This window comes from Streptacidiphilus sp. EB129 (assembly GCF_041262645.1).
Lineage (GTDB): Bacteria > Actinomycetota > Actinomycetes > Streptomycetales > Streptomycetaceae > Streptacidiphilus.
Genome location: NZ_JBGCCS010000039.1, coordinates 1 through 57,671 on the forward strand (window position 1 = coordinate 1; position 57,671 = coordinate 57,671).

The 57,671-nt window shown below is 69.3% G+C and carries 45 protein-coding genes and 5 pseudogenes (1 of these 50 running past the window's edge); 24 read left to right on the forward strand and 26 right to left on the reverse strand.

Annotation, left to right across the window (positions count from 1 at the left end):
* The 4 genes and pseudogenes from ABH925_RS31815 to ABH925_RS31830 all read left to right on the forward strand — a co-directional run.
* Window positions 1–278 (forward strand): annotated as a pseudogene (locus ABH925_RS31815) (hypothetical protein); the annotation flags it as partial.
* 586 nt (window positions 279–864) lie between these two features.
* The gene (locus ABH925_RS31820) at window positions 865–1,458 is read left to right on the forward strand and encodes a hypothetical protein (protein WP_370153642.1); all 594 of its coding nucleotides are present in this window, start codon (window positions 865–867) and stop codon (window positions 1,456–1,458) included.
* Window positions 1,459–1,853: 395 nt separating this feature from the next.
* Window positions 1,854–2,360, forward strand: coding sequence for a hypothetical protein (locus tag ABH925_RS31825; protein ID WP_370153644.1), 507 nt, complete (start codon window positions 1,854–1,856; stop codon window positions 2,358–2,360).
* A 227-nt stretch (window positions 2,361–2,587) separates the two neighbouring features.
* Window positions 2,588–3,544: an IS5 family transposase gene (locus ABH925_RS31830; protein WP_370153645.1), complete on the forward strand. Its 957-nt coding sequence runs from the start codon at window positions 2,588–2,590 to the stop codon at window positions 3,542–3,544.
* A 219-nt stretch (window positions 3,545–3,763) separates the two neighbouring features.
* Here ABH925_RS31830 and ABH925_RS31835 read toward each other — a convergent pair whose 3' ends face one another.
* Complete coding sequence (locus tag ABH925_RS31835) at window positions 3,764–6,136, reverse strand: tetratricopeptide repeat protein (RefSeq protein WP_370153647.1); 2,373 nt, start codon at window positions 6,134–6,136, stop codon at window positions 3,764–3,766.
* A 177-nt stretch (window positions 6,137–6,313) separates the two neighbouring features.
* Here ABH925_RS31835 and ABH925_RS31840 point away from each other — a divergent pair, with 177 nt between their 5' ends.
* From ABH925_RS31840 to ABH925_RS31850, 3 genes are all read left to right on the forward strand, one after another.
* Window positions 6,314–7,375: a hypothetical protein gene (locus ABH925_RS31840; RefSeq protein WP_370153649.1), complete on the forward strand. Its 1,062-nt coding sequence runs from the start codon at window positions 6,314–6,316 to the stop codon at window positions 7,373–7,375.
* A gap of 526 nt (window positions 7,376–7,901) precedes the next feature.
* Window positions 7,902–8,501 carry a hypothetical protein gene (locus ABH925_RS31845; RefSeq protein WP_370153650.1) on the forward strand — a complete coding sequence of 200 codons (600 nt, stop codon included), beginning with the start codon at window positions 7,902–7,904 and terminating at the stop codon, window positions 8,499–8,501.
* On the forward strand, window positions 8,498–9,037 hold the full coding sequence (locus ABH925_RS31850) for a hypothetical protein (protein WP_370153652.1): 540 nt from the start codon (window positions 8,498–8,500) through the stop codon (window positions 9,035–9,037). The genes ABH925_RS31845 and ABH925_RS31850 overlap by 4 nt, the downstream gene beginning before the upstream one ends.
* A gap of 854 nt (window positions 9,038–9,891) precedes the next feature.
* Here ABH925_RS31850 and ABH925_RS31855 read toward each other — a convergent pair.
* Window positions 9,892–11,256 (reverse strand): glutamate decarboxylase, encoded by a 1,365-nt coding sequence (locus tag ABH925_RS31855; protein WP_370153654.1) that lies wholly within the window; start codon window positions 11,254–11,256, stop codon window positions 9,892–9,894.
* A 222-nt stretch (window positions 11,257–11,478) separates the two neighbouring features.
* Between ABH925_RS31855 and ABH925_RS31860 the strand changes: the two genes are divergently transcribed.
* Window positions 11,479–12,297, forward strand: a complete 819-nt coding sequence (locus ABH925_RS31860; protein WP_370153656.1) for a hypothetical protein — start codon at window positions 11,479–11,481, stop codon at window positions 12,295–12,297.
* Window positions 12,298–13,179: 882 nt separating this feature from the next.
* Here ABH925_RS31860 and ABH925_RS31865 read toward each other — a convergent pair.
* Together ABH925_RS31865 and ABH925_RS31870 are read right to left on the reverse strand one after the other, a co-directional pair.
* Window positions 13,180–13,773, reverse strand: a pseudogene (locus ABH925_RS31865) (hypothetical protein); the annotation flags it as partial.
* 264 nt (window positions 13,774–14,037) lie between these two features.
* Window positions 14,038–14,916, reverse strand: coding sequence for a helix-turn-helix transcriptional regulator (locus tag ABH925_RS31870; protein WP_370153658.1), 879 nt, complete (start codon window positions 14,914–14,916; stop codon window positions 14,038–14,040).
* 105 nt (window positions 14,917–15,021) lie between these two features.
* Here ABH925_RS31870 and ABH925_RS31875 point away from each other — a divergent pair, with 105 nt between their 5' ends.
* The gene (locus ABH925_RS31875) at window positions 15,022–15,720 is read left to right on the forward strand and encodes an SDR family NAD(P)-dependent oxidoreductase (protein ID WP_365732038.1); all 699 of its coding nucleotides are present in this window, start codon (window positions 15,022–15,024) and stop codon (window positions 15,718–15,720) included.
* A 567-nt stretch (window positions 15,721–16,287) separates the two neighbouring features.
* Here ABH925_RS31875 and ABH925_RS31880 read toward each other — a convergent pair.
* The gene (locus ABH925_RS31880; protein ID WP_370153723.1) at window positions 16,288–16,833 is read right to left on the reverse strand and encodes a substrate-binding domain-containing protein; all 546 of its coding nucleotides are present in this window, start codon (window positions 16,831–16,833) and stop codon (window positions 16,288–16,290) included.
* Window positions 16,834–17,158: 325 nt separating this feature from the next.
* On the opposite strand from ABH925_RS31880, the gene ABH925_RS31885 reads away from it, so the two are divergent.
* Window positions 17,159–18,142: an LD-carboxypeptidase gene (locus ABH925_RS31885; RefSeq protein ID WP_370153661.1), complete on the forward strand. Its 984-nt coding sequence runs from the start codon at window positions 17,159–17,161 to the stop codon at window positions 18,140–18,142.
* Between the two features lie 4 nt (window positions 18,143–18,146).
* Window positions 18,147–18,686, forward strand: a pseudogene (locus ABH925_RS31890) (IS3 family transposase); the annotation flags it as partial.
* A 207-nt stretch (window positions 18,687–18,893) separates the two neighbouring features.
* Here the strand turns inward: ABH925_RS31890 and ABH925_RS31895 are convergent.
* Window positions 18,894–21,269 (reverse strand): beta-galactosidase, encoded by a 2,376-nt coding sequence (locus tag ABH925_RS31895; protein WP_370153663.1) that lies wholly within the window; start codon window positions 21,267–21,269, stop codon window positions 18,894–18,896.
* A 497-nt stretch (window positions 21,270–21,766) separates the two neighbouring features.
* Here ABH925_RS31895 and ABH925_RS31900 point away from each other — a divergent pair.
* A pseudogene (locus ABH925_RS31900) lies at window positions 21,767–22,144 on the forward strand (VOC family protein); the annotation flags it as partial.
* Between the two features lie 373 nt (window positions 22,145–22,517).
* Here the strand turns inward: ABH925_RS31900 and ABH925_RS31905 are convergent.
* The 3 genes from ABH925_RS31905 to ABH925_RS31915 form a co-directional block, all read right to left on the reverse strand.
* Window positions 22,518–22,706, reverse strand: coding sequence for a hypothetical protein (locus ABH925_RS31905; RefSeq protein ID WP_370153665.1), 189 nt, complete (start codon window positions 22,704–22,706; stop codon window positions 22,518–22,520).
* A gap of 1,174 nt (window positions 22,707–23,880) precedes the next feature.
* Window positions 23,881–24,120 carry a hypothetical protein gene (locus ABH925_RS31910; protein WP_370153667.1) on the reverse strand — a complete coding sequence of 80 codons (240 nt, stop codon included), beginning with the start codon at window positions 24,118–24,120 and terminating at the stop codon, window positions 23,881–23,883.
* A gap of 59 nt (window positions 24,121–24,179) precedes the next feature.
* Entirely contained in the window at window positions 24,180–24,407 is a 228-nt protein-coding gene (locus ABH925_RS31915) for a hypothetical protein (protein WP_370153669.1), read from the reverse strand.
* A gap of 244 nt (window positions 24,408–24,651) precedes the next feature.
* Between ABH925_RS31915 and ABH925_RS31920 the strand changes: the two genes are divergently transcribed.
* Complete coding sequence (locus ABH925_RS31920; protein ID WP_370153671.1) at window positions 24,652–24,780, forward strand: hypothetical protein; 129 nt, start codon at window positions 24,652–24,654, stop codon at window positions 24,778–24,780.
* Between the two features lie 641 nt (window positions 24,781–25,421).
* On the opposite strand, the gene ABH925_RS31925 is transcribed toward ABH925_RS31920, so the two are convergent.
* From ABH925_RS31925 to ABH925_RS31940, 4 genes are all read right to left on the reverse strand, one after another.
* Window positions 25,422–26,729, reverse strand: coding sequence for a Gfo/Idh/MocA family protein (locus tag ABH925_RS31925; protein WP_370153673.1), 1,308 nt, complete (start codon window positions 26,727–26,729; stop codon window positions 25,422–25,424).
* A 38-nt stretch (window positions 26,730–26,767) separates the two neighbouring features.
* Window positions 26,768–27,577 (reverse strand): carbohydrate ABC transporter permease, encoded by an 810-nt coding sequence (locus tag ABH925_RS31930; RefSeq protein ID WP_370153725.1) that lies wholly within the window; start codon window positions 27,575–27,577, stop codon window positions 26,768–26,770.
* Between the two features lie 149 nt (window positions 27,578–27,726).
* Entirely contained in the window at window positions 27,727–28,650 is a 924-nt protein-coding gene (locus ABH925_RS31935) for a carbohydrate ABC transporter permease (protein WP_370153675.1), read from the reverse strand.
* A gap of 79 nt (window positions 28,651–28,729) precedes the next feature.
* Window positions 28,730–30,028, reverse strand: a complete 1,299-nt coding sequence (locus ABH925_RS31940; RefSeq protein ID WP_370153677.1) for an ABC transporter substrate-binding protein — start codon at window positions 30,026–30,028, stop codon at window positions 28,730–28,732.
* 252 nt (window positions 30,029–30,280) lie between these two features.
* On the opposite strand from ABH925_RS31940, the gene ABH925_RS31945 reads away from it, so the two are divergent.
* The gene (locus ABH925_RS31945; protein ID WP_370153679.1) at window positions 30,281–31,522 is read left to right on the forward strand and encodes an ROK family transcriptional regulator; all 1,242 of its coding nucleotides are present in this window, start codon (window positions 30,281–30,283) and stop codon (window positions 31,520–31,522) included.
* Between the two features lie 354 nt (window positions 31,523–31,876).
* Window positions 31,877–32,659: an alpha/beta fold hydrolase gene (locus ABH925_RS31950; RefSeq protein ID WP_370153726.1), complete on the forward strand. Its 783-nt coding sequence runs from the start codon at window positions 31,877–31,879 to the stop codon at window positions 32,657–32,659.
* 706 nt (window positions 32,660–33,365) lie between these two features.
* On the opposite strand, the gene ABH925_RS31955 is transcribed toward ABH925_RS31950, so the two are convergent.
* Window positions 33,366–33,827 (reverse strand): LysM peptidoglycan-binding domain-containing protein, encoded by a 462-nt coding sequence (locus tag ABH925_RS31955; RefSeq protein ID WP_370153681.1) that lies wholly within the window; start codon window positions 33,825–33,827, stop codon window positions 33,366–33,368.
* Between the two features lie 799 nt (window positions 33,828–34,626).
* On the opposite strand from ABH925_RS31955, the gene ABH925_RS31960 reads away from it, so the two are divergent.
* Window positions 34,627–35,022 carry a DUF202 domain-containing protein gene (locus tag ABH925_RS31960; protein WP_370153683.1) on the forward strand — a complete coding sequence of 132 codons (396 nt, stop codon included), beginning with the start codon at window positions 34,627–34,629 and terminating at the stop codon, window positions 35,020–35,022.
* Between the two features lie 304 nt (window positions 35,023–35,326).
* On the opposite strand, the gene ABH925_RS31965 is transcribed toward ABH925_RS31960, so the two are convergent.
* Window positions 35,327–36,625: a cation:proton antiporter gene (locus ABH925_RS31965; RefSeq protein WP_370153686.1), complete on the reverse strand. Its 1,299-nt coding sequence runs from the start codon at window positions 36,623–36,625 to the stop codon at window positions 35,327–35,329.
* A gap of 265 nt (window positions 36,626–36,890) precedes the next feature.
* Here ABH925_RS31965 and ABH925_RS31970 point away from each other — a divergent pair, with 265 nt between their 5' ends.
* A complete protein-coding gene (locus ABH925_RS31970; protein WP_370153688.1) occupies window positions 36,891–38,114 on the forward strand; it encodes a DUF2254 family protein in 1,224 nt (407 codons plus the stop codon).
* Window positions 38,115–38,341: 227 nt separating this feature from the next.
* Window positions 38,342–39,973: a sulfatase-like hydrolase/transferase gene (locus ABH925_RS31975; RefSeq protein WP_370153690.1), complete on the forward strand. Its 1,632-nt coding sequence runs from the start codon at window positions 38,342–38,344 to the stop codon at window positions 39,971–39,973.
* Window positions 39,974–40,450: 477 nt separating this feature from the next.
* Here the strand turns inward: ABH925_RS31975 and ABH925_RS31980 are convergent, their stop codons facing one another.
* On the reverse strand, window positions 40,451–40,900 hold the full coding sequence (locus tag ABH925_RS31980; protein ID WP_370153692.1) for a pyridoxamine 5'-phosphate oxidase family protein: 450 nt from the start codon (window positions 40,898–40,900) through the stop codon (window positions 40,451–40,453).
* 299 nt (window positions 40,901–41,199) lie between these two features.
* Here ABH925_RS31980 and ABH925_RS31985 point away from each other — a divergent pair, with 299 nt between their 5' ends.
* Window positions 41,200–41,766, forward strand: coding sequence for a hypothetical protein (locus ABH925_RS31985; RefSeq protein ID WP_370153727.1), 567 nt, complete (start codon window positions 41,200–41,202; stop codon window positions 41,764–41,766).
* Window positions 41,767–41,941: 175 nt separating this feature from the next.
* Here ABH925_RS31985 and ABH925_RS31990 read toward each other — a convergent pair.
* A pseudogene (locus ABH925_RS31990) lies at window positions 41,942–42,151 on the reverse strand (penicillin-binding transpeptidase domain-containing protein); the annotation flags it as partial.
* A 162-nt stretch (window positions 42,152–42,313) separates the two neighbouring features.
* On the opposite strand from ABH925_RS31990, the gene ABH925_RS31995 reads away from it, so the two are divergent.
* Both ABH925_RS31995 and ABH925_RS32000 read left to right on the forward strand, forming a co-directional pair.
* The gene (locus ABH925_RS31995) at window positions 42,314–42,889 is read left to right on the forward strand and encodes a hypothetical protein (RefSeq protein ID WP_370153694.1); all 576 of its coding nucleotides are present in this window, start codon (window positions 42,314–42,316) and stop codon (window positions 42,887–42,889) included.
* A gap of 208 nt (window positions 42,890–43,097) precedes the next feature.
* The gene (locus ABH925_RS32000) at window positions 43,098–43,616 is read left to right on the forward strand and encodes a hypothetical protein (RefSeq protein ID WP_370153696.1); all 519 of its coding nucleotides are present in this window, start codon (window positions 43,098–43,100) and stop codon (window positions 43,614–43,616) included.
* Window positions 43,617–43,826: 210 nt separating this feature from the next.
* Here ABH925_RS32000 and ABH925_RS32005 read toward each other — a convergent pair whose 3' ends face one another.
* A complete protein-coding gene (locus ABH925_RS32005) occupies window positions 43,827–44,024 on the reverse strand; it encodes a helix-turn-helix domain-containing protein (protein ID WP_370153698.1) in 198 nt (65 codons plus the stop codon).
* 157 nt (window positions 44,025–44,181) lie between these two features.
* Here ABH925_RS32005 and ABH925_RS32010 point away from each other — a divergent pair, with 157 nt between their 5' ends.
* Window positions 44,182–44,403, forward strand: a complete 222-nt coding sequence (locus ABH925_RS32010; RefSeq protein WP_370153701.1) for an e9imm peptide — start codon at window positions 44,182–44,184, stop codon at window positions 44,401–44,403.
* 42 nt (window positions 44,404–44,445) lie between these two features.
* Here ABH925_RS32010 and ABH925_RS32015 read toward each other — a convergent pair whose 3' ends face one another.
* From ABH925_RS32015 to ABH925_RS32040, 6 genes are all read right to left on the reverse strand, one after another.
* On the reverse strand, window positions 44,446–45,285 hold the full coding sequence (locus ABH925_RS32015; RefSeq protein WP_370153703.1) for a tyrosine-type recombinase/integrase: 840 nt from the start codon (window positions 45,283–45,285) through the stop codon (window positions 44,446–44,448).
* 44 nt (window positions 45,286–45,329) lie between these two features.
* Window positions 45,330–45,707 carry a hypothetical protein gene (locus tag ABH925_RS32020; RefSeq protein ID WP_370153705.1) on the reverse strand — a complete coding sequence of 126 codons (378 nt, stop codon included), beginning with the start codon at window positions 45,705–45,707 and terminating at the stop codon, window positions 45,330–45,332.
* Window positions 45,704–48,181 carry a tyrosine-type recombinase/integrase gene (locus ABH925_RS32025; protein ID WP_370153707.1) on the reverse strand — a complete coding sequence of 826 codons (2,478 nt, stop codon included), beginning with the start codon at window positions 48,179–48,181 and terminating at the stop codon, window positions 45,704–45,706. The genes ABH925_RS32020 and ABH925_RS32025 overlap by 4 nt, the downstream gene beginning before the upstream one ends.
* Window positions 48,178–49,410: a tyrosine-type recombinase/integrase gene (locus ABH925_RS32030; RefSeq protein ID WP_370153709.1), complete on the reverse strand. Its 1,233-nt coding sequence runs from the start codon at window positions 49,408–49,410 to the stop codon at window positions 48,178–48,180. The genes ABH925_RS32025 and ABH925_RS32030 overlap by 4 nt, the downstream gene beginning before the upstream one ends.
* A 65-nt stretch (window positions 49,411–49,475) precedes the next feature.
* A complete protein-coding gene (locus ABH925_RS32035) occupies window positions 49,476–51,116 on the reverse strand; it encodes a hypothetical protein (protein ID WP_370153711.1) in 1,641 nt (546 codons plus the stop codon).
* Window positions 51,113–52,408 (reverse strand): tyrosine-type recombinase/integrase, encoded by a 1,296-nt coding sequence (locus ABH925_RS32040; protein WP_370153713.1) that lies wholly within the window; start codon window positions 52,406–52,408, stop codon window positions 51,113–51,115. Before ABH925_RS32040 ends, ABH925_RS32035 begins: the two co-directional genes overlap by 4 nt.
* 268 nt (window positions 52,409–52,676) lie before the next feature.
* On the opposite strand from ABH925_RS32040, the gene ABH925_RS32045 reads away from it, so the two are divergent.
* Window positions 52,677–53,504, forward strand: a complete 828-nt coding sequence (locus tag ABH925_RS32045) for a hypothetical protein (RefSeq protein WP_370153715.1) — start codon at window positions 52,677–52,679, stop codon at window positions 53,502–53,504.
* Complete coding sequence (locus ABH925_RS32050) at window positions 53,501–54,991, forward strand: hypothetical protein (protein ID WP_370153717.1); 1,491 nt, start codon at window positions 53,501–53,503, stop codon at window positions 54,989–54,991. Before ABH925_RS32045 ends, ABH925_RS32050 begins: the two co-directional genes overlap by 4 nt.
* A gap of 554 nt (window positions 54,992–55,545) precedes the next feature.
* On the opposite strand, the gene ABH925_RS32055 is transcribed toward ABH925_RS32050, so the two are convergent.
* On the reverse strand, window positions 55,546–56,817 hold the full coding sequence (locus ABH925_RS32055) for an IS256 family transposase (protein WP_370153719.1): 1,272 nt from the start codon (window positions 56,815–56,817) through the stop codon (window positions 55,546–55,548).
* Window positions 56,818–56,884: 67 nt separating this feature from the next.
* Window positions 56,885–57,671, reverse strand: partial view of a penicillin-binding transpeptidase domain-containing protein gene (locus ABH925_RS32060; protein ID WP_370153721.1) — the 3' portion only. It continues 521 nt past the right edge of the window; only the last 787 of its 1,308 coding nucleotides appear in the window; its start codon lies beyond the right edge, outside the window; its stop codon occupies window positions 56,885–56,887.

Consider the following 57,671-nt stretch of genomic DNA (forward strand, 5'->3'; position numbering starts at 1 on the left):
CCTTCGTCAAGGTCACCGCGCCACCGGGGGCCACCGTTGTCCCCGGGCCGGACTGCAACACCGTCAGCAGCACCGTCGAATACTGCTCGGCAGGCCTGAGCACGATCCTGGCCTACCCGGGCGACAGCTTCGCGATCCCGGTGACCTTCCGTGTGACGACGATGGTGCGGCACGCGCGCGGCCTGGTGCAGCTGGTGTGGGGCGAGCCGGTGCCGAGCACGACGATTCCCTGGGATCCCAACCCGAGGAACAACACCGCCCCGCTGATCCTGAATTGACGGACAGCCGTCCCGGCTGATTGATCCCGGTTCAGAGCCCGGCCCAGGCCAGGGCGGTGAGCATCCGGCCACCGCCCTGGCCTGGGCCGTCCCCGGGGGTGATTGGGCCATGACCAGGTCCAGGTTCAGGCGGCGTCGCCCGGCCTTGAACGCGTCCGCGACCGTGGATGCTGACACGGCGCTCGGCGGCCGCATCAGCGGACCGACCCGTTTGGCCAGCAGCCGATAGGACGGCATCCCCACCCAGACACGCAACTCACCCAGCAGACCTATGAACTCCGCCAGATCCTCCACTCTGCCCGGATCCGGCATCAAACCGTGCTGCTCACCCATAATGCCCCCATTTCGTCGTGCCCCTGACAATCCGAGTCCATGAGGCGGGTGTACGGATACGTACGGGAAACGGGACTCCACCCAGCCACCCCGGGCAGCCTGGTTGTGCTGCTTCGCGCACAGCCGGCCCGAGCAGCGAAGTGTCAGGAGACATCAACTGCGGCCTGGGACGAGCGCGCCGACCCTCCGCACCCTCCGATCGCGTTTGCGGGGCGCGACGCAATGTAATCACGGCATAGATCGAGGAGAACTGATGAGCAATCACCTCAAGCCCGCAATGGCTATCGCGGCGCTGGCCCTGGGCGTCAGCCTGGTCGGCACCACCACGGCCTCCGCTGCGGACAAGCCGATGACTACGGCGACGGCGGCGACCTCCGCCGCCCGAACTGCCGTCGCCGCCCCGGCGACCAGCTCCGTATGGGTGCACTTCCTGCCGACCTACGAGTCGGACCACCTGACCATCAATGCTGGTGACGACGTCGGGACCGTGTGCTGGGTGGCCTCTGAGGGGACCATCTGGGATCTGGTAGTCGACAGGACCCTCAACAACACGGGCTACACCCTGGAGAGTTACCTGTCCCGCGGGGCAAACGAGTGGTGTGGCAGCGCTGGCAGCGCTAGCGGCGTCTCGTCGCAAACCTGGATCCACCTGCACCCCCAGGCCAACTGGGAGCACCAGGTCCTGAACCCCGGCGACAGCATCGGATCCGTATGTAGCCTCCCCGCCGTGTACGACCCCAGCGACGGCTCCCACTGGACGTGGGATCTGGTCGTCGACCACACCAACGGGCTGGCCGGCTTCACTTGGGACCAGGCGGTATTCGGAGACACCCCGCTACCGTGCTGACACGCTCCTTGAACGGCGGCCGGCAGAGTGTGATCCGGCAGCTGGAACGGTTGCGGTGGAGTTCGTCTTCGCTGGGGGCTGCCTGCGAATCGCCAACGGATTCGACGAGAACCGCATCGAGATCGGCGTGGCCCGGGGGGATTACATTCGGCACCAGTTGGGCTGCTGAGAGCCAATCTTCCGGGGAGTTGGCCCGGCCGGCGTGGGGACACCTAGGTGAGTCGCTCGAAGTAGTTGGTCGAGGGCCGCTGCGGCAAGTTCGAGGGGGGTTCTGCCCCTGACCTTGGGCCTCGGTGTGTTGGCCCAGCCCTTGAATGGAGCTCCGATGTACAGCGGGTGGCGATAAGACGCTGCCGCTGAGGCTACACAATTGGAGGAAGACGTTGATTTCCGTCATGAAGCGCACGCTTGTCGCATTCGCCCTTCTGGCCGGCCTGATCGCGGTTGGTTCCGGCACCGCGCAGGCGTCCGGTCCGATCACCATCAGCTCGACCCGGATCTACACAGGCCACGGCGTGGGCAACCGCGTCGGCACCCTCCTTCAGACGTACGATCCGGGAACGCGTACCGCGCAGGCATCGTGGTGGCCCACCGGCTGGGATTCCGGGACCGGGCCGCTCGAGAAGCCGACAATTTGGCTGGAAAACGGCCCCAATACGCATACCCTGATTTCGGCAACCGACAACGGCTATATTGACGCATTTTCCACGCTGCCGTATTCCATCGACCTACTCCAGTACCCCAAGACAATCGACGCCGCGATACACATCAAGTACCAGTACGATTACATTGACGTATGGGGAGAAACGAAGTTCCAGGTCTGTGACCTGTGGATCGCAGGCGCTGCCCACGACTACTCGACGGGTGCCAATAACGGCGGTCGGACGAGCGTGACCTGTTAGCCTCGATCGTGCCTGACGGTCCGTCGGTTTCTCCGGCGGGCCGTTTTGGCCTCGCGAGTCGGTGGCGGCAGGGCTGATTCAGTGCGTGGTGGTGAACCGGGCGGTGTTCGGTGGGCGCGGTGGGGGTGACGGCTCGAACGTGAGTCCTGCCCGTCGGGTGCGCATAAGCGAACGGGCCTCTCGGCAGAGATGAGGTTGTCGACCAACTCTCCGCCACAGGAGGCCCGTTGCTGGACCAGTTCACCATCACCGAGGCCTGCGGTGCCACTTCGGCCACCCTGGCGTGTGACTGCTACGTCCACCAGTTCGGGGCGGTCCCGGCGGGGCGGCGTGCGCCGTGCTACCCGTCCGACATGACGGACGCGGAGTGGGCCCAGGTCAGGGCGTCGATGCCGGTGCCGGCCTGGCTGGAGGGCCGGGGCGGGCGTCCGGAGTCCCATTGCCACCGGGAGATGGTCGACGCGGTGCGCTACACCGTCGACAACGGGGGCAAGTGGCGTGCCCTGCCTGTCGACTATCCGTACTGGCGGGCGGTGTACGACTTCTTCCGCCGCTGGTCGCGCCACGGCTATGTGCGCGAGCTCTACCAGCGACTACGTCGCCTGCAGCGCAGGCGGCAGGGACGGGCGGCCGAGCCGAGCGCCGGCATTGTGGACGCGCAGTCGGTGGACGGCTCGGAGACCTGCCCCGCTGCCACGCGCGGGGTGGACGGCGACAAGCTGCGCGACGGCCGCAAGCGCCACATCCTGACCGACACCGGTGGCCTGCTACTGGAAGTGGTCGTCACGGCGGCCAACGTGCACGACTCCAAGGCCGCACCCGAGCTGATCGAGGCGTTCATGGCCGAGCCCGGACGCCTGCTCAAGCTCGTATGGGCTGACACCGCCTACCAGGGCCCGGCCCTCGCGCAGGCATTCGCCCGACACGGGGTGCAGGTCGAGGTCGTCAAGCGCCCCGACGGAAGTACGGGGTTCGTGGCGGTGGCCAGGCGCTGGGTAGTGGAACGAACCCTTGGGTGGCTCTCCCGCGCGCGACGCCTGAACCGCGACCACGAGCGCCGGCCCGACCACCACGCGCAGATGGTGTGGTGGGCCGCCCTGGTCACGCTGCCGCGGAAGCTGGCGAAGGAGCGTCTGCACTGGCCGGAGTTCCGGCCCGAGCGCCTGGACCCGCGGCCGGGCTGATCAGGCCCCGCTCACGAAGGAGCCAGCCGCGCGCCTCCAGCGCATAGGCACGGTGGCGCACCTTCTCCACCTCGTTCAACCGCGCCGCGTCCCGCCCCAGCGCCCGGGTCAGCTCCTGCACCGTGACCGGCCCCGGCGCGACCAGCGCAACGGCACGGAGAAGCGCAGCCGCGAGCTGCCGCGCCCGTCCAGGCTGTCAGGGCTTCGTGGTTGTGTCACTCACGCTCGTGCAGTTCCATCGATGGCGGCTGATTCGACATAACGCAGCGGCGAGGCCTCGAGCCTTCGCTGTTGATGCTGCGCCTGCGCGCCGGCGGCGCGGTTGAGGATGGCGTCGCCCTGTGCTGCGCTGTGGCGTGCTTCGGCGATGTGTCCTTGGCCGTACAGGGCCCGGGCTGCGCCGTGCAGGGATTCGGCGTGGCGGAAGGTGTCTCCCAGCTCGTGGAACATTGTCGCCGCTTCGGCGAATTGGGCTTCCGCGTCGAGGTAGTCCTCGAGCACGAGGTAGGTGAAGCCCAGGTTGCGGACCAGGGTCGCGACCATCTGGCTGCTGTTGCCGGACCGGGCATAGGAGAGCGATTCTTGCAGGTCCTTCAACGCCTCCGCCGGACGGTGGAGCTGATGATGGGTTATCGCTCGACTGTTCAGGACCTTCGCCGCGGCGTCCTGGTCCCCGGACAGGCGGGCGATGGACAGGGCCTCTGCCATCATGGCGAACGCTACGTCGTGTCGACCCGCTGTGGAAGCACAGGCCGCGAAGCGAACAAGCACGGCCAGTTGCCCGTCGTTGTCTCCGAGTCTGCGATACGTGTCAAGGGCTGCGACGAGGTGCGCCTCAGAGGATTCGAATCGGCCCATCTCTTCCAAGGCGGTGGCGATTCTGAGGTGCAGCCACGCGGTCGCGGACTCGTCCTGCGCGTGCGAGACATTCTTCAGTACGGCCTCGCCGACAGTTGTCACATCGTGCCAGCGGTACTCGATGCTGAGGTACCAGTCGATCGCCGCGTAGAGACGGGTGCACAGCAGCGCATCGCCTTGGTCGTTGGCCAGGTTGATCGCGGCGAGGAGGTTCGCCGCCTCCTGCCCGGCCCACGCCATGGCTTCCGCCTCGCTGCTGAAGCGTATGGCAGGGCGGGCGGTCCACTCGGAAGGCGGCGCCAAGGGATGCAATTCCGGCCTGACTATGCGTCGTGCTGCGTCGCCGACGACGGCATACCACCTCAGTAGCCTGATCACAGCCGCCTCCCGTGCAGTGGCCGGCTCTTCCTCCAGTAGTACCTCCCCGGCGAAGACCCGCAGCAGGTCGTGCATCTCGTAGCGGCCGGACTCCTTCGGCTGGAGCAGGTGCTCGTCGGCCAATAGCTCCAGCATCATGTGTGCTTGGACGGTGTCGAGCCCGGCCAGCGCCGCGGTCGGCCCTACGGTGACGTCACGGCCCGGATGGGCGGCCAGGAGCCGGAACACGCGCTTGGCCGGGCCGGGGAGCCCGTCATAGGACAGGCGAAACACCGGCCACGGCGACCGATTCCCCTCCCGCAGGCCGACGGCCGGATCCGTCCGCAGCTGCCGCGCCAGATCGGCCAGCCTCCACGCCGGACGCGACCTCAGACGCGCGGCGACGATCGCCACGGCCAGCGGCAGCCCGCCGCATTCCGTCACGATGTCGGCTGCTGCCCGCGGTTCGGCCCGCACCCGTTCTGCTCCCAGGATCCTGACCAGCAGCTTGGTGCTCTCCTCGGCGGTGAACGTGTCCAGGACCAGCAGCCAGGCGCCGTCCAGGCCTGCCAGGCGACGGCGGCTGGTGACCAGCACCAGGCTGTTCCCGCCGGCCGGTATGAGGTCGCGTACCTGTCGTTCGTCCGCGGCGTTGTCCAGCAGGAGCAGCGCCCGGCGGTCGTGCATCTGGTCCCGGAACATCGCAGCGCGCTGGTCGAAGTCGGTGGGGATCTGCTGGGACGGGGTCCCGAGCTGACGCAGAAAGGCTTCCAGGACGTCGGCCGGGTCGGCCGCAGGGCGCTCGGCGTCGAAGCCGCGCAGGTTCACATACAGCTGGAGGTCGGCGTAGTGGCCTTCGGCGACCAGACGGTGAGCGGCATGCACGGCCAGCTGGGTCTTGCCCACCCCGGCCATGCCCTCGATCGCCGAGATCACTACCGCGCTGCGACCCTGACCGTCGGCGGGTGCCACCGCCAGGCTGAGCACGTCGCCAAGTTCCCGCTCTCGACCCGTGAAGGTGGCCAGCTCCGCAGGCAGCTGCCGCAGCACCCCCGAAGCGCCCCCGGTCTTGGCCTCGACATGGACCCGCACACACGCCTGTCGCCAAAAATCCACCGTCGGCTCGTCCACCCCGAGCGCCCGGACGATCGCCACCACGAGATCCAGGTCCAGGCGGCGCCGTCCGGCCTTGAAGGCGTCCACGACCGTGGCCGTCGGCACGACGCGTGCCGGCCGGATCAGTGGCCCGACCCGTTTGGCCAAGGAACGGTAGGACGGTGCGCTCGCCCACTCGCGCAGCTCACTGAGTAAGCCGATGAACTCGGCCAGATCGCGAGCTCTGCCCGGATCGGGCATGCCACCTGGCAGGTTGTCCACGGTTCCTCCCGCTTCGCGATGCCGTGCTCCTGACAGCTCGAAGTCTATGAGTGGGGTGTGTGGGCTTGTATGGGGAACGGGACTCCGGCCGGCCTATCGCGGCAGCCTGGTCGTGCCGCAGCGCGCAAGGCTGGCCCAAGCGGCAAGACAGCAGCACGTACACCACAGGGAGCAATTTTGAAATTCAACGTGTTCGGGCGGCATTTCACCGTCACCGCAGGTGCTGCGATGACGGCAGGCCTCGCCGTCCTCGGTGTCCTGGCCGCGCCGGCATCCGCGTTGGCGCCCGCCGCCTCGCCCGCCACGGCATCGGAGCAGCTTCTCGGTTCGTCCAACGCCGTCAAGGTCGTCGGGGTGAAGGCCGCCGCACAAGGGTTGCGCCTGGTGTTCGAGCACCGCAACCAGGACGGATCGGTCACCTCACGCTGGACCGCCAACAACGGCACCGGGTTCACCTACGCCGGGACACCCGGCGTCACCGTGGACCTGCGCAACGGGAACACCGCCCACGGGGGCTACGGGGCCATGACCGTCACCTTCCCCAAGACCGACAAGAAGGCCGGCTCCGGAGCCGACCTCATCAGCGCCTACCGGGCCGCAGGTCGGTCCACCTACACCGACGCACTCAACGCGGGCATCTCCAAGGCAGCCGCGAACGCACAACTGGGCAAGTACCGGACCGTCAAGGGCGTCGTCCCCTACGACATCAGTGGCAGCTTCTACCAGTCCGGCTGCATCCAGCCGTCGGGCCCCCGCGACGTTATTGGGGTGTGGGGTTGCTTCACCCGCAGGCTGATCCAGACTAACGGCAGCGATTGGTACGTCGGGGACGACCTCGTCGCCACTGAAAACCCCGGGCTCCTCCAGCCCAACACGCTCTACATCCTGATGTGGTACGGGTCCGGCAACACCGTCGTCAACTGGACCGCCGCGCCGGGGTCGACCGGATGCCACGATGCCACCTTGAGCGGCAGCCTCGGCGTCGGCAGCATCGGCCTCGGCTACAGCGAAACCAACAAGGTGTGCAGCGGCAGCACCTCCGTCATCCACGACAGCGCCCACTGGGGGCTTGACTGGATCGACAACAGTGCGTACTGGGTTACACCGCCGCAGGAGCAGATTGAGGAGATCGGCGTCGTTCACAGCCCGCCGTCAGCGAGCATCGGCAACAGCGCCCTCGAACTCGCCTGGGGACCCGGAGCCCGCGACTCTGGGTCCTGCCGTACCCCCAGCTGCTAACACCCGTCGTTGACGCCCGCCCCGCACCTGGCCTTCTCTTGGGCGCGGGGCGACCGGCGGGGGCCCTCGCCGGTTGGCGGTTCCGGGTTCCCACGGTGCCTGTAGCCGGCCGGTCGCCGGATCGGGCTCGGCGCGCCAGCGGGCGACCCGCTCGGCGCTCGACGACGGGTTGCCGAATCCAGTGACGCGGCACGGGCAGGGCCGGGCGTCACAGGATTCGCGAGCACGGGCAGTCGGTCGCCGACGGGGACCAGGACGTCGGGTGGTGGCCCGGTTGGCGGCGGGATCCGGTGCTGCTGCTGGACCGAGGGGAGCTGGTGGTCGGCGATGGGGTCCGGAGCGACAACCGTGGCCAGTGCGTCGTGGTCGCCTCGGGTTTCTCCGGTCTCGCCCCGGTTCGCGACTGATCGCGCCCCAACGGCCCCGCCCTGGTCTTCCCCGCCATCTCCTGGCAGGCCGTCAGGCAGCATTGGAGGCTTTCCCAGCCAACTGGGGTCGCAGCACACTTTCCATTGGGGGGCTCATCATGCATCTGCGTCTGGCCGCGTTACTCACCGCGGCCCTCGTTCTGGCCGGGGTCTGGACCCCGGCGTTCGCGGCGACCCGGTCCGTGGCCAGTGCCCCGGCGCGGTCCGGTTTCGTCCCGGTCAGCCCGACCCGGGTCCTGGACACCCGGTCCAGCTTCCCGAGCTGCGGCGCCTCCTCGACCCTGTCGCAGGACAGCTTCACCGAGGTGGATCTCGACGTCTGTTATTCGCACATGCCGCCCACCCCGGTCTTCTACGTGCCGGACGGGGCGACCGCCGTGGTGCTGAACGTCACCGCCACCAACGCCCATGCGAACAGCTACCTGAGCATCGGCGCTCCCGGCCTGGAGAACCAGGGCCACCGGCCGGCCTTCTCCACACTCAATTTCTCGCCGGGGCACGACGTGGCCAACCTCGTCACCGTCCCGGTCAGCCCCAACCCGTATACGGGCGTCGCGGGCGTGGAGGTCTACAACCACCTGGGCTCGGTCGATGTCGTCTTTGACGTTCTCGGGTACTGCATGACGCCGGGCCAGACCCAGACCACCTACCGCTACACCCGCCCGGGATCCCGGCCGACGCCTCCGCCCTCCTGGTGAACCTCACCGCGACCAACGCCAGCACCAGGAGCTATCTCACCGCCGCGCCCACCGGCGCCGCGTTCACCACCTCGACCGTCAACTACGAGCCGGGCAAGGACATCTCCAACCAGGCGGTCGTCCCGGTCTCCAACGGTTCGATCACCGTGCACAACAACGGGGGGTCCGTGGACGCCGTCCAGGACGTGGTCGGCTACTACAGCATCCACGGCCAGGGGGTGTTCACTCCCGTTCCGCCGAGCCGGGTACTGGACACCCCCGCCGGCGGTCACCCGCTCGGTCCGGACTCCACGCTCCGGCTTGCGGTCACCGGCCGCGGCGGCGTTCCGGCCGGTGCCATCGGCGCTGTGGTGAACCTCACCGCCACGCAGGAGACCCGGCCCAGCCATCTGACCGTTGGCCCGACCAGCAGCCCAGGCCGGGCACCTCCAGCCTCAACACCAACCCGTGGAGCGACATCGCCGGCCACGTCCAGACCCGGCTGGGGCCCGACGGCGCGGTCGACATCTACAACCACGCAGACAGCACCCAGCTGATCGCCGACGTGTACGGCTACTTCACCACGTCGTAGTGCGTTCCGGCAACTGCCCGTTCCGGCCCCGCCTCACCGCAGGCAGGGCCGGAACCCACTGCCGACGGCACCCGGTGCCACCGCGACCGCCGGCCCGGCATGGCCGACTTCGCGCCAGGCCCGGACCGTCTGCGCCAGCAGGTCCAGTGTCGGCCCCAGGACCAGGTCCAGGACCCGGCACCCGCCCGGCGCGGATGACCAGCCGGCCCCGGATGGTGGCCAGGAGCGCGGCGACGACGGGGATGATGCGCAGGACGGCGAGGACCTGGAGGAGGCGACACCGCGCCGGGCGGTAGAGATCCTGGGTGACCAGCTGAGCCGTCAGGTCTCGTTATTCCTCCATGAGCTGGAGGCGGGCCAGGACCCCGACAGGGCCCTGGCGCACCTGCGCTTCTACGCCTCGGTCCATCTTGGCGCGCCTGTTCCGGGCCGCCCGCCAGAGCTCTGCCGAGCTGCGCCCGGACAGCGGAGCTGATGTCCTGCCGTGGGACGCGGGGCTGGCGGAGTTCGCGCGGATGGTCGCCTCTATCGACCCGGCCGCGCTGCCGGGGGTGAACCTGGCGCAGGAGGCCGGCCCCGGTCCCGGGGTGCCTGCGGTGCCGGAGGTGGATCCGGCGGTGCCGTTGGGGAGTCCGGACCCGGTGATGCCGCTGGTGGAGCCCGGGTTGTGGCCGGACTGGGACGTGGCGGGGTGGCGGCAGCATGCGACGGTGGTGCAGGTGCGTCATCGGCGGCTGGTGGCGGGGCGGGTGGAGCAGCATCAAGATCCCGTTGCTCCTCGGCCCGGGGAGCGACTCGGGTGCCCGTCCCAGAGGGGCGTCAGTAGCCGGTCCCTCCCTTGACCCGGGCCCGCTCGACCTCGCTGGTCGCACCCTTGTGGTCCAAGGTGGCACAGGCGTTGGCGATGTCCTCGCACAGGCGATTGATCTGCTCGCGGCTCAGGGTCTCCTTGACGAGGGCACGCAGGATCTTCACCCGCTCGGCGTTGGGCGGAAGCGTGTACGCCGGCACCATCCAGCCGCGCTCGGCCGAGAGCTGCCAGGCGATGTCGGACTCGTCGTAGGCGTGCTGGCCGGTGAGGCGGAATGCGACCAGTGGTAGCTGCTCGTGGTCGCTGCCGATCACTTCGAAGCGGCCGCTGCTGCGCAGGTTGTCCGCCAACGCGCGGGCGTTCGACTGCATCGTCTCCATGACGTAGGTGTAGCCCTGGCGACCCAGCCGTACGAAGTTGTAGTACTGCGCGAGCACCATCGACGCGCCGGTCGAGAAGTTCAGCGTGAAGGTTGCGTCGGTCTTGCCCAGGTAGTTCTCGTAGAACACGAGCTTCTCGGCCAGGTCGGACTCCTCGCGGAAGACCAGCCACCCGATGCCGGGGTAGACCAGGCCGTACTTGTGTCCCGAGACGTTGATCGAGCGGACCCGTTCGAGCTGGAAGTCCCATTTCGAGTCGGGGTAGAGGAAGGGCCACACGAAGCCGCCGCTGGCGGCGTCAACGTGGATCGGGATGTCGAGGTCCCGTTCCTTGTGGACGTCCCGTAGCAGCTTGTCGATCCCGACGACGTCGTCCTTGTGGCCGGTGAATGTGGTGCCCAGGACGGCGACGACGCCGATCGTGTTCTCGTCGAGATGGGGTTTCACGTCCTCAGGGCCGATCGTGTACTTGTTTTCGGCGAGCGGCACGATCCGCGGCTCGACGTCGAAGTAGCGGCAGAATTTCTCCCACACGACGTGGACGTCGCCGCCGAAGACCAGGTTGGGTCGGTCGACCGACAGGTTGGCCGCCTGGCGGCGCTCCTGCCACTTCCACTTCAGCGACAGCGCCCCGAGCATGATCGCCTCGGACGAGCCCTGGGTCCGACATCCGGTGGTCTTGCCAGGTGCGTGGAAGAGGTCCGCGAGCATGCGCACGCAGCGCTGCTCGATCTCGGCGGAGATTGGGTACTCCGCGTGGTCGATGAAGTTGCGGTGGAGGTTCTCGGCGATGATCCGTCGTGCCTCCGGCTCCATCCACGTGGTGACGAACGTGGCCAGATTGCGCTGTGGGTCGCCCTCCATGGCGAGGTCCTCGTCCAGCAGTCTCATCGCGTCCGTCGCCGTCATGCCCTCCTCGGGAAACGTCTCCGAAGGAGCGGGCGCGGTGAGGAAACGGTTACCGAACAGGGATGCGGCGTCACTCTTGGTCATGCCGAGATTCAATCGCCTCCGGCGCGGGGGCCATGCCCAGGACCTGTGGATCGGGCTCGGAATACATCCGAAGGGGTGCAGATTCGCTGAGCTGAGGGTGCCATTTGGATCAGGTCGCGAGTATGCGCGACGCGGCTTGATCAGGGTGTCGACGCCTGAACAGCACGTCGGAGCCTTAGCCTGATCACCCGGAGCCGAGTCGAAGCGCAGCAGCGGGAGGCAGTGGTGCCTGGCGAGCGTGTCGGCCCCGTACGGGAGACCGGATTCGGGCGCTTCGTAACGTTGCGGGAGAGGGTCCGCTCCGACGGGAGCCTAGAGCGCTGGGAGTCGCGCTGGCATCGCAAGCACCTCGCGCCTCGGCCGTCCGGGGGCAATGTCTGGTGGGCTCCGCGCGAGCGCGCGTGGTGGATCGGGGTCCTGTTCGCGATCGGCTCCTTGCTCTTCGCCCTCGGCGTGGTACCGGCCTACGCCGCCGCCGTGGGTGTCCGGGCCGACGGGCTGACGTTCTTCATCGGTTCGGTCTTCTTCACTGCGGCCGGTTTCCTGCAGTACCGGGAGGCGGTCGACGCCGCGCCCGTCGCCGCACGGCCCCATGGTCGCCGCGCGCTGGTGTACCTGCCGCATCAGATCGACTGGTGGGCGACGGCGTGGCAGTTCGTCGGCACGCTGGCATTCAACGTCAGCACCGCGGTGGCGGTTGGGGCAGCGATCAGTTCCACGCAGTACCGCCACCACGTCTGGCGGCCCGACGCCGTCGGGTCCGTGTGCTTCCTGGTCGCGAGCGTCCTCGCCTGGTTCGAGGTCTGCCACGGCTGGGCGGCCTGGTGTACCCGCTCGGTCGCCTGGTGGATCGCCGCCGTGAACCTGGCGGGCTCGATCACGTTCGCCGTGTCGGCCGTGGCCGCGTTCGTCGAGCCGGGAACGACTGATCTGCTGAGCGCGCCGGTGTCGAACCTCGGCACCCTGATCGGCGCTGTGCTGTTCTTCGCGGGCGCGACGTTGCTCCTGGTCGAGCGCATGGCGCCACAGCCCGCAGGGTAGTCGGATCCGAAGCCGCTGGTCGGTGGTGCTGGCCATACCGGGGATGCCCCTGTATTGCTTCCCCCGCAACTGTGGGTGGCGGGGGACCAAAGTTGATGCCGCTCAGGCGAGACGTCCGACTCGGCGGGCATTTGATGTGATCGGATTGCCCTCTGAGAGCGAAGCGGTCGGAGCCATCACATAGTGCAAGGTCCGAGTATCGCCACTTCCCCAGTCGGCTACGGGGAAGGCAGTGCCGACCGGGTGGAACCCTATCCGGTCGAGTTCTCCTGTCCGGCCGACATGATCACCCCGGTCCGAGGTCAGGACTACAGCACCGTCCCCGGTGGCCCCGCCCCCGCGCCCAGCCAGAGGTGGAGTCCGAGCCGGAGGTGGAGCTGGTGCTGTTCGCCGGCCGTGCTGCCCACGGCGAGCTGCACAAGCGTGGGTGCTGGACCACGGGCAGCGCCGCCGAATCCCGCCTGCTGCCAGCCGCCAGGACGCCGCCCGGATGAGCACCGAAGGAACGGTGAACACCTGCCCGATCTGCCTGCCCCGACAGGCCGCAGCAGAGAACCAACAGCGCCGGGGAGGGACGCCGTAGCCTTGCCCGGCGCGCCGCCATCCGAGGATATTCGAACAGAGTTACGGTTATGCCTATGACGCCGTCCGCTCCGGCGCGGGGGGCGGGCCGTCGGCTCGTGCGGAGCAAGATCAACCGTGGGGCTCAGGGGTTCTGGAAGGCAACCTCGGGGTCGGCCGGCGACGGTCCGTCGAGCAGCGGCTGTGGGGTGCCCTTGAGCTGCTGGTCGAAGAAGGCACCGAGGTAGGTTCGGGTGATGTCCATCGCGCGGGGGGCGTCTGCCCGTTGGGCGTGGGAAGACCTGCCTCGGCGCTGAGGACGGGTACGTCGGTGAAGCTGAAATGGACGGTGCCGGCGACGGTCAGCCACCGCTTCCAGCCGTGCAGGCCGGCCCAGGTTGTTCCCCAACTGGTGTCCGAACCGCCCGCGTTGTGGTCGATCTGGGTGCCGATCATCAGGAATGGGCGGCCGCCGACGGCGGCGGCCGCAATGGGCTCGCTGAAGGTACCGTCCAAGTTCGCTCCGGCTCGCACCCGCTTGTCGGCGGCCATGGTCCTGAGTGTGGCGTCGCCGCCCAGGGAGTGTCCGGCCATGCCGATGCGGTTGGGGTCGATCATGTGCGCGTACTTCTGGTCGGTAGTGCGACGGGTCAGCTGGTCGAGGACGAAGGAGAGGTCTCTGGCGCGACTTTGGGCGATCACCGCCGGATCTGCGGGCATGTGGTTGCACAGGAAGCAGCCGAGCGTCCGCCCGTCGGGGAAAGCCGTCCCGGTGCTTTCGTAGGTGTGGTCGACGGCTGCGACGAGGTATCCGGGTGTGAGTGGTTGACACAGGAAATCCCGGTGAGATTGATCTTGCTGCGGTTCCCCAGTCCTGATGAGGCCCGGGTGTGCTGCATACGGCAGCGGTCTCATCCTCTTCGGGTTCGGGCCAGGGGCCGAAGGGACCGTGTTCCCCGGGGCCGGTGGCGCCGAGGAGGCCGGGATCCCTCCAGCGGTGCAGCGGCACGGGGATCACTGTGCGTTTCCGTTCCGGGCCTGTGAGAGCACAAGGGCGTCTCGTTGCGCCGTGTCCCACTGCCGACCCCTCCGTGGAGTTGGCCGCTTGAAAGGGTCCCCACGACGCGAAGCGATTGGCAGGGGACCGTGAGCCGCCGGTCGGCCGGCGCGCGGGGCGGATCAGTTGCGTGTGCCGGCTGGTGGGCCGACGACGGTGGTGAGCTGGAGTTTGGTCTCGTCCTCGCTGCCCGGCGCGGCGGTCATGATGACGATCTTGAGCTCGGTGTCGCCGTCGGTCAGGACATCGCAGTCCACCGTGACCGGGCCCACCGACGGGTGGTCGACCGTCTTGCGGACCTCGCGGTTCGCGGTCACCTCTCCCGTCGCCCACAGCTCGGCGAACCTCTGGTTGCCTGCGCTCAGGTCGCGGACCAGCGCGGCCAGGCGACTGTCCCGGGGGAAGCGGCCGGTGGCGCGGCGCAGGTCGGAGACGAGGGCGGCGTCGGTGGTGTCGGGGTCCGTATCGATGACCGGCCACAGCACGAGGGGGGTGTGATCGGCGCCCACCGGGAACCTGTCGCGGGCGAAGTTGCGCATCCGCGGCGGCGAGGCCAAGGGGTCGCCCAGCAGGGCGGCCCACCCGTGGTTCCACCACACCAGTTGCCAGTCCGCCGCGAACACGGCAACCGGTACGTCTCCGAGGCGGACGAGCACTCGTTGCATACCGGACGGGAGATGGTCGCAGATCGTGCCGTCCGCCGGCGGCGCGATCTGGGCCAGCCGGTAGAGGTGGTCCCGCTCGGCGGTGGACAGCTGGAGGGCGCGTGCCAGGGACGCCACCACCGACGCCGAGGGTGTCGTGGCCCGCCCCTGCTCCAGACGCACGACGTAGTCGACCGACACTCCGGCCAGGTCAGCCAGTTCCTCGCGCCGCAGCCCGACAGCCCGGCGCTTGCGGACGACCGGCAGCCCGGCGGCCGACGGGGGAAGCCGGTTCCGCCACGTGTGGATCGCCGCACCCAGTCCGGCCCCAGGGGGTGTCGTCGTCATGCACTTCATCCTCCTGCATCCCCGATCACATGCGGGGGCGCGAGGGTGGTACTGGTCTTCCCACCGTCGAAGCGTCTCTGGTTCGGCTCCCTCGTCCAGGCAACCATCGAAGGCATGACGATCACTTTCATCACCGGAGCCAACAAGGGCATCGGCCGCGAGACCGCCCGCCGCCTTATCGCGTGCGGTCACACCGTTCTCCTGGGAGCCCGCGACCGTGAGCGGGGTGAGGAGGCAGCCGCCGCTCTGGGCGCACGCTTCGTCCCCGTCGACGTGACCGACGACGCGTCCGTGGCCGCCGCCGCCGCGGACGTCGCCGAGCACGAGGGCAGGATCGACGTCCTGATCAACAACGCGGGGGTACAGGGTCCCTTCGGTGATCCCGGCGACCTCACCGCCGCCGACGCCCGCGCCGTCCTCGACGTCAACGTCATCGGCGTCGTCCGCACCACCACCGCGTTCCTGCCGCTGCTGCGCCGCTCGGACGACCCCGTGATCATCAACGTCAGCAGCGGCATGGGCTCCCTCGCCTTCACCCACGACCCCGGCCGGTCCGAGTCGCACGTCGTCGCGCCGCTGTACGCCTCCTCGAAGGCGGCGCTGACGATGTTGACCACGCAGTACGCCAAAGGGCTCAAGGGCATTCGCGTCAACGCCGCCGACCCCGGCTACACCGCGACCGACATAAACGGTCACAGCGGCTCCCAGACCCTCACCGAGGGCACGGACGCGATCGTTGCCCTCGCCACCGAGGAGCCCGGCGCCGGCACCGGACGCTTCATCGACCGCCATGGCGAGATCGCCTGGTCCTGACACCGGCGGTGCCGGGTCACTGGCCCTGAAGAACAGAACGGGCAGAACATCGAGACCGGTTCTGGGCGGGAGTCAACCGCTGACAGGCGATCTACTCCGGAGACTGCCGCCTCCGACCAGCGTGAGAACCTGGGGCGACCGTGACGCCAGCCCTTTGACCTGCGTCCTCAAGTTGACGGAGGGTCACGGTGTCGCCGTCCAGGACTTGTGCGGTGAGCCGTTCCATCAGCTCCGGGTCGGTGCCGCTTCCGCGGCCGGTGATGCGGGCGCGGACCGGGCGGCGGGGGCCGATGACCTGTGCGTCGTCGGACGTGTCGGCTTCCCCGGCTTCGGCGAGCGCCCGGTACAGCACTAGGCGCGCGGGGAACTGCGAGACCAGCCCTCTACGGAGGTGCATGGTCGGCGGCGCAGTTCCCCGCGCCCGTTTGTCGTGGCCCGTTGCCTCACCCACACGTCGCGCCGGATCCGGGTCCAGGTATCTGACATGGTGCGGTTCTTGGCTCATCCAGGATCTTCGTAGCCGGTGATCGTGGCCGGTTAACGGCAGCACCAACCTGCAGTGGACCTTCAGCGCAGTCTGATCGGAACGGGACCGACAGGGCATCGCAACGGTTGACTCGCCGAGCGCCCTGTCGGTCCCACGAGAAGGCCTCGGGCGGTCTCGCTCACCGCGGGCCAGGGCCGCCTCGACGGCGACCGGGGCGAGGCGCCGGGGGGCCAGGGTCGCGATCGATCACCGGGGGTGCCACCGGACGGCGGGGTGGCGGGACCGGTGCTGGCGCGCAGCGAGATGGGCGGGGTGAGCAGGATGTGGCGCGGCGGGGTGTCGGGCGCGGCGATGCGTTCGACGAGGAGTTCCACGGCTTGGGTGCCCATCGGCTGGGCGGGGACGTCGGCGGAGGTGAGCGGTGGACGGAAGTCCTCGGCCCACTGGCGCGCGGCGACTCCGGCGATGGACACGTCGCGGGGCACGTGCAGCCCGGCGTCCTCGAGGGCGTGCCATATCCCGGGCAGCGCGGCCTCGTTGAGGGTGGCGATGCCGGTCACCTCCGGGTGCTCGGCGCGGATGCGCTCGATGACGGCGTGCCCGGAGGCGGTGTCATCGCCGCACAGGAGCTAAGGTTCGCGGTAGTTTGCCCGACGGTCACCGCATCATGGCGGAGCCGGAAAACAGCCGCGGACCGGAGAAGACCTGAGGCTAAAGTGGTCGGCTCCCGAAATCCTTCGGGGGTTGACATCGGGGCGTGATTCCACATCGGTTCGTTGGCTGTCTGGGGTGGCGAAGTGGGGCTGTCAGGCACAGTCGAAGGTGTCCGCGTGGAGGCGGTCGGAGGGGTCGGTCGGGGTTGCGGGGCTTTGATCACGTCGGGGAGGCGGAATATCGGCGGCACTGGCCTTGTTGCTCGCCATCGTTGATCAACAAGGAGGCCCCATCTCTGTGATCCTTCGGCCCCGCGCGCTACGTTCCGGCGACCTCGTGGTCGTTACCGCACCCTCGGGCCAGCTTGAGCCGGGTGAGGAACCACTGCTCGCCCGCGGTGTGGCGATATTGGAGCGGATGGGTTTCCGTGTGCGAGTCAGCCTGATGGTCGACCCAGCGCGGAATCGCTGGTGGGCATCGGGCACTCCGGCGGAGCAGGCTGCCGAGCTCAATGGTCTACTCCGTGACCCGGAGGTGCGGGCCATCGTCGCGCATACCGGTGGGCAGGCGACCATCGGCTATCTTGATTTGATCGATCTGGACGCGATCCGGGCCGACCCGAAGCCGATCCTCGGCTACAGCGACATCTCGCTGCTGCACATGGCGTTGTACGCCAAGACCGGCTTGGTCGGCTTCCACGCCGACATCGTCACCCATGGTTTCGGCAGCGATTGGTACACGTTGGGCGACGAGGCCCGTCGGTCCGAACTCGTCGACCTCTACGCCCGTGTGCTCACCAAGGCCGAGGGACCGGGCGTGCTGCCGGCAATGGGGGCCTGGGAAACCTGGCGGCCGGGCCGCGCGCAGGGACCACTGGTCGGCGGCTTGCTCAACCGCCTGGTCCTCCTGCAGGCAACACCATTCGCCCTGGCCGCCGAACGGTTCGATGGCGCCGTCTTGTTCTGGGAAGAGCTACAGCGGCCGGTCACGCGGATCTGGAACGACCTGCATGCCTTGCGGCTGTCCGGTGTGCTGGACCGGATCGCGGGCATGGTGGTCGGCATCCCGACCGAGGTCACGCCCTACGAGGGCGGCGGTGACCAGGTCGGTCTGCGCGACGTTGTGCTCGACGTCCTGGCGCAGCGTGACATCCCGGTCCTCGCCCAGGTCGACTTCGGACACACCTCGCCGAACCTGCCGCTGCCTCTCGGCGTCCGCGCAGACGTGGACGCGGACAACCGCACGCTGTCCCTGCTCGAGTCGGCGGTCGCGGAAAGCTGAGTTTGTGCTGGGCATCCAGCGTTCCAGCTACTACAAGTGGCGCTCGGCTGCCACGGCCTGGGAGGAGCGCGAGCAGGCCGACGGTGTGCTGGCCGCACGGATCCAGCGCGTCCACGCCGACTCCGACGGGGCCTACGGCGCTCCGCGCATCACCGCTGAGCTGCGGCAGGACGGCCTGGCGGTGAACGAGAAGCGGGTCACGCGGGTGATGCGCAGGTTCGGGATCGTGCGCACCCATCTGCGCCGCAGGGTCCGCACCACCGTGCCCGAGCCGTCGGCCACCCCGGTGCCGGACCTGTTCGGGCGCGACTTCAGCGCGCCGGCGCCGAACCGCAAGTACATGGGCGACATCACGTATCTCCCGGTCGGGGATGGGGAGTTCCTGTATCCGGCGACGGTGCTGGACTGCTTCAGCAGGCGCGTCGTCGGCTGGTCGACCGCCGGGCACATGCGCACGGACCTGGTTGCCGACGCCTTGCGCATGGCCGCCGCCACCCGCGGCAGCCTGGACGGTGCGGTCTTCCACTCCGACCACGGGGCGCAACGGCCAGGTCAGCCCCATCGCCTACGAACAGCAGCAGTCAGCTACCCTGGCCCTCGCCGTATAACCACACAAACCCGTGTCTACCACGTGGGGGGGAGGCCCCGAGCACCGGGAAGAATTCGGTGAGCATCTTCCGTGCTCCCGCCACCCGGAGTGCATCCCCGCCGAACCCGAGGACCTCGTAGCCGTCCAGGCGGGTTCCTGCGGTCAGGCGGGCACGCCGGTGAGCGAGAGCTCGGCGGCACTGGTCCAGGGGCCGCGGCTGCCTGCTTCGGTCAGGGCTCGAAGGCGCAGGTAGCGGCCGACGGTGACCGGCAGAGTGATGGTCTTCTGCGCGGCGGTGTCGGCGAAGCTGCCGGTCGCCAGGGGGGCGCCCCAGCTGCCGGTGGAGTCCGAGACGTAGACCTCGTATCGTCCGATCCGGCCGTTGGCGTTGCCGTCCTGGCGTGGGAGGTAGGAGAAGGAGTCGAGGGCGTAGCGGGTGCCCAGGTCGATCTGGATCTCGTGCGGCAGCGGAGTGTTGGTGGCGTACCACTGGGTGTGCCAGATGGTGGTGGTGTTGCCGTCGAAGGCGTTGGTGGCCGCGCCGTTCTCGCCCTGGGTCTCCTGGCTGTCGGCGTAGAGCAGTCGCCATCCGGTCTTGCTGATGGAGGGTGAGGTGACGGCTGGTCCCGCGAGCGTGGACTGCAGGGTGATGGGCCGCGGTGTGACCTGGTGCTGGTCGAAGATCACTACCTCGTTGACGCCCTGCTTGAGCCAGGATGCCGGGCAGTACAGCCGCTGTTGCGGGCCGATCTGCCAGTAGCGGCCCAGGTTGCGGCCGTTGACCCAGACCACGCCCTTGGTCCAGTTCGACATGTCGAGGTAGGTGTCGCCGGTGGTGGTGAGGCCGACCTGGGCGCGGAAGAAGATCCCGGGTCGCTGCGGGTCGGTCACCTTGGCGGTCAGGCCGGCGACGAAGGCATCGTCCATGGGCAGGCAGGTGGTCTGCCATCCGGTGAGGGGGGCGGAGTTCGCCACTGTCACGGTCTGCAGGATGCCCTTGCGGTCGACCAGGGCGTGGCCGTAGTTGGTCCGGCCGAGGCCCTCGACCAGGATGTCGAGCCGCGGTGAGGTTCCGATCGCGGTGGAGGTGCCGAGTGTGAGCGGGGCGTTGGCGGTGGCGATGTTGAGGGGGCCGGCCACGTTCGCGGGCAGGGTCTGCCGATAGAGGCCGCCCTGGTAGTGGCCGGCCAGGAAGGCGGTGGCGTAGTCGTGGACCCACTGGATCACCAGTTGGCCTCCGCCGTAGCCGCTGAGCTGCTTGCTGTAGAGGATGAAGCCCGAGTTCTGGTTGTACGTCTCCATCGGCTGCGGGTCGACCGTCAGGGCGGCGGGCAGTGGGGCAGGCAGGTTGTCCCACAGCGAGGCGTAGGCGGCCGGCATCAGGTCGGTGCCGCCGGCTCGGGCGATGGTGGGCACGGGGGCGGGTACGTCGGGCAGCGGGCTGCTGAGGTAGCCGGCGATCAGGTTGCGGTACTCGGTGTACCGGGCGGTCGCCGTGCCCTGTTCGGTGATCGGTGCGCCGTAGTCGTAGCTGGTGACGTCGGGCTGGTAGTCGCCGGACAGGTCGTCCGCGTTGGCGCCTGCGAAGAAGCCGAAGCTGGTGCCGCCGTGGATCATGTAGAGGTTGAAGGATAGGCCCTCAGCCATGCAGCCCTGGAGGGTTGACGAGACGTCATTGCCCTGGCCCTGGAAGGTGCTGTCGCCCCAGTGGGTCAGCCAGCCGGGGTAGACCTCGCCGGCCATCGCAGGCACCGCCGGGAAGCTCTGCCGGGCCTGGGTGATCGAGGAGGCTTCGCCCCCGCTCAACGCGACGGCTCCGCCGCTGACCACCGTCTTGTTGGCCTGCACCTGGCCGAGGCCGTCCTCGGTGTAGAACGGGCCGTCGACGCCGTTCTGCAGCCAGAGTTGGCGCAGCTCCTCCAGGTACTGGGCGTCGTTGCCGTAGGACCCGTACTCGTTCTCGATCTGGACCATCAGGACCGGCCCGCCGTTGTCGATCAACAGCGGTCTGACTCTGGGGATCAGGGCGTTGTAGTAGCGGGTGACCGCGGCCATGTAGTGCGGGTCGTCGGCCGCCTTGACCCTCAGCCTGATGTCGGGGTTCTGCAGCAGGTACGGCGGGAGGCCGCCCAGGTCCCACTCCCCGCAGACGTACGGGCCGGGACGCAGCAGCACCCACATGCCCTCCTGCTGGCACAGGCCGATGAAGGACTCGACGTCGCGCCGGTCGGTGGTGAAGTCGAACACCCCTGGCGTCTCCTCGATGTAGTTCCACATGATGTACATCGAGATCGTGTTCATCCCCATGGCCTTGGCCATCAGGATCCGGTGCCGCCAGTACTCGACCGGGATCCGGGCCGGGTGCATCTCACCGCTGCGGATCTGGAACGGTGCGCCGTCGAGCAGGAACGCGCTGCCGTCGGCGGCGAAGGCGAACCGGCCGGAGGCTCCACCGGTGGCGGCGTGGGAGGTGGAACCGGCGACCGCGGTAGCGGCAGCACTGAGCAGGCTGACGGACAGAAAGCGTCGACGATTCACACGTGTCTCCTCGCTTGGACTGCTGGGCGGGCCGGGGGGAGCTGGTGTGTGCGCCAGTAAAGCGGGATACCTGAGCAGTTTCAATCGTTTCTGTCAGATTCATTGCGCGAACTTGTGTGAACTGGTGACGCGTCAGTCACCTTCGCGCATCGGCCGCGCCGGCGCATGCCAGATCCTCCCGGCCCGGCGGCGATTCGCCGCCGACCCTCGTCACCGCTGCCGCGAACTGACCAGAATGGGCTGACGCGGAACGGACGGGAGTCGCAGTCCGACGCTCAATTCGTCGGCTCCCACGCCTACCTGGTCATCGACAACGGGCAGCTGAAGTTCAGCCGGACACCGATAGGCAGCGAGGGGACATCACCGCAGTTGGCGGTCAGTGCCACTCGACGATGAGAGCTGTGCCGCATAGGGTCGTGGGCGCGGCATCGCGTGTCGGTCACCGGCTGGGTGAGGCATGGAGGTGTCCGCGAGGTGCCTTACGGAGGCATTCGCACATGTCAGTCGAGTTGAACCACACCATCGTTCACGCCCGGGACAACCGGGAATCCGCCGAGTTCCTGGCGACGATCCTGGGCCTTGAGGTCGGGATCGAGTGGGGGCCGTTCGTCCCCGTCACCACCAGTAACGGCGTCACCCTGGACTTCGCCGGCATCCCGGTCGAGTCGATCACCATGCAGCACTACGCCTTCCTCATCTCCGAGGATGAGTTCGACTCGGCGTTCGAGCGGGTCCGGCAGGCCGGGATCACGTACTACGCCGACCCGCACATGAAGCAGCCAGGCGAGATCAACCACCACCACGGCGGGCGCGGGCTGTACTTCCTCGATCCGGCCGGCCACGGCATGGAGCTCATCACCCGTCCCTACGGCAGCCACGCGGCGACACCCCCGGCGCATCGACACTGTGCTCCTGAAGGCGGCGGAGCTCTCCGAGTGCGTTCCACTGCCGCGAGGCCAGCTGGGGATGGGGGATGTTACGGGCAGCCGAAGATCCTGGGCACCGCTGGTCCGTGACGCCGGGCCGGGGCGCTCGTTGGTCCGGGCGAGACCATTCCCCGTGGTCGTGCTGGCCGGGGCGGTGCTTCGCGAGTCATGTCCGCGTGCAGCCCCGGTCACCCCGCCGCACACCGCCCTTTCTGTCGCGGTCACCGGTGCCGTTGCGGGTGTCCTGCCGCTGCCGCGCCTGGACTGGCAGCGGTGGAAGCCTCGCGCTGAGCGCGTGTGGCGGAGGGCGTGGAATATGCGGTCACGTCTGCCAGGTGTCCCAGGTGCCACCGATCCACTCGACCGTGTCGTCGGTGTCCGGGTCGATGTCCTCCAGGCCGGCGCGGCGGCAGAGCTCGGCGACGTCGGCGAGGCAGTACGCCTTGCCGGCCTGGGTGGCGAGGATGTCGACGCGGCGGAACGGCGGGATTGCGTCGATGACCGGGTGCACGACGATGTGGGGCGGGATGTTCGTGGTTGTGGCCGCCGTGACTGGTGCTGGTGTCGGTCATGGCCTCAAGCGTGGACGCTGGGCGGCGGCCGGGCATCCCGAGCCTGATCGCGGGTGCGTGGGAGTCCCCCGTCTCTGTAAGGGACTCCCACGCAGGTGCCGGGCGACGGAGGGCGTCCGGCGTGCGCTGGCTCCAGACGTGCCCTCAGCAGCGCCACCCCAAGTCACCACACCATCGACCGGCGGGGGAACGGGTTGAGGCCGATCGGCGGCACGGATTCCCCCGGCCGTGTGCTGCATCGCGTATGGCGGGAGCCCCCGCGCCGCCGCACGAGGGCTCCCCGGCGCCGGGGAGAAGAGGCTGAGATGCCTGCCCGGCGGGGCATGGTCGACGGGAGGGGTCACGTCCGGACCGGCGCCCACTACCATCAGGCACCAGGGCGGGCGCGGATGCGATCCGGGTGGGCCGTCCGGGCGACGACGCTCCGTGCTCGTCAGGAGCGCAGATCCTGATCGGACTTGCGACTCGATCCGGCGGACTCCGTGTGTTTCAGGGTTGCTGCTGCGTGCCCGGTCGGCATCTTTGCCGGGAGGGGCTGCTCGGGAGCCGCTGAGCCGCCATGCCAGCGGTTCCCGCGTGCCGGGAAGTGACTGGTCGCGGCGCGCGCCGAGGGGAAAGCCCTCAGGTCGGCGGCGCTGATGCCAGTAACCACGGCCAACGCGCGGCACGGATCACGGATGGGGCCGGTCGGCGCAGCGGCTTCCTCCGACCGTGTGACGCGGTTTGAGAGGGACGGGCTGGCCCTCTCAACGTCGTCGACGGGGTGTTGCGGTGCCGGGTGGGCCCGCAACTGTGTCCGTCCGGGTCACAGTTGCGGGCCGGTTGTGGCCGGGACGGAACGCGACTGGCCGGAAGTGTCCTGCTCAACGGCCTGGTGTGGGGTCGGCGGGTATAGGTTCACCCCCGAATCCGACGCCTGTCCGAATCCGGCGGGCCGGATCCCGAGCGCAGTTCTGGTCGGCAGAATGTGCGGGCCAGGCCCGTCAGCGGTGGGAGCTGATGCCCACTCCTGCGGCTGGCGCAGGGGTGCCGGTCTCGGGGAGACCGGCCGCGCCGCCCTCAAAGCGCACATGCGCCCTCGTTGGCGGGGCTCCGCGGTGTCCGTGCCCCGCACTATTCCGAGTGCCTGCCGGGGTTCAGGATCTCGTCCAGCGTGTCGTGGACCACCGCGAAGGTCTCCGCCCGGATCGCAGCGTTGGTCCGTGCTATCGCATGCTGGTCCTGCTGGGCATCGGGAACATCGCTGGCGGCGGCCTCCAGCCTGCCGCGCTCCGCGCCGTACCGTTCCGCCTGACCGCCTGCCCAGTCGCGGACCCTGCGGATGCGTACCAGCAGTTCGTCTGCATCGACCATGTGAGGACCGTAACCCGCGGCCGCGACAGCCGCAGGGCGGCCCGAACACCCCAGTGGAGTTACGTAGCCTCCCACACGTGCGGTCCGTCCCCGACCCAGTGGACGCTGTCGGATGACTCGGGGTCCGCGTCCTGCAGTCCGGCACGGCGGCAGAACTCCAGGACATCCGCCAGTGAGTGCGCCTTGCCGACGTAGGTGCCCCGGATCTCGACGCGCCGGAAAGGCGGGAGCGCATCCACGACGGGGTGGACAGTCACATGGGCCGGTTCACGCTCTCGCTCGCTCATGTGTCCAGGGTGGCTGTCCTGTGCCGAGACGGCATCTGGCGGTCCGCACGATCGTCGGGCGCTCCGCGGCTGTCTCCGCGACTCGGGCGGACGGCCCGTACAACGCCGCCCGCGGTGGCGGGCAGGTCCCAGACCGCTGCCTCAAGGGCTCAGGCGGCTGGGCGATACGGGAACGGGCAGCGGGGAGGCATGGGGCCAGGATTGGGCGGCCCTCGCGTCCGGTGCCGACGTGTTGAGCGCCCTCATGCAGAGGTTTCTGAACTGCGGTTACAGCAAGAGCGTCGACGGTCCAGCCCCGGCCCGTTCCATTCGCACCCCGCCCGAGGGGCTGCGCATCGTGTTCGAGCGGTTCATGGCCGACCCGACCGGCTGACACCCGGGTGCGACTGGCGACGGCGCCAGTCGCACCGCGGTGGCGCTCGCGATCACAGGGCAGCTGACACTCTCCTGATCTGCGGGCATGCGGGGGAAAGCCGGAGGGTGGAACCAAGGTCGGCAGCTGGCCGTAACGGCCCTGCCCGCGCTCCTTGGGCGCGTTGCGGTCGGGCCGGGAGCGGCCAGTTCGCTGATGCCGCTGCGGTAGTACCAGTCCCAGCATTGCTCGCACCGGTACCGGGGGCTGATGGTGTCGATGTCGGTGATCGGGAGGATGTCGGCGACGGGGTCCAGGAGGTGCGCGCACAACGCGACCAAGCCGTTGGCGCGGGCGATGTGCCAGCATCGGGTCTCGCGGCCGACAGGATGGCCGGGCTGGTGCTCGGCGCGCAGTTGGTAGGCAGGCATGCAGTGCTCCCCGGGGGGTGGCGGCCCGGCGCGGATACCTGGGCCTGACAGAGGGCTGCGCGCTCACACAGGCTCCGTGGGTGCCGGGTTGGGTCGGGCCCGGCGTCCGGGGCCTGTGATCGTCGTTGTCGGACCAGCGCAGATCTACTGTCCGTCCGGATCCCGGCTTACCGCAACCGATGACAGCTGCCCCGAACCAGGTTTGAGGTGCCGTCGGTGGGTCGCCGGGCGTCAGAGCTCGATGACGGTGCCGGCTGTCCGGGAGCGTTCCGCCGCGAAGACGACGCGATGGCTTTCGAGGCTGGTTTCGATCCCGGACATGATCAGTTCACCGCGTCCGCTGTGCAGTGCGTCGAGGTAGGCGTAGAACATTGCCGCGTCGCCGCCGGCGTGCCCCTCGGCGGCCGAGGAGCCGTCAAGAGAGGTGTCGATGACGGTGGTGCGTTCGGTGCGGAAGTCGTACACCTGGATATGCCGTCCGTCGCCGGTGATCTGGCCGTGGGTGCCGAAGATCTTGGTGTGCCGGTTCTCCACGGGGGTGAACGCGGACAGGGTGAAGGATGCGGTGATGCCGCCCTGGTACTCGAGGTTGACGACCTGGTGGTCGACCACGTCGTTGTCCGACCGGTAGACGCAGCGCCCGTACGGGCCCTCCGCCAGAGCGGTGGAAACGGCTGCCTCTGTTAGCTCGCCGCCGGTGGCGATCTGGGTGAAGTAGCGTTTTGTGCCGCCGCGGCGCAGCCCGTCCTGGTAGATCCGCTTGGCCGAGTAGGCGCAGCTGGGCTCCACCGGGCAGCTGATGCAGCGTGCGGTGGCACCTGCAGGTGCCTGGTCGGCTCGGAAGTGGGCCAGGCTGCCGAAGGAGGAGACCTTGCGCACGGGCAGGCCGATGATGTCGTTGAGCCAGTCGATGTCGTGGCAGGACTTGGCCATCAGCAGGAAGGTCGCGGTGTCCTTCCTGCGCCAGTTGCCGCGTACGAATGAGTGGGCGTAGTGGTAGTAGCCGATCGGTTCCAGGTGCTGGACGCTGACGACGTCGCCGATGGCTCCTTCGAGGAGGGCCTGTTTCAGGGCGATGGTGTAGGGCGTGTAGCGCATGACGTGGGAGACGGCCAGGGCGGTGTGGTTGCGGCGGGCGGCGGCGGCGATGGCCTCGCAGTCGGCTTCGGTTGTGGCCATCGGCTTCTCCAGCAGCAGCTGGTAGCCCAGGTCGGCCAGCCTGGTCGCGGCGGCGACGTGGTCGGCGTCCTGGACGGCGATGACCGCGATGTCGGCCATGCGGGGCCGGGCGGCGAATTCCTCCCATGTGCGGAACACGCCTGCCGACGGGACCTGGTGCCGGCTGGAGAAACCCTCGCGGACCGGGTCCCGGGGTTCGGCCACCGCCACGATCCGGGCCTGGGAGGGGCGCTCGGAGGCGAGTCGGGCGTATGCGCTGCCGCGGGCGCCGGCTCCCAGGATGGCGATGGTCAGCGGGCGGTCGGCGGGCTCGGTGAGTGCTCCGCTGATGAACGCTGTTGATGCATGCGGGGTACGCACAGGGTTTCCTGTCTGTTCTGGGGTGGGTGCGGTGCTGGTCATCCCTTGGTCGCCCCCCCGGTCAGGCCCTTGACGAAGTGCTTCTGGAAGGCCACGTAGAAGACCAGGACGGGCAGGGTGGCCAGGAACATCAGCGCGAACTCGGCCCCGAAGTCGGTCTGGTGCTCTCCGATGGCGCGGTAGATGCCGACGGTTACGGTGGTTCCGGTGTCGGGCCCCAGGATGATCAGGGGGTTGAGGAAGTCGTTCCACACCCAGACGCCGAGGAAGATCATGACGCTGGCAGTGGCGGGCCGCAGCAACGGGAAGACGATCTGCCAGAACGTGCGTAGGGTGCTCGCGCCGTCGAGGTTGGCGGCCTCCTCCAGGTCGAGCGGGACGCCCTTGACGAAGCCGATGAAGACGAAGACGCCGAATGGGACGTAGTAGCCGATGTTCACCAGCACCAGCCCGACAACAGTGGTCATCAGGCCCAACGAGCCGAGCACCTGGGTGATGGGGGTCAGGATCACCGCGGGCGGGATCATCAGTCCGCAGAGCATGGCGACCAGGGTGGCCCTGGCCCAGATGCTGGTGGAGCGCGCCAGGTAGTGGCCCAGCATGGCCGAGATCATCGTGGTCACCGTGATGGACAGGGCGGTGACCTCGATGCTGTTGACCAGTCCGTACCAGAAGAGGTGGTCGGGTCGGGACAGGACCGCGGTGATGTTGGCGAAGGTCGGTGGGAGCGGCACCGCGAAGGGGTGCGGCACGATGTCCGGACCGGGCTTGAAGACGTTGACCACGATCAGGTACAGCGGGAGGAAGAACACCGCGGCGACGAAGACCGCGGCCACGGGCCGCAGCATGCCCGGCGAGGCCGCACCGGATCGGGGGGAGCGCGCGGACCTGCGCGTGGGGCGCCTGTCGGCGACCGCGCGTCGGCCCTGCGGGGCACGGGTCGAACGGGACGCGCGGGCGGGGCGGCCGGTGTCGGTGCTGTGCTTCACTGTGTGGCTCACATCGACACCTCTCTGCGCTGCAGTACGCGCAGGACGATCACGGATACCGAGGCGACCAGCAGGAGCATCACGGTGGCCATCGCCGAGGCGTATCCGACGTGGTTGCCGCTGAACGCGGTCTGGACGACCTGGAAGGCGATGGTCGATGTGGTGCCGTTGCCGGGGCCGCCGTTGGTGATCACCTGGACCTGGTCATAGACCTTGAATCCGGTGATCAGGAGCATCACCGTGTTGATCGTGAGCGCGGGGGCGAGCATGGGCCAGGTCACGTGGCGGAACCGGGCCAGCCCGTGGGCGCCGTCGATGGAGGCGGCCTCGTGCAGTTCGACGGGCACGCCCTGCAGGCCGGCCAGGTAGACCACCACGCAGAAGCCGACCATCTGCCAGGTGAGGATCCAGGCCAGGGTGAAGAGCGCCAGGTTCGGGTCGGAGAGCCAGCCCGGCGGATGCGTGACGCCCAGGGACCGGAGCATGGAGTTCAGTAGGCCGTCGTCGGTCAGGATGGCCCGCCAGATCACGCTGACGACCACTGAGCTGAGCACGACGGGGGTGAAGAACACGCTGCGCAGTGCGTTGTAGAGCCAGCCTCTGCGGTCCAGCAGCAGTGCGATGAGCAGGCCGCCCAGGTTGGCGGTGACTACGATGATGCCGGTGACCAGCGCGGTGTTGCGCAGGGCCCGTAGGAAGTCGTCGTCTGAGGCGAGCCGGATGTAGTTGGCCAGCCCGACGAATCTCGTCGGGGGGTTGAACGGGTTCTGGTTGGTCAGGCTGTAGTAGATGGTCAGGGCCACTGGGACCAGGACGAACGTTGTGTAGAGCACGAGCCCGGGCGCGCCGAAGGCGCTGAAGGTGCCGAGTCTGCGCGCGGTCGCGCCGAGCCGGGACCTGCGCGCTCTGGCCGCGTCGAGGTTGGACGTCACAGCAACCGCCTTTCCGAATAGTTGCCTTGCGGGTCCGGAGCCGATCGGGGCCGACAGCTCCGGACCTGTGGAACGGTGGCTACTGCTTGGCCTTGGCCCATTCGGTGTCCAGGAACGACGAGAACTGGGCGGCGGTCTTCCTGCCCGTCATCAGGTCCTGGACGCCGGTGGCGGTGGTTGCCGACATGCCGGGCGGCAGGGCGCCGTCACCGGTCTCGATGGAGAAGGCGTTGACGATGCCGTTCGCGGCCACGGCCTTCTCGTAGATGTCGACGGTGGCCTTGTAGACCGGGCCCATCGTGGTGGGCGGGGTGTAGCCCTTGATGGCGATGATCGAGCCGTCGCTCTTCACCGAGGCGTCCAGGTTCTGCTTGTCCTCCATGAAGGCCAGTGCCCACTTCTGCGCCAGGGCGGTGTCGGGGGACGTGGAGGACACCGACATCCCGCCGCCGGTGTAGGCGGGGACGACGAGCCTGCCGTCGTCGCTGGGCCAGGCGAACACACCCATGTCGAAGCTCGGCTTCTTGGCGTCGGCGGAGGCCGCGAACCACGAGCCCATGGGGTACATGGCGCCCTTGTTGTCGCGGAACGCCTGCTCGTCGTCGGCGTAGGAGCGCGAGAGCCCGGCCTTGTCGACGTAGCCGGCCGAGGTCAGCGCGGCGATCTTCGAGACCGCCTTGGTGAAGGCCGGGTCCGCGAACGTGACCTTCCCGGCCGAGCGGTCGGCCAGCCACTGCGGATTCTCGGCGTAGACGTCGGTGCCCACTGCGGCGATCAGGGGGTACATGTCTGCCCAGGTGTCCGCGCCGCCGCCGCCCACCACGAAGGGGTTCATCCCCTTGGCCTTGAGCGCGGCGGAGTCGGCCAGCAGTTGTGCGTAGGTCGTCGGCGGGGCGGTGATGTCGGCGGCGGCGAAGTCAGCCTTGTTGTAGTAGACGAGCGGGGTGGGCTGGGTGTTATAGGGCAGCTGGTAGATCCTGCCGTTGATCGGGTTGGACTGGGGTGAGACGAAGTCCTTGAGCTGGGCGTCACTCCACGGCACAAGCTTGCCGGCTTGGGCGAACCCGGCGGAGTCGACGGCGATCATGATGTTGGGGAGCTGTCCCGAGGCGTCGAGCTGCTTGGCGTAGGCGGTGCGGTCCGCCGTCGGGGCCACCAACTTCTTGATGGTCACCCCGGGAACCTTGGCCGAGGCCCTGGCTATGGCCGCGTCCCAGTAGGCGGCGTTGAGGTTCGGGGTCTCGAAGGTCAGGAACGTCAAGGTGACGTCGCCCTTCTTCCCTGCTGCCTGCCCGGTGCTGCTGCCGCCGGCTGCGCAGCTGGTCAGCGCCATGGCACAGGCCAATGTGACGGTGCCGAAAACCATGATTCTTCGCACGATGGCTCCTTCTCGGCCTGGTTGCACCAGGGCTCGCCCTATTTATTCAGAGTGGCTTAATAACCCTGCCGTGATGGGAAGTAACCCACACCCCTGAGCCCCTGTCAACGGTCCTGACGGGGAACTGAACCCGACAATCGCACCAAGTCACCGTTTCGATTGCCAACGTTAAGCAGCCACTCTTAATATTGCGGCAGGTGCGGGTCCATGGAAGGGCCTGCGGATGACTCGGGGGCCCTGACCATGAAGAACATGCGAGGGGACTCGTCCTACCTACGCCGGGTCAACTCGGTTGCCGTTCTGCGCGTTCTGCACGAGGGCGACGCCTACACCCTCACCTCGCTTGCCAAGGCTGCCGGAGTCTCCCGCCCCACTTGCGAGGAGTCCGTCAACGACCTGATCGCGCAGGGGTGGATCGCCGAGGCCGAGGCCGATTCGTCCGGGCAGCGTCAGCCGGGCCGCCCCGCCAAGCGATTCCGGTTCCGCACCGACGCCGCGTACGTGGCCGGGGTCGACATCGGAGCCCACAAGATCCTGGCGCTGCTGACCGACCTGTCGGGGCAAGTCATCGCCAGCTGCCGCGCAGCGGTGCGGCCCGACCTGGGCGCCGAGGAGCGGTTGGCGGTGGCACGCAGGACCGTCACCGGCGCAATGGACGCAGCCCCGGGAGCCGACCCGCGCAGCCTGCTGGCCGTGGTCACCGGAACACCAGGAGTGATAGACGCCCAGGGCAACGTCCTGGCCTCCACCGTCATGCCGCAGTGGACCGGGCTGCCGCTGGGAGAACGTTCCCGACGATTCTTCGGCATTCTGACCCAGGGCGGACGGGGCGCGTGGACAGCGGTGGAGAACGACATGAAGCTGGCCGCACTGGCCGAGCACTGGCGCGGCGCCGCCCGAGGCACCGACGACGTGGTCTACCTGCACGCCGGATACCGCATGGGCGCGGCCGCCCTGATCGGCGGACGTCCGCACCGCGGCAGGCACGGCGCCGCAGGCGAGGTCGGCTCCCTGGCCATCCTCGACTGGGCCAACACCTACCGCCAGCTCCAGTCCTACGACCCACCCCTCGGCGAGGCCACCGAGCAGATCGAACGCATCTTCGCAGCCGCCGGCGTCGGCAACGACGCACGTGCCACCGACCTGGTCGACGCCTTCGCCCGCGACATGGCCAACGGCCTGGCCGCCATGGTCCTGTCCCTGGACCCCGAGATCGTGGTCCTCGGCGGCGGCATCTCCCAAGCCGGCGCAGCCCTGCTCAACCCTGTGCGCAAGCACCTGGAAGCCCAGTGCCTCTTCCCTCCGCGCCTTGTCGTCTCCACCCTCGGCGACGAGGCCGTGGCACTGGGCGCCGTGCGGCTGTGCCTGGACGAGATCGAGCGGCAGCTGTTCGACTCCGAGACCCACCTCCTCGACGCACCGCGCAGCGGGGACCCCGCCTCGGCCCAGGGCGCCACCGAAGTCGGCGGCCGGCCGGAGTCAGCCTCCCGCTGAGGGGAGCGCCCGCGGCGCGGCGGTGGAAGACCGTGGGAGTGTCATGAATCGTGATAGACCCAAGACCGTCCCTCCGGATCCTCCGATTCACCTGAGTACCGAACTCCCAACCAGCAGGTCGGCCCCCTTGAAATGCGTGGGGTGTCACTGTGATTGTGCTGGTGGGCGGGAGGCCGGGGAGGCGTTGCCGAGCTGCACGGGGCTCGGTGCCGAGGCGGAGTCGCTGCCGTCCACGCGCAGGTAGTCCCTGCGCTCCGCAGTGGAGGCGATCCGGTCGACGGTGGAGCGGACCGGCCGGTTCGGTGGACTGCTTCGTGGTCGTGGTGGAGCTGTGCGATGGTGGGCGGCATGCCAATGGCTGTCGAAGTCGCGGGGACGAGGGGTGCTCCGGCGGTTGTGCTGCTGCACGCGGCGGGTACCAGAGGGTGGATGTGGAGCAGACAGGTGCGGGACCTTGCCGGGGATCTGCACGTCCTGGTGCCGGATCTTCCTGGGCACGGACGCAGCAACGGCTGCCCGTGGGTTTCGATCGCGGACACGGCCGGCCTGGTGGCCGAGGTGATCGCATCACACGTACCGCAGGGCAGGGCCCATGTCGTGGGGTTGTCTCTGGGTGGCTATGTGGGTGTGCGGCTGGCCGCGTTGACGCCGGACCGGGTCGTGAGCGCCACGGTGAGCGGGGTGAGCGTCCGTCCGTTCCCGCATCCGGGCCGGATGCGCCTGCTGGGCAGGCTGATGGCGCCGGTGGTGAGGTCGGGGCTGCTGCTGCGGGCGAACGCCCGTACTCTCAAGATCCCCTCGTCGGAGCTCGACGGGTACCTGGCCTCGGCACGGGCCATGACCAGGGACGCGTTTCGCAGGGTCAACGAGGAGGACTTGGACTTCCGGGTGCCGGCCCAGGCGGCGGATTCCCCGTATCCGGTCCTGGCGGTGGCCGGGGAGAACGAGCACGACCTTGTCAAACGCTCCCTGACCGAGATCGCCGAGGCGTTCGGGTCAGGTGAGGCTCGTCTGGTTCCCGGAGTCGGGCACGGCTGGAACGGGGAGAAGCCTGAGCTGTTCACGGCTGTGATCCGGCGCAGAGTCCTGGGACGTCCCCTGCCCGCCGAACTCCTGAAGCCCCCGATCGAACACTGACCGGGCCTCGCGCCCACCAGCGACGGCGCCGGCCACCCGGACTCCTGGGGAGACGCCGACGGAGATCGCCGATCCTCCCTGGGGAGGGGCGTGGGCGAGGCGCGGGAGCCCGGCTCGTCCTGCGGGCTGAGCTGCACGCCGCGTGGAAGGCCCGCCGTAGCACCGCACCCCGCCCCCGCCCCCTCCACCGCAGCCGGGGCCGGGGCCGTGGGGCGGCATCCTGACTCCCGCCACCCGTACCTGCCTGCAGCCGCTGCTCGCCCAGCTCGAAGCAGAACACACCGGCCGACCGGGCCCCGGCACACAGGCCCCGCCTGACCGCGCTCCGGGGACGCCCGTGCTGCGCCGGGCGCGGGTTGTACGCGGCGGCCCCGGCCGGCACCAGGCCCCGCCGCCGGGCGCACAGCCGGCGCCGGGCCCCGGGGCCCGGGACTGGGGAGTAACGCCGGGCTGCCGTATGCCGTGCCGTAAGCCCTGCCCACCGCCGTGCTGTATGGGGTGCCGCAGGGTGCGCGCGCCCCTCGGGAGCGGGTGGGTGTTCTGCCTGCTCAGCGGGCCTGCAACGGCCATCCCGGAGACGGACATCCCCCTGGTGTGCCTGGCCCGTGACGGAATGAGAGGGAGGGCGGGCATGGGTGCGCCTGGTGGTGGGGGTGTCTTCTCTCGCGGGCCGGGCGGCCTGGCTGGGTACGCCGTGATGGGTCGGCTACTGCTGGGGGATCACGAGTACCTGCCCGGGGTAGAGCTTGTCGGGGCTGGACAGCATCGGCCTGTTGGCCTGGTAGATCAGGTCGGACTGGCTGGGGTCGCCGTACTGCTGCGCGGCGATCTTGGGCAGGTTGTCGCCGTACTGGACCGTGTAGAACGTGGCCGGGGGCTGGGGGTCGAGGGCATCCGTGTTCAGCGCGGAGACGCCTGCGACGTTCACCGCGGCCACCATGACCTGCGCGGCCGTCTGCGGGTCCGCCACGGAACCGAAGATGGTCACCGTGCCCGAACCGTAGTCGAAGTCGACCTGAAAGCTGAACGTGTCCAGGCCCTGGCTGCCGATGTAGGTCTTGATGGCGTCGGCGGCCGTCTGGTTGGCGGTTGCCGGATCGGAGGCGGCCTGCGCGTTGGAGACGCTGAGCAGCTTCTCGCCGGTGGTCGGGTCATGCGCAATCGTCACGGTGGCTCCCTCAGGCTGCTTCCTGTCAGGGGTGTAGTCCCCCGTCCCGTCCTACCGGTACCGCCGCGGCGCAAACCTTGACCCGACCGGGCGTCCCAGCCCCCGTCCCCCAGCCGTCGGCGAATCCTGACACAACAACAACGATCCATACCCGGACACCCGGCACCCGCCGACACCAGGGCCGCACACCACTCACCGATGCGGCACGGCACTGACACCAGGGCGGCGTCACCGCGCTGACACCGGCCGCTGCGTGACGGCGCGCCCGGCTGCTCGTTGGACCGGGGGAGGCCATCCCTCGGCGAACGAGAGGGCTGCGGGAGTGAGCCGTCCGGCGCAGGTGGCCTGGCAGTGGGCGTGGCGGCGGCGCTGGAAAATCACCGCGCCCCAGCCGCAGGCCAGCGAGCCGAGCACCGGCACCCCGGCGGGCCCGGGGTGTGCTACTAGACCAGGCCGATGACCCGTTCCAGGCGTCTCCGTCGTCTCGCTCCGTCTGCGGTGACTGCCACCCCCAGTGGCCCCGGGGCGGCACGGCGAGCGCAGGGCGGAGGGATTGCGCTCATCGGGCTGGCCGGCCCAGCCCCCGGGGCCCGCCGGCCACGAGTACGGCACCGTCTCCTCATGGGTGCGGCGCAGTCAGGCTGCGCCCGGGCCCACCGGCCGCCTAGCGTGGGCGGTAGCCGTAACTGCCGTTGCCGGGCATCTGCAGGAGCGGATCAGTCGGTGCGGCCCCGCGGGACGGTGCCCGCCCGGGACGACGGACGGCACGCAAGCCGTTCGGGAGGAGGCCGAGGGACCGGTGGCCGAGGAGCCGCACAGCCCCGATGACGGCGAGAAGGCGCGAGCCTGGTGGGAGCAAGGGCAGGAGCCGGACTACCGCGCGACGTTGGCCAACGAGCGGACCTTCCTGGCGTGGTCCCGGACCGCCCTGGCGCTGCTGGCCAGCTTCCTGGCGGTTCTTCAGCTGGTCACCGGTGTACCACGGGCACTGCGCCTGGCGCTGGCCTGTCTGCTGGTCTCGCTGTCGCTCGCCGCCACTGTGGTGGGCTACCTGCAATGGCGTGTCCGTCAGGAACGCATGAGGATGGGCCGCCCCCTGGGGCACCTGCCGGTGCAGGCTCTCCTTGCGGCTGCGTTCGTCCTGCTGGCAGGAGTGGCCATCGCGGTGATCGCATTCGCTCCGGGCGGCCACTGACGCCTTGTCCCGGTCACACAGACGCGCGGCGGCCCGGAGGGCGGCTTCGGGCTGAACAGCCAGCGGTCGGCACCGCCGGGATGTGACGGCGGGGCAGGCCGCTCGTTGGTCCGGTGAGGGCATCCCCCGTGGCGTGTCGGCCGGGTTTGGCGGAAGGCTGTCGTCCTCGGCTCGTGACCGTCTCGGTCGCGTCACGCCGAGTCTGCCCCGGTGCCTTGTGGGCCAACGGACAGGCAGGCGAGCCCGTGGCGCGGTGCCTTCATCTGTACTCCCGAACGCGGGGTTTCTCACGGGGGACGAGTTGCTAACGGGTGCCCGGCGCGTCTGGCCCGCCGTGGGCCGCGAGCGCGTTCTCCCGCAGGTCCGGGTCGGCGCGGAGTGCCTGAGTGAACCAGTCGCCGTAGCGATCTCCGAGGAACGGGGCAGAGGCGCCGTGCAGCAGGACGCTCAGGCCCACGGTCACGGCGATGACGTCGCTCAGCAGTGCCGTCCCGGGCAGGTGCTCCTCGTAGGCGATCAGGCCGAACACCAGGGAGGCGAGCCCGCGCGGACCGAACCAGCCCAGGTAGGCCACGGAGGCGGGTCGCAGACCCGTGCCGATCAGCGCGAGTGCGACCGGCAGTATCCGGACGACGGTCAGGCTGATCACCGCGTAGACGACGATCCGCAACGTCAGGTGCTGGAGTGTCGGCCCGAGGATGACCGCGCCGAAGACCAGGAAGCTCAGCGAGGCAAGCAGGAGGCCGAGGCGCTCGGTGAACCCCGTGGTCTGTACGGCATCCGGGCCCTGTGCCCTGATGCCGTGGTCGGCAGGCGCCCGGCGCAGGCGGATACCGAAGGCCAGCCCAGCGGCCCAGGCACCGATGAAGCCGCTGCCCTCGACCGCGACACACGTCGCGTACGCGATGGCCGGAACAGCGAGTGCCAGGAACTGCCGCCAGTCAGAGGTGCTCCACCCCCGGGCGACCGACCAGCGCAGCACGCTCGCCCCGGTCCAGCCGGCCGCGAGTCCGATCGCGCCGCTCAGCGCCAGCGCACGCAGGAACGTCACGGCCACGCCCGGATGCCCGTGGCCCTCACCCGCCGCCGCCAACGCCAGCACGAAGAACGGAAGCGCCAGACCGTCGTTCAGACCCGATTCGACCGACAGGCCACCACGGATCAGCGCCGGGACCCGCTCGTTGGAGACGGCCTGCTGCCCGAGCGCAGCATCCGTCGGCGCCAGGATGATGCCGACCAGGGCCAGCTCCCACCCGGTCAGACCAGGCAACAGCGGCCAGGCCACCAGCCACCCGAGCGCCATCGTGGCCGGCAGGCCCACCACGAGCAGTCGCAGCGGCAGGAACTCCTCCCAGCGCAGGTCCCGGGCCCGGACCGCCGCCGCGTCCGCGAACAGCACGAGGACCAGAGCGCTCTCCAGGAGCGTCCGAGTGACCTCCGGATCCCTGGCCCGGTTCATCAGGTCCAGGCCCAGCGGACCGATCGCCAGACCGACCAGCATGAACACCAACGGTCCGGAGACCACAGTCGTCGACAGTCGCCGCGAAATCGCGCCGTAGCCGACAACGGCGCCGCCGGCCACCACCACAGGCCACTGGCTCATCGGCACTCCTCACGACGAGCGTGGGTCATCGAACTCCCACATTCCACGGCCGGAACCAGCAGCCACCCGCGACACCCCGCACCGGCGCACGGCCACGCGCCTGTCCCCACCCTGGGGTGACCCGTGAGCGGCTGATCGGCCGAACCTGCGTACGGCGGCTTGCCCCGGGCGCGGTCCGCATTCGACTGTGGCTCACCTGGAGTCGGCGACTGGACGGAGACCCGCTGTGGACGCACCGCCGACCGCACCGTTCGGGTCGCGTGGGATGGCTGAGCGGGTGGTACGCCCCCGCCGCCGGCTCCGGGCAGGGCTTGCTCAGCTGGTCTGCGCGGGCCTGGGCCGCGTGCTCGGTCTGCTTCTCCCGCGGATCGACGGTGGATGGCGGGTGGACGCGACGCGCGCCACCGAGGTCCTGCTCTCCGTGGGTCCGGCCATCGTGGGCGTGACAAGTGTGATCTTCTCGCTGCCGTTCCTTGTGGTGCAGTGGGCGGCCGGGAACTTCACCCCCCGGCTCGCGCTCTTCCGTACCGACCCGATGGTGTGGCGCACTTTCGCGTTCGTCATGGGGCTGCTGGTGTACACCACCACCGCGACGCTGGCGATCGGCGCGAAGAGCGAAGTTTCGGTGTGGGTGCCCGTCACCACCGTGGTCCTGACCGTCATCACTCTCAGCCTGGTCCGCAACCTCCAGCTACGGGCCTTCCAGTCGATCCAGCTCGCCCACGTCCTGGCCACCACGACCGAGCGGGCCCACAAGGTCATCGACGCCTTCTATCCGGACACCACACACAAGGCGGGAACCACCGAGGCTGGAGTCACTCCTCCCCTGCCGCAACTGCGCGCCACGGTGAGCTGGCCCGGCACCACCACGACCGTCGAGCAGCTCGACATTCTCGGCCTGACGAACGCCGCAACCAGAGCCGACGCCGTCGTGGTGATGCGGGTGCAGGTCGGATCCACCATCCAGCGCGGTACCCGCATCGCGGACATCCGCGGCGGAGACCTGCCCGAAGCCGAAGTGGTACGGGCGATCGTCGCGGGACAGGAACGGACCTTCCATCAGGACCCCCTCTTCGCCCTCCGTCTGCTCGCCGACATCGGCCTTCGGGCACTGTCCCCGGCGGTGAACGACCCGGCCACCGCGGTCCAGGTGCTGGACGCACTGGAAGGGCTGCTCGGCCGCCTCACCACGGACTCCCTGGATGCCGGGTCCGTGACCGACGACAAGGATGCCGTGCGCGTGGTCCTGCGGATGCCGGCCTGGACGGAGTTCGTCCGGATCAGCCTTGACGATCTGTTCGCCGCCGCCACCAAGTCACCGATGGTCCTGCTCCGCACTCGCAGGATGTTGCTCGCTCTGCTGGACGTCGCACAAGTCCCCGACCGCCGTGTGCCGCTGACCTCACGCCTTCGGTGGGTCGAGCAGGAGCTGACGGACCGATTCCCGCTTTACTGGCAGGAAGCAGTGGCGGAGGCGCCAACGATGTGACCCAGACCCTGCAGTGGTCAACGCCTCGCGGCGGAACCTGCCCGGCGCGCTGGCTCTGCTCCAACCGGGTCGCCCTGCCGTGACCAGCGTCGTGTCACGGTTGGCAGGCGCGAACGCCTGCCTAGGGTCGACCCCACAGAGCAGCACGTCGGGCAGCCAGCGCCCGCACGGTCCACCTTGTGGTCGGGCGCGCCCCCGTGGGCTTCCAGACCGAAGGACGTGGTGGTGTGACTCGCAGTCCGAACATCTTGTTGATCGTCACCGATGAGGAACGCTTCAACGTCCCTCGCCCCGCCGGGTTCTCCCTGCCAGCGCGCGAGCGGCTCGCCACCAGGGGCACGACCTTCGAGCACTACTACGCCGCCTCGGCCATGTGCAGCTCGTCCCGGTCGGTGATCTACACGGGGCAGCACCTGCCCCTCACGGAGATCTACGACAACGACAACATGCCCTACATCCGCCCGTTGGACCCGAAGCTGGGCACCATCGGGACGATGCTCCGCGCGGCCGGATATTACACGACGTACCAGGGCAAATGGCATCTGTCGAACTGCTACATCACCCCGGAGAGCCAGGGCCCGACGACCAACGCGCTGGAGCCGTACGGGTTCTCCGAGTTCAACGACTGGGGTGACATCGACGGCGGCGCGTGGGCCGGGCTGAAGGTGGACCCCGTCATCGCCGGGCAGGCGGTCGGCTGGCTGCGTAACCGGGCCCCGGCCGTCTCGCAGGAGCAGCCCTGGTTCATGGCCGTCAACTTCGTCAATCCGCACGACATCATGAGCTTCGACTACGGCGGCACCTCGCCCGTCCAGCTCCCGCCAGGACTCGCACACGCAGTCATCACGAAGGCCGCGGCCCAGATCCCGGTCTATCAGCGCACCTGGGAGTTCGACCTCCCCGCCAGCCTCCACGACGACCTGTCAGGCGCCGCGCCCGCCGTCCTCGAGTACGCCCGCATGCTCGACACCGTCTTCGGCCCCGTAGCCGACGACAGCCGCTGGCGCGAAGGGCTGAACTTCTACCTCAACTGCCTGCGCGACGTCGACCGCAGCGTCGAGACCGTCCTCGACGCACTGGAAGCATCCGGACAGGCCGACCACACAGTCGTGATCTTCACCTCCGACCACGGCGAGATGGCCGGCTCCCACGGACTGCGCCAGAAAGGCAACCTCGCCTACGACGAGAACTTCCACGTCCCCCTCATCATCAGCCACCCCGACTTTGCCGGCAGCACCCGCACCAGCGCCGTCGCCTCGGCTGTCGACCTCGCCCCCAGCATCCTCGCCTTCGCCGGCGTCGACGAAGCTGCGGTCGCCTCCCAGTTCCCGGCGCTGCACGGACGATCGCTGGTGCCCGTCCTGGAAGGCGGCTCGGTCCGCGACGGAGCCCTGACAGCCGTCGAATCCATCGTGAACCTGGACGCCGCCTTCTGGGCCGAGTTCGGCGACCCCGACCTCCCCAAGCGCATCGAATCCGGGGCGCTGCGCCCCGACTGGAACAAGCGCGGCTTCCTGCGCGGCTACACCGACGAGCGCTACACCTTCGCGCGCTACTTCTCGCCCGGCCACCCGAACCGGCCCACCACTGCTGAAGAGCTCTTCGCCGACAACGACATCGTCCTCTACGACCGCCAGCAGGACCCGGCCGAGATGCGCAACCTCGCCACCGACCCCGTGCACCGCGAACTCGTCGCCCGCTACAGCGCCCTCCTTGAGGCTCTGATCGATTCCGAGATCGGCTCGGACGACCGGGCCTGGGTCACCGAGCGCCCCCGTCTGCTCGGCTGGCCGACCTGGCACGGCGACGGCGGTGTGCCCGCCGGGCGCAGGCCTGCCGAAGTGCGCGTGAAGCAGTAACCAGCCCGAGGGACACAGCTACCGGTGCGCCGGGCGGGAACATGCGAACGCCCCGGCACAACCGGGGCGGGGCCGCGCGTCTGCGCCCTCGTGCGGGTACCCGGGGGGCGAAGCCGAAGACGGTTCGCCGCTCTCACCTCCCCCGGGGGTCTGCCTGACGGGTCGGGCAGGCCCCCCGTACGCGCGTGCTGGGCCTACAGTCCGCTGGCGCTGGCCTGCCGTTCGACCGACTCGGGGCCGCGGAGGTCGAGGTCGTCCGGGCCGGCTGGGCAGACGAACTCGCCCACGATGGCCTCGCCGACACCCCCACACTGCTTCCGGGAGGCTCGTGGTCGACCGGTCCCGGGCGCGTTGGGCGGGGCGTGGTGGTCGGCTTGGGGGCGCGGCGGTCCGCTGGTGTCTCCTGTGGTGGGTGGGCCGGACTCGTCGGGGTCCTCTTCGGCTTCGCCTCGGTGGGCCTGGTCGTGAATGATTCGGTCAGCGGGTCAGTTGGCGGCCGGTGATCAGTTCGGGGTGGATCCGTACCGCGCAGTCCGTGGCCTGGCCGGTCCAGGGCTGGAGCCGCTGGTAGGGGAGGAGCTGGTGGGGGTCGGTGATCAGGCGGGCGTAGCCGGTGGCTACGACGCTCCAGCCGAGACGGGTGTCGGGGTCGATGGTGTCGGCTTCGTAGGCGACCACAACGCCCGTGGTGGTGGTGGCGTTGTCGAGGTAGGCGGCCAGGGCCGTGCCGTGGTGGGTGCGCACGATGATGTCGCCGTTGTGGACGATGTGGTTGACCGGGCGGATCGTGGGCAGGGCGTGCTGGGTGAACACGATCCGGCCCAAGGTCACGGTGCCCAGCAGCCGCAGCGCTTGCGCCGGGTCGAGGTCCCGCAGCGTCGGGCCCCGCGCCTGGGCGGTGGCGGCGGACGTGTGGTCGGCACTCACAGCGGGCTCCTGTCGGCTGCGGCGGGTGGGGAACCGCCGTCTTTGATGGTCACGCCGCCGGGTGCTCGATGCCAGGGCCGTTCGGCCCCGGATCCGGGACTGCCGTGCCGTGCGGGCGCCAAGAACGATGGCGGTGGTCGGGGGTGTGGGTACGGGCCTGAACGGTGGGACTGGCCGCGGCGGCCGGACTGGCGTCGCCGGCCACCGTCCCGCCCACGGCCTGGGCCGCGCTGACCACCAGCGCCTCCTACATCCCCCGGCACGCCCACGTCGCCAGCGGCGGCAACAACACGGCGTCGGTGATCGACACGGACAGCAACACCGTCACCGCCACCATCCCCGTCGGCGGAAACCCGTCTGGTGTCGCGGCCCCCCGGACGGCCTGCGCACCTACGTTGCCAACGGTAACGACACGGGGTTCGGAGTGGCCCGGTCATGGAGGGTGCGGGTCGGGAGTGCCGCCGGGCATCCGGGGCGCTGTACACGTCGCGGGGGCCCGTGGTGCGCGGGGTGGGGCTGCTGTGAGCCGCCGTGGACGGGGTCGTGGTTCGGGGCGAGGCTGGCGGGGTTCCAGATGGCAGTGGGCCGGTGACGGGGACAGCCGTTCCTTACCGGGCGGGTCCGGCCCGGCCGCCGCTGTGGGTCATCGCGCTGAGGGTTCTGGAGGGCGCAGGGCCGTCCAGGCGGCTTCCTGGAGTCGGCCGCGGCTGTGCTCACGCTGGAAACGTGGGTCGGCCCTGGGTCAGTCAGGGGGGCGGTGGCTCCGCGTCGGCTCGGTTCAGGACGTCGTCATCGAGTCGGAGACGACTGAGCTCGGACCTTGGCGGTCTGGGACGGTCTACTTCCACCTGCCCGAAGACGACTGAGCGCGGATTCTGGCACCGGACCGTTGGCACCAGCATCGAAGCCCCACGCTAGCCCCAGCACCGCACCGTGCAGTGATCCAGCGCGGCCCCGCCTGGCCCACCTTCCAGGCTGCGCCGCCGCACCGGACCGTATTCCTGCTGACCCGCGATCTCACCTGAATATCCGAGACGAGGCTCACTTGCCGAGTGCGGCGAGCATCATCGCTTTGGCGATCGGGGCGGCCAGGCTGGAGCCGGAGATCTCGTTGCGCTGGGCGTTGCTGTCCTCGACCACGACCGCCACGGCGACCTCTTTGTTCCCGTCCTTGGCGTAGGAGACGAACCAGGCGTACGGGTTGTCGGCGTTGTTCACGCCGTGCTGAGCGGTGCCGGTCTTGCCGCCGAGGGGTGTTCTTGAGTGGGAGTGGCCTGGTCGTCTGCGACGTTCCGAAGATCGCTTCCCGTCGGCTGGGTGATCGCTTCCCGCCGGCATTGTCGGTGGGTTGCATGTTGGGCCTGGTCGTAATCCACAGGTCTCGCGGGTGCTTTTGCCGCTACGGTTCAGCGCATGAGCGTGGATGGGGCGTCATCGCGGCCATTGCTGCTGGTGGATGTGGACGGGCCGTTGAACCCGTACGCCGCCAAGCCGCACCAGCGGCCGCAGGGGTACGAGACGCACCGACTGATGACCCCGCGCTGGGAAGCCGCCGAGCGGGCACGCCTGAACGCGTACGGGTTGCCGAACAAGGCGCCCAAACCCCTGCGGGTGTGGCTCAACCCCGAGCACGGTCCAGCCCTGACCGCGCTGCCCTTCGAACTGGTGTGGGCAACTACCTGGGAGGACGAGGCCAACGGCTACGTCGCTCCGGTCCTGGGGCTGCCCCACCTGCCCGTCATCGTTTGGCCGTCACCGCGACCGCAGCCAGAGGGTGATGTGTTCTGGAAGACTCCGGCGATCATGGACTGGGTGAGCGGGCGGCCGTTCGCCTGGCTGGACGACGAGATCACCGACGCGGACGTCGACTGGGTGGCCGAGCACCACGGCGGGGCGGCTCTGCTGCGGCGCATCGACCCGAGCCGGGGGCTGCTGCCGCAGGATTTCACCGCGCTGGAGGAGTGGGCCTCGGCGCTGGACGCGCGCTGAGCGGACCGATCGGTCAGGACCCCGGTCCTGATGCGGATTCCTCGGGTCAGATCTGGTCCTGGCTCGGTCGGTTGTGGGCATTGCGGCTGCTGGTTGAGCGGCGTGGCTTTGTTAGCGCCTACCGTGGCTTTGCGGACGCTGGGCCTGTTTGAAGCCTGGCTTTCGAGCGGGGCCCTGGCGGGGCTCGGGCAGGTCAGGAGGTTCGGCGATGGCATCGTTGTTCGAGCGGCTGGATGGTGAGGCGGCGTCGGTCCGGCAGCGGATCGAGGACCTGCGCGGGCAGCTCACGGTGGCCGAGGAACGCCTGGTCCGGCTGACGATCACCCGCGAGACCCTGGCCACGCTCCCCGAGGAACCCGGCTTCGCACCAGCGGCCGGGGTCAGCGTCGGCGCGACGGCGGCCAGCACCGTCCTGGACGTTCCATTGACCGGCCCCTTGCCGCCCGCCGTGTCAGCTCCGGCTCAAAGCGCCGAGCCGCAGAAGCTGAATCCGGTGAACGAGCAGGTGGTGGTGATGATGGTCAGCGCCGGGCGGCCGATGCGGGCGAAGGAGGTCGCGGCGGCGATGGGCGAACCGGACGAGCACCGGCGGGTGGAGACGGTCCGGGCCCGGCTGAAGCGGCTGGTGGAGACCGGGTGGCTGGCCGAGATCGACAAGGGCGTGTTCGCGATCGCCGCGGGCATCAACGGGCACGCCGCCCGACTGGGAGGCGCCCAGGCGCGGTGACCTGCGGAGAAGAGTTGGTGCGGTGCCGCGCGGGATTGCAGCCCTGCGGCACCGCGGGTCGCGTGAGCGCCCATCAGTGGCGGTGGCTCGCGCGCTTTCGAGCGTAGTGGCGACCACCGCGCCTGGGGGCGTCGAGCCGTACTCCTGCACGCTCGTGACCGGTTGTGACCGGATCGCGGGCGGGGAAGGACGGCGGTGTCCGATCCGGTGTCACCTCGGCGACGGCGGCCACAGGTCCGCGCTCAGCGCGCCCCCCAGGCGGGCGACGGTGGCGACGTCGGGCCACGAGCGCCCGGCCAGGAGATCGGCGATGGCCTGCCGGTTCACTCCCGAGGCGGCGGCGGCCCCGCGCAGGCTCAGCCCCCGCTCGGCGAGAACCGTCGCGAGGTGGTGGGAGACCTGCCGCACGGCCTCGGCCCCCAGGTCGGCGCTGGGCTGCCGGGGCCAGGCTTCCGGATCATCGGTCAGCTCCCTCGGGGGGAGTGCGCGGGCTTCTCTGAACTAGCGGTCGTCCGGTCGAGATAGGGCTCGGTAGGCTGTCTTCTCGTTCAAGGGGGTGACAGCTATGGAGATGACCCGCGAGGCCGCAGGAGTCCTAGTGCAGCGGATCATGGATGCGGACTATGCCGACGACGACGAGGTCAATGGCTGGTTGGACGAGCTCGGGAGGGCCCTTGCCTGTCCGAGGGACTACATCTGCAACCTGATCTTCTGGCCCCAGGGGCCTGGAGCGTCGGCTGCTGAAGCGGTCGATCGGGCTCTCGCCTATCAACCGTTCGCGTTGTGAGGGGTCCGAGCTCGCAGTGAAGGGTCTCGATCTCGGGTCGAATCACTCAGGGGGCTCCTCGGTCATGTGAGTGCGCGAGGCGATCTCGGGGAGGCTGGGTAGTCCGAGGTGAACGGTGACGTTCAGGCGTGTTCGCTCGGTGTCGAGTTGGGCTAGCTTCTCTCGGGCGCCGGCGAGGCTGACCTTGAGTCCTTCGATTTCGCCGAGCCAGCCCTCGCGCTCGGCCTCGGCGATGCGGGCGATGAGGTTGTCTCGAATCTCGACCAGTCGAGGGCGCTGGGCCGGGTCCGGCCGCAGGAGTGAGCATCTGACACATGCGTGCTCGTGGATGCAGGGGGTGCCGAAGGCCCGGCCGCAGGTGCCGATCGAGAGCTTGCGCCTCTCGAAGTGGCCGAGGAAGGCATCCCACTCCTCGTTGGTGGGGGTGCGGTACTCCTCGCCGGGTCTGGTAGCGCGGCGGCGGGTGATGAAGGCGCGGTGGGCCTCGATCGCCTCCATCGGGTAGACAGCCTTGTAGCCCATCGTCGCGTTGATATTGGAGTGACCTGCGACGATCTGGGCGATGTGCGGCGGCAGGCCGTTCATGATCGCGTCTGTGATGAAGATTCTGCGGAAGTCGTGGGGCTGGAACTGGAGCGGGTCGCCGACCGCGTCGGTCAGACCTGTGGCGGCCAGGGCGCGGTCGAGCATCTTGCGGATCCCGCTTGCCGGAATCGGGCGGTGCTCGACGCCGACGCGGTGCTGGAACAGCAGCGGCATCGGCGGGTTCCAGACCTTCTCGCGTGGGTCGTAGGCGGCGACCAGCGGGACCGCGCCGTGCTGGTCGCGGATCCGCAGGACGATCCGGCTCAGGACGTCGGCGAGTTCCGGGCTGATCAGCATTCTCTGAACTTGAAGCGATCTTCTGTCGAGGTGGGTCGTGGCGTTCACCTGTGTCCGCCGGCGTGCAGGACTGCGGCGGCGACGAGGCTGATGGTGGCCGCATCCACGCCGGTCAGCGTGTCCCGCAGGTCCACCGGGATTCCTTCGGCAAGGCTCGCGACGATCTTCAGTAGGCGGCGCTCCCCACCCGAGCACGGCAGACGTCCTTCCTCCAGCGCGGTGATCGCTTCGGGCCAGTTGACGGCGGCCATCGGGACGCCGCTGGTCAGTCCGGGTCCGGTGTGTACGAAACCGTTGACGAAGTCGCCTCTGTGCAGCCATGAGGCGTGCGCGATGAGCAGGTCGGTGGCGGCCTCGCAGGCATACAGGCCCTGGACCTGGGCTCGCAGGGCGGCGTGCAGTTGGACGGGCCCGGGGGTCATGTGCGGTCCTTGCCGGAGGGCGTGATGCCGGAGCCGACCCCGGCGTTGCGGGTGATGGTGGGCATGCCGACGTCGACCGGGACAGCGGTCTGCGAGCGTCGGTCGATCTGAGCGAGCTTGTCGCGGGCGCCGGCGAGGCTGATCTTGAGCCCTTCGGCTTCGCCGCGCCAGCCTTCACGTTCGGCTTCGGCGATCCGGGCGATCAGGTTGTCGTGGATCTCGGCGATGCGGGGCCGTTGAGCGGGATCGGGCCAGTGCATGCTGCAACGCAGGCAACTGTGCTCGTGGATGCAGGGGGTGCCGAACGCGCGGCCGCAGGTGCCGGTGGCGACCTTGCGCAGTTCGAAATGGCCGAGGAACTCGGTCCACTCCTCGTCGCTGGGGACCCGGTACTCCTCGCCGGGCCGCAGCGATCGGCGGCGGGCCAGAAACGCCAGGTGCGCCTGGATCGCCTCTTCGGGATAGACCGCCTTGTAGCCCATGGTCACGTTCAAGTCCCGGTGGCCTGCAATGATCTGGGCGATGTGCGGGGGCAGGCCGCTCATGATGGCGTCGGTGATGAAGATTCTGCGGAAGTCGTGGGGCGTGTAGTGCAGGGGTTGCCCGTCGGCGGGGTCGACCAGTCCGGTGTGGGCGAGAGCGGTGTTGAGCATCGTGCGTAGGGAGCTGTCGCTGATCGCACGGCTCTCGGACTTGAAACGACGCTGGAACAGCACGGGGGACGGTGCCTGCCACAGGCACTCGTAGCGATCGTAGGCGGGGACGAGCGGCACCGCGCCCGAAGGCTGGCGGACCCGGCGGATGACGGTCGACAACACGTCTGCGAGCTCCGGTGAGACCACGAGAAGACGTTCCTCATCGGTCTTGGACGGGACGATCTGCAGCAGCGGAACGAGCTCACCGGTGGTCGGGAGCCGGTACTGGATCAGGCTGTGGTGGCTGATCTCCAGCAGTTCCTCCACTCGGCAGCCGGTGAACCGAAGCACCTCCACGGCAGCCCAGGCCCAGAACGCGTGGTCTTCCTCGTGCTCCAGGTCGCGGCGCTCTCCGGTGGCCGGGTCGTCTGCCCAGACCTTCTCCGAGGCGCTCTTGACGACGCCGCGGGTCAGGGTCTGGCCAGCGGCGGTGAAGGCGTCCCCGGGCGTGGTCTGGCGGGCGGCCTGCAGGAGCGCCTCGGCGTCCTTGCGGCGTTCCTCGACGGTGCGAACCAGCACCGGGAGGACCGGTAGCCGTTCGCGCGTGCGCGCGTCCATGCGCGCTTTGCGCCGTCGCTCGAATTTCCGCTGGCTGATCTCCTCCTTCCCGACGGGGCAGGGAGCAACCCAGGGCCCCCAGCGGCCCGGGTCCTCGATCGCCCACTGCGCCAGGTCGAGGTAGAGGGCGCGCACCGGTGTCAGGCACTGGCGGTAGCCGATCCGTTCGACCGCGATGAGGCTCCTCTCACCGGACGCCGCAGTGATCATCTGAGGCTTCGTCCGCTGGCGCTGCTTCCAGGCCTCGGCGACCTCCCGGGACAGGCGCAGGTCCTCGATGCCGGGATGGTGCTCCTCAAGGTCGCCCCAGAACCGCTGGCCCAGGTAGTAGGACAGGTTCTTCAGGCTCGTGTAGTCCATCGCGGGCTGGCGTTCGCGCAGGTAGTCCACCAGCAGGTCGCGCACGGGACGGCAGGCCGGCTTGTAGCGGTCGATCAGCTCCGCCGGTGTGAGCTGGCCCGCGGTGCGGAACTCCCGCAGCCGCGCGGGTGCCTGGGCGCCCAGGATCCCCATCTCGTGGAGCATCCGGTAGAACACCTTGGTGTCCCGGACGGCCGCGGCGAAGGTGCCCGATTCGCAGTCCAGCAGTTCCAGGACGTCGCCGACCGTGATGTCGGCGAGCATCCCTCCCTTGGCCGCGATGATCAGGGAGCTCCGTCTCACGGTGAGATTCCCGGCTGCCACCGAGACGCCGGGATCCCTGTCACACAGCTCGCGCAGCCGTGCGAATCCCTGCGGGTCGCGGATCCTGGCCAAGTTCCTGGCCAGGGAGCCTTTGCCCGCGGCGCCGGACACCAGGCAGCCCAGCGAGGGACGGACGAGGTCCGCGCAGATCGCCACGACGAGCGATCCGGACAACTCCTCGCGCAGCCATTTAGAGTTCCGGCCGCGTTCCTGCAGCCATCTGATCGGCACCTGTCTCCAGGCACCGCCGGCCGCGTCGGCTCCGCTGGCCAGCCAGCGTTCCTGCCAGGTGGAACCCGGCTGGTCGGCCAGCCACTTCAGCAGCCAGGCCAGCCCGCGGACGCGCCGCTCCTGGCTGTTGGCGTTCTCCAGGACGAACGGCCCGCGCATGAGCTGTTCCGACAGCTCTCCATGTTCCTGCCGGGTGGCGGGCCAGTCCAGGACCACGGGACGCGCGGGGAAGCCGACCCGCGTCGATTCGCGCTGTGTCTTCGAGGGCCGGGCGGCGATACCCGGAGCGATCAGTACCTCGGTCATGGCATCCTGTTTCCGAACAGGACGTCCAGCGTCTCGGGCCGGTAGCCGGGGGCCGGGGCGGGACGCGCCCGGTCGATCGCCTGCCGGGTCTGCTCGGCGTGATGCGCGAGCACGCGGCGGATCACGTCCTCCTTGCGTGGGGTCAGATAGATCTGAGTCGTCGTGAGCTGGGCATGTCCGAGTACGAACTGGACATCGGTGAGCGGCAGGGCGGGGTCCTCCGCCATTCGGTAGGCCGCCGTGTGCCTCAGCGAGTGCAGCGTCGCCGACAGGCCGACCCGGCTGTTGACCCGTTCGAACATGCGGTGCGTCGCGTGATAGGTGAGCGGACGGACGGGAGGACGCGAGGCCCACCACAGCGGCTGCCTACGTCCCTTGGGGATCAACTCGGCCATCTCCACCTGGTAGAGCCGCAGCCACACGAACGCGTCGGTGGACGCAGGCAGCTCCTGCAGTTCGCGAGTGCCCTTACGGACCACGGTGATCACCTGCCGTCCCGGGTCGACACCTGCCAAAGTGGCGGACAGCAGTTCGCTGGCGCGGGCCCCGGTGGAGACGTAGAAGGCGACCAGCGCCCGGTCCCGGTGCGAGGGCAGCCCTGCGAAGATCTCGTTGAACTCGCTGTCCGGCACGCTGCGGGGAATCCGATTGGGCACTCTCGGCCGATACCGCCCGCTTCGCTCAGCGCGGTAGGGCTCCATGGGATTGTGGTGCGCGTGAGCCCGGCCGCCGTGACGGTTCCGGTCCAGCGGGAACGGGTTCATGATCGGTCCGCTGCCGGCATCCAGGTGGAAGTCGTAGAAAGCGCGGAGCACCGTCTCGGAATGCGCGCGGACCGAGGGGGCGAGCGCCCCACCAACCGGACCAGAGACCAAGGCTCCGCCTCCCGCTTGGACGCGCCAGTGCGGCCGCGACTGCTTGCCCGCGACCTGCAGCCACCGGCTGAAATCACGGGCCTCGATGCGAGTCGCCCGGTCCCAGGCCACCCCGCTGTCCGCCCAGAGGAACCGGAACCACCGCAGAAGATCCATCCCGTAGGAGCGGACCGTGGACTCGGCCCGCCCCGCCGCCAGCAGGTCCCGGAAGTAGTCAGTGGCAGCAGCCACGGCCATCCCCTCACCGTCGACCAGCCGGTAGGGCTCGTAACGATCGCCGGTGGCTAACAGCCGACCAGCCTGAGGTACCACCAACGCCGCCAGGTCCCTGGACAGCTCATCGTCTCCGGTCATGATGCGAGACCTTGCCAGGACAAGCCGCGATGCACCTCCTGAACTGCAGAAACCGTCCCCCTTGTTCAGTCAACAGGCAGCAGCCTCTCCTGGTCGGTCTTCGACGGGGCGATCTGCAGCAGGGGGACGACCTCGCCGGTGCTCGGCAGGGTGTACTGGATGAAGGAGTGGTGGCTGAGCTCGCCGAGCTCTTCGATGCGGATGCCGGTGTGACGCAGGACCTCGATGGCGGCCCAGGCCCAGAAGGCGTCGTACTCCTCCCACGAGAGGTCCCGCCGGGGACCGCGCGGACCATCGGGGTCAGCGGCCACTTCCTCCGCCCAGACCTTGATGCCTGCCGATCCGCGGATCCGCGGTCGAAGCAGGGTGCGGCCCGCGGCGGTAAACAGCGTGCCGGGCAGCACTGTGCGGCAGTCCTCCAGGAGTGTGGCCGTCTCGTGTCGGCGTTGGTCGGCGACTTTGACCAGGACCGGTAGGACGGGGAGGCGTTCGCGGGTTCGCTGGTCGGACCGGGACTTCTGGCGGCCGCGTTCCTTCCTGCGGTTCGTCTCCGCTGCGGTGATCGGACTGGACACGGCCCACGGCGCCCAGCGCCCCGGGTCCTCGGCCGCCCATTGGGCCAGGTCCAGGTAGAACGCCCGGACGGTGATCAGGACTGACCGGGCGCTCTCGCGGACACTGACGCGGGTGACGCTCTGACCTGCGGTGTCTGTACTCGTGCTCTCCTTCGTCTGCAGTCGTTGCTTCCAGGCGGCGGCGACGGTCGGCGGGAGCCGTAGGGACTCGATGCCTGGGTGGTGGGCTTCCAGGTCGCGCCAGAACAAGCCGGCCAAGATCCGGCCGAGTTGCCTCAACGTCGCGTAGTCCACGCTCTGCTGGCGTTCGCGCAGGTAGTCCACCAGCAGGTCGCGCACTGGTCGGCAGGCGATCTGGTACTGGTCCACGAGTTCCTCGGGACTGCGCTGGCCCAGGGCCGCCCGGAAGGCCCGGATGGTGCTGGGGGCGTCCGAAGGGAAGAGGCCGACGCGGTGCAGCAACTGGTAGAGGACCAGCTTTCCGCCGCCCTCGCTCTGGACCGCGTCCTGGGTGTCCAGCAGTTCCACGCAGTCGCCGACGGTGATGTCCCTGACGGTGCCTCCCTTGCAGGCCAGGATGATCGCGGCCCGGGTGCCCGCCATGCGGGCCACCTGGCCGGGAATGCCGTCTGTCTCCGCCTGGTCCTGCAGGAGTGCCAGGCCGTCGGGGTCTCTGACCTGGGACATCACCTTCTGCAGGTGGCTGAGCTTGCGGCCGAGCATCCAAGCCGTACTGGGACGGATGACGTCTGCGCAGATCAGGATCAGCAGGCCCGTCGAGATGTGCGTGTTCGGGGTTCCTTCGGTCAGGTGCCGCCAGAGCTTCCCGCCGACCTGCTCGGCTCCGGAGTTCTTCCACCGCTCCTGCCAAGTGCCGCCCGCCTGGTTCCCGAGCCAGTCGAGCACCTGCCGCAGGCCGCGTCGCCGGTCGGATGCGGTGACCGGGTGCTTGGGCACGAACGGCGGCGACGTCAACCGGTCGAGGACCTGGTCCCGGTCCGCCTCGGTGGCTGGCCAGGACAGGGGCACCGTGCGGGGCGGGAACCGCTTGCGAAGGGCCCCCTGGCTTCCGGGCGCCGACGCAGCCGTCGCGGTCGGATCAAGGAAGAGCGGCTGCTGGAGCGTTGTCATGGGGTGTCCCTGCGGAAGAGGACGTCCAGGGAGCGGGAGTCGTAGCCGGGTGCCGGCGGGGAGGGCTGGGGCCGGTCGGCTGCCTTCTTGGTCTGCCGGGCGTGGTGGGCCAGGAGGCGATCGATGACTTCGTCGGGCGCGGGCGTCAGATATGTCTGAGTTGTTGTCAATTGCCTGTGTCCCAGGATCCACTGGACGTCGGTGAGCGGCATGTCGGGATCGCGGGCGAGGCGGTAGGCCGCAGTATGCCGGAGGTCGTGCAGCGACCAGTTGGAGCCGAGTGAGGTGTTCGCCCGGGTGAACATGGCGCGCGCGGCGTCGTAGGTCAGCGGCCGGAACGGCCGCCGCAGCGTGAACCAAAGCGGCTGGTTGCGGCCCCGGGGCGCGAGGCCGTGCATCTGTTCCTGGTAGATCCGCAGCCAGACGAAGGCGTCCGAGGACGCGGGCAGGGGCTGGGACTCACGGGTGCCCTTGCGGACGACGGTGATGAGCTGCTGACCTGGCTCGGCTCCGCCCTGGTGGACACTGATGAGCTCCTCGGCGCGGGCGCCCGTCGAGACCCAGAAGGCGAGCAGGGCCCGGTCCCGGTCCGACCTCAGCTGGGCGAAGACCGAGTTGAAGTGGTCGTCCGGGATGCGGCGCGGGATTCGTTTGACGACCTTCGGGCGGTAGCGGCCGGTCCGTTCGTTGCGCCACTCGTCCATCGGGTTGTGGTGCTCGTTGGGGCGGCTGGAGCGGCGCGAACGGTCCAGCGGGAACGGGTTGAGCACCGGTCCGCTGCCCTGATCGCGGTGGAAGTCGTAGAAGGTCCGAAGCACCGTCTCGGCATGCGCGCGCGTCGTGGCCGCGTAGGTCAGCCCGGGAGTGGGCTTGCCGGTGACCGGATTCGGTGTCCCCGGCGCCGTCGTTCCGGCTCGGCTGCCGGCATGGGTGTCGGCCACCGTGGTGGGCGCGTGCTCGTGGCGCCAGTGGGGTCTGACAGGCTTGTCGGCCAGCTGCATCCAGCGCGCGAAGTCCCGCGCGTCGGTCCTGCCGGCGTGGTTCCATTCGATGCCCCAAGCCCATAGGAAGCGCATCCACCGCAGCAGGTCCAACCCGTAGGAGCGGAGCGTCGTGGCCGGGCTGCCCGACGCCTGCACGTCCTTGAAGTACTCGGCCACAGGCCTCACGATCGCCCCGTCCGGGGCGAGCAGTTGATACGGCTCCCACGGGTCGTCAGTCTTGGCCAAGCGCCCGATCGCGGGCAGCACGAAGCACGTCAGATCCCGCTCGGGACCCCTCGGATCAACCATGCCCGGACGCTAGCAGCCAGGCCAGTAAAAGGGCCACTGACCTGGGAAAACTCATCAGTTAGTTCGGTCAACAAGGCGCGTCCACCGACCATGCGAGCACCATCCTGTCCGTCGATCTGCACCAAAACCCTGACGGCTGCTTGACCAGCCGGTATGCGTGGAGAGTGACCCTCGACCCCGCCAACCTCCGCGAAGATCACCCACTACCGCCCCCGCCACCCGCCACCCGCCACCGGCCTGGGACCAGATCGCCCCGACCGTCCGCGCCGTGGTCGCGGCCACCGCAACCGCCGTCCCCTACGACGTGGGCCAACTCCTGCACGTCACCGCACACCTCGCCATCTGGGCCGAAGCCGCAGGACTGCCCCGGGACCCCGACGCCTGGTTGCGCACCGAGGTCATCGACGCCTACGTCCTGGACCGTGCCACCACCGGCGCCCCCACCTCCGCGCAGACCTACCGCACCACGCTTCGCCGGGTGCGCGACGCACTGGCCTGGAGTGATCGCGGCGAGCCGGCCCCGGCCCGCCTGCACGCACCCGCCCACCCCCACACCCCCTACGAGGAAGCGGAGTTGGTCGCGCTGCGGCGCTGGGCGACGCGCCTGCGCGGACAGCAGCGCACCGACGCCCTCGCGCTCATGGGCCTGGGAGCGGGCTTCGGGCTCGCGCCCCGGGAGATCGCCGCGACCCGCGGCACCGACCTGCGACGCCACCAGCCAGACCATCCCCTTGCCCACACCGGCCTGAACCGCCTGGTCGTGGCCCGCGCAGGCTGGGAGGACCTGCTGCACGACCTCGCCGTTCAAGCCGGACCCGGATTCCTGTTCCGCCCCGGCCGCACCACCGAGGGAGCGAAGAACCTGGTCAGTTCCTGGACCCGCGGCCACCGCCCCGACCCGGGGCTGGCGGCCCTGTCGGCAGGCCGGCTGCGGGCGAGCTGGATCGTGGAACTGATGCGGGCCCACCTGGACCACGGCCTGATCGCGAAAGCCGCCGGGCTGGCCTCGACCGCCTCCCTGAACCGCTACCAGCACTTCGTGCCCCCGCTCGAGGACCAGGACGCCGCACGCCTGCTGCGCGGACCGACCCGGTGACCCTGCCGCGCGCCTGGCGCGACCCCCAGGCCATCCGCACCTGCCGTCCACGAGCGGTGACCGACGCACCGGCACTGATCCCGGACTCGAAGGTCGGCCAGCTCGACCACCTCCTGCACACCTCCGGCGTCCTGGAACTGATCGATGCCGAACTGCAGGGCCGACCCGGACCCGAGGGCCTGCCGCTGCGAACGGTGCTGGGCGCGCTCATGCTCGCGCTGCACTACCACGCCAGCGTGACGCTGGCCGATGCCTGCCGCGTGCTGCTGGACGAACTCCGGCCTGCGGCGAAGGACTGGCTCGGCGTCCCGGTCCTTGACCCGGATGACGATCACGGCCGGATCGCGTTCTGCCGACGGGTCTACCGCTCCCTCGACCGCCTGACCACCGCACTGGACCCGGCCCGGTGCGACCGACGTCGCCGCCTGCCCCAGGCCCTGGCCGACGCCCACGCCGCGACCTGGGAGGACACCGACCCCGAGCACGCGCGGCGGCGCGCGGTGCTGCAGCAGATCAGCGACCGGCTCGTGCTGGCATCCGTGCGCCTGGCGATCGGTCGCGGCGCGTTCAAGCACTGGAACGGCGACGTCGGCGCGGACACCACCGCCGTCCCGGCCTGGCACAAACCCTCCAACACCTTCCGCGACCTCGGATCGATCGAGACCACCGCCGGCTTCCACTACAGCGCCGGCGACACAGACGGCACCTTCGGCCACAGCGCCACCATCCTGGTCGCCGCCAGCCGCCGCCACCCCACCAGCCACCACCACGCCGGCCAGCGGGTCAGCCGTCACCCGCAGCTGGCGCTGGGCCTGGTCCTGGACACCGGCGGCAAACGCCCGGGCCCCAACGCCGTCCACGCCCTGACCGCCCTGTCCCCGCTCGGCCTGCCGGTCGGGCTGCTGGCCGCCGACCGCGCCTACACCGATCAGACCACTGAGCACTTCCAGCTCCACGTCCGCCGGGCCGGCTACCTCCTGGCGCTGGACTACAAGCAGGACCAGCGCGGCGTCCAGGGCACCCACCACGGCATCCCGCTCATCGACGGCTCGCTGGCCTGCCCGAACACCCCCCAAGCACTCGCGAACGCAACCACGGGCCTGGACGACCAAGACATCCGCCGCCTGGACCCCCAGCTGGTGGAGCGCATCGCCGCCCGCGAGCCCTACTTCCTCAAGCTCAAGCAGGGCCCCGGCCCGCAGGGAACCATGCGCCTGCAGTGCCCGGCCGCCGGACCCTCCCCGTCGGTGACATGCCCGCGCTTCAACCGCCTCCACCAGCACCCCACCGGTCCCGCCACGGTGGTCGACCTGACCGACCAACGCGCCCTGGCGGCCCACCCCGCGGCGAAGCCCGCCGTCCAGATCACCCCCGCCGAACGCTTCCGCCCGCCGACCAAGAAGAGCCTGCCGATGATCTGCCAGCAGCCCACGATCACGATCAAGCCCGGTGAGCTGGGGAAACTCGACAAGTTCCACCAGGACTGACACTACCTCAGCCCCGACTGGCACGACGCCTACAAACCGATCCGCGCCCACAACGAAGGCATCAACGGCCGCGCGAAAGGCCACCGCATCGACCTGGCCGAACCCAAACGACGCCTCGCCCACGGCCGCGCCGCCCAAGCCCTCCTCGTCGCCCTGATGATCTGCATGCTCAACCTGCAGATCCTCCACGACTGGCACCGCACCACCGGCCAACCCCCACCGGACACCGAGCACACCAGCACACCGCCCAGCAGCGATCCCCCCGCAGCCGGGCCGACTCCGAACGGACGTCCCCCACCGCTCGACTGACGAGGAGACCGGTAATCCGCACAGCCCCACCACACTCCGCACCGGCCCCGCAGCCCAGCGGCCCTCCCAGCATGCCCTCCGCACCGCGAACCACCCCCAGACCCTCGACACCGAGCACCCGGAACCACCCGCCGACGCCACCCACCACCCGCAGCAACATCAACAAGACCCCGAAACCACAAGATCCCGCCCGATCGCAGTGATCGGACAGGGCGTGTCAGCGATCTTGTGTAAGTCGTTTGGTGTCATTGGATGCTGAGCCGGTCCTCGAAGAAGAGTGAGAACTGATTCAGCGCTTCCTTCCAGTGTGCGGCGACGTGGTTGGCGTCGCGCGCCTTGGGGTTGATCTGTTCCCGGACGGCGAGGTAGAGCACCTTCAACGCGGCCTGCTCCGAGGGGAAGTGGCCGCGGTTGCGGGTGGCCTTCCGCAGCCGGGAGTTGATCGACTCGACCATGTTCGTGGAGTAGACGACCTTCCTTATCGCGGGCGGAAAGGCCAGGTAGGGCGTGAACTCGCTCCAGGCCGCGCGCCAGGTGCGGATCACAGCCGGGCAGCGGGCCCCGAGCTCGGAGCCGGCCAGTTCCTCCAGGGCCAGCCCGGCGGCCTGCTCGGTGGGCGCGGTGTAGATCGCCCGCAGGGCCGACACGAGCTTGGGGTGGTCCTTGATCGACGTGAGCCGCAGGGAGGCGCGGATCAAGTGGATCACGCAGGTCTGGACCGTGGCCCTGGGCCAGGTCGCGGTCACCGCGTCGGGCAGGCCTTTCAGGCCGTCACAGGCCACGATGCACACATCCTCGACGCCCCGGTTGCGCAGTTCGGACAGCACGGCCATCCACGTGGTGGCGCCCTCGCCCTCGGCTCCCACCCACAGGCCCAGCACGTCCTTGCGCCCGTCCATGTCCACCCCGACGGCCAAGTAGACCGGTTTCGAGGTGACCGACCCGGAGTGGATCTTCACCCGCAGCGCGTCGATGTAGATGATCGGCCAGACCGCGTCCAGCGGCCGGCTCTGCCACGCGGCCAGCTCGTCGGCCACCGCGTCGGTCACTTTGCTGATCAGGTCCGGGCTGACCTGGACCCCGTAGATCTGGGCCAGGTGCGAGCGGATGTCGCGCACGCTCATCCCGCGCGCGTACAGCGACAGGATCCGCTCGTTGAACCCCGCCAGCCGCCGGGCGTTCTTCGGCACCAGCTGCGGCTCAAACTCGCCGTTGCGGTCCCGGGGCACCGCCAACGTCACCGCGCCGACATCTGTCAGCACGGTCTTGGCCGAGGTCCCGTTGCGCGAGTTGCCCGAGCCCCGGCCCGCCGGGTCGTGCTTCTCGTAGCCCAGGTGCTCGGACATCTCCGCGTCCAGGGCCCGTTCCAGCACCGCCCTGGTGATCTCCGTCAGCAGCCCGCCCTCACCCAGCAGGGCCGTCCCGGAGGCGTCAGCACTGTCCATCAGCCGCTCGACGACCTCGCCGACCAACGCCTCCCCGGCCGGTCCAACGACCGATTCAGTCTTGTCCGTCATCACTCGTCCGTTCCGCCTGGCCAAAGGCCCGGACACCGGACCCTGGCCAGACTGTCACATCACGGACTTACACGATCTTCCGGACACGCTCATCGGACAGGATCTCATCAACCGCTCCAGAACTAACCCCGGGGATTTGTGCGTTGGGCCCGGTGCCGTTGCGGACCACGTTCTCCATCATGGTCTGGATCTGCGCGGCGACCTGCGGGGTGGTGGCCTGGGAGAGCTGCCTGGGCTGGGTCTGGTCGATCACCGAGAGGTTGGCGGAGCGCAGCTGGGAGACCAGGTAGGGCTGCATCAGCGAACCGTTGTTGCAGATGGCGGCGGCGACCATGGCCATCTGCAGCGGGGTGGCGCGGGTGTCGAACTGGCCGATGGACGACAGAGCGTTCTGGGGGCGGTCCATGGTGGTGTCGTAGTTGCTCGCGTCGACGCCCACGGGGATCAGCATGGTGGGGTTGTTGAACCCGAACCTCTGCGCCTCGGCGACCATCTTGGCGGTGCCGATCTGGTCGCCGATCTTGGCGAAGACCGTGTTGCAGGACACCTTGAGCGCGTCGTTCATCGACACATCGGCGCAGTTGTCGTTGGCCTCGTTGACCGGCTTGGTGGTGGTCTGCGGAAGGATGTAGGGGTCGGGGGACTGCGTCGTGGCGTTGATGTCGGTGATGACACCGTTCTCCAGCGCTGCGGCCGAGGTGATCAGCTTGAAGGTGGAGCCGGGCGGATAGGTCTGCCGAAGGGCCCGGTTGAGCATGGGGTTCGTGGGGTCGTTTGTTGTCAGTTTGGTCCAGGCAGCGGCGCTTGCGCTGTCGGCGCCCGCGATCGTGCTCGGATCGTAGGAGGGTGCGCTG

Bases quoted from the DNA above. Each gene is read 5' to 3' on its own strand.
- ABH925_RS31970 (WP_370153688.1), top strand. From the start codon at position 36,891: ATGGCTGAGCGGGTGGTACGCCCCCGCCGCCGGCTCCGGGCAGGGCTT.
- ABH925_RS31855 (WP_370153654.1), bottom strand. From the start codon at position 11,256: ATGACCAAGAGTGACGCCGCATCCCTGTTCGGTAACCGTTTCCTCACC.
- ABH925_RS32015 (WP_370153703.1), bottom strand. From the start codon at position 45,285: ATGCTGATCAGCCCGGAACTCGCCGACGTCCTGAGCCGGATCGTCCTG.
- ABH925_RS32030 (WP_370153709.1), bottom strand. From the start codon at position 49,410: ATGACCGGAGACGATGAGCTGTCCAGGGACCTGGCGGCGTTGGTGGTA.
- ABH925_RS31930 (WP_370153725.1), bottom strand. From the start codon at position 27,577: ATGCTGCGGCCCGTGGCCGCGGTCTTCGTCGCCGCGGTGTTCTTCCTC.
- ABH925_RS31950 (WP_370153726.1), top strand. From the start codon at position 31,877: ATGGCTGTCGAAGTCGCGGGGACGAGGGGTGCTCCGGCGGTTGTGCTG.
- ABH925_RS31845 (WP_370153650.1), top strand. From the start codon at position 7,902: ATGCATCTGCGTCTGGCCGCGTTACTCACCGCGGCCCTCGTTCTGGCC.
- ABH925_RS32020 (WP_370153705.1), bottom strand. From the start codon at position 45,707: ATGACCCCCGGGCCCGTCCAACTGCACGCCGCCCTGCGAGCCCAGGTC.
- ABH925_RS31825 (WP_370153644.1), top strand. From the start codon at position 1,854: ATGAAGCGCACGCTTGTCGCATTCGCCCTTCTGGCCGGCCTGATCGCG.
- ABH925_RS32010 (WP_370153701.1), top strand. From the start codon at position 44,182: ATGGAGATGACCCGCGAGGCCGCAGGAGTCCTAGTGCAGCGGATCATG.
- ABH925_RS31920 (WP_370153671.1), top strand. From the start codon at position 24,652: ATGCAGAGGTTTCTGAACTGCGGTTACAGCAAGAGCGTCGACGGTCCA.
- ABH925_RS31945 (WP_370153679.1), top strand. From the start codon at position 30,281: ATGCGAGGGGACTCGTCCTACCTACGCCGGGTCAACTCGGTTGCCGTT.
- ABH925_RS31915 (WP_370153669.1), bottom strand. From the start codon at position 24,407: ATGAGCGAGCGAGAGCGTGAACCGGCCCATGTGACTGTCCACCCCGTC.
- ABH925_RS32000 (WP_370153696.1), top strand. From the start codon at position 43,098: ATGGCATCGTTGTTCGAGCGGCTGGATGGTGAGGCGGCGTCGGTCCGG.
- ABH925_RS32040 (WP_370153713.1), bottom strand. From the start codon at position 52,408: ATGGTTGATCCGAGGGGTCCCGAGCGGGATCTGACGTGCTTCGTGCTG.
- ABH925_RS32025 (WP_370153707.1), bottom strand. From the start codon at position 48,181: ATGACCGAGGTACTGATCGCTCCGGGTATCGCCGCCCGGCCCTCGAAG.
- ABH925_RS31875 (WP_365732038.1), top strand. From the start codon at position 15,022: ATGACGATCACTTTCATCACCGGAGCCAACAAGGGCATCGGCCGCGAG.
- ABH925_RS31965 (WP_370153686.1), bottom strand. From the start codon at position 36,625: ATGAGCCAGTGGCCTGTGGTGGTGGCCGGCGGCGCCGTTGTCGGCTAC.
- ABH925_RS32035 (WP_370153711.1), bottom strand. From the start codon at position 51,116: ATGACAACGCTCCAGCAGCCGCTCTTCCTTGATCCGACCGCGACGGCT.
- ABH925_RS31820 (WP_370153642.1), top strand. From the start codon at position 865: ATGAGCAATCACCTCAAGCCCGCAATGGCTATCGCGGCGCTGGCCCTG.
- ABH925_RS31870 (WP_370153658.1), bottom strand. From the start codon at position 14,916: ATGAAGTGCATGACGACGACACCCCCTGGGGCCGGACTGGGTGCGGCG.
- ABH925_RS31910 (WP_370153667.1), bottom strand. From the start codon at position 24,120: ATGGTCGATGCAGACGAACTGCTGGTACGCATCCGCAGGGTCCGCGAC.
- ABH925_RS31995 (WP_370153694.1), top strand. From the start codon at position 42,314: ATGAGCGTGGATGGGGCGTCATCGCGGCCATTGCTGCTGGTGGATGTG.
- ABH925_RS32055 (WP_370153719.1), bottom strand. From the start codon at position 56,817: ATGACGGACAAGACTGAATCGGTCGTTGGACCGGCCGGGGAGGCGTTG.